The organism is Novosphingobium sp. BL-S-19 (assembly GCF_055521675.1).
In genome coordinates this window covers 456,108-512,594 of sequence record NZ_CM145498.1, presented here as the reverse complement: position 1 = coordinate 512,594, position 56,487 = coordinate 456,108, and the positions used below count along the sequence as shown (strand labels likewise).

General features: G+C 66.4%; 51 protein-coding genes and 1 pseudogene (2 of these 52 running past the window's edge). 28 read left to right on the top strand and 24 right to left on the bottom strand.

Going from position 1 to position 56,487, the window contains the following annotated elements:
• Positions 1–543 carry the 3' portion of a hypothetical protein gene (locus tag ACZ1JV_RS10730; protein ID WP_465151554.1) on the top strand. It extends 348 nt beyond the left edge of the window, so the window shows 543 of its 891 coding nt (coding positions 349–891); its start codon lies off the left edge, out of view; the stop codon is at positions 541–543.
• 209 nt (positions 544–752) lie between these two features.
• On the opposite strand, the gene ACZ1JV_RS10725 is transcribed toward ACZ1JV_RS10730, so the two are convergent.
• Together ACZ1JV_RS10725 and ACZ1JV_RS10720 are read right to left on the bottom strand one after the other, a co-directional pair.
• Positions 753–1,997, bottom strand: coding sequence for an FAD-dependent monooxygenase (locus ACZ1JV_RS10725; RefSeq protein WP_465151553.1), 1,245 nt, complete (start codon positions 1,995–1,997; stop codon positions 753–755).
• The gene (locus ACZ1JV_RS10720) at positions 1,994–3,691 is read right to left on the bottom strand and encodes an alkaline phosphatase family protein (protein WP_465151552.1); all 1,698 of its coding nucleotides are present in this window, start codon (positions 3,689–3,691) and stop codon (positions 1,994–1,996) included. The genes ACZ1JV_RS10725 and ACZ1JV_RS10720 overlap by 4 nt, the downstream gene beginning before the upstream one ends.
• A 98-nt stretch (positions 3,692–3,789) precedes the next feature.
• Here ACZ1JV_RS10720 and ACZ1JV_RS10715 point away from each other — a divergent pair, with 98 nt between their 5' ends.
• On the top strand, positions 3,790–5,853 hold the full coding sequence (locus tag ACZ1JV_RS10715; protein WP_465151551.1) for a protein-disulfide reductase DsbD family protein: 2,064 nt from the start codon (positions 3,790–3,792) through the stop codon (positions 5,851–5,853).
• A gap of 332 nt (positions 5,854–6,185) precedes the next feature.
• On the opposite strand, the gene ACZ1JV_RS10710 is transcribed toward ACZ1JV_RS10715, so the two are convergent.
• From ACZ1JV_RS10710 to ACZ1JV_RS10660, 11 genes are all read right to left on the bottom strand, one after another.
• The gene (locus ACZ1JV_RS10710) at positions 6,186–6,341 is read right to left on the bottom strand and encodes a hypothetical protein (protein ID WP_465151550.1); all 156 of its coding nucleotides are present in this window, start codon (positions 6,339–6,341) and stop codon (positions 6,186–6,188) included.
• A 64-nt stretch (positions 6,342–6,405) separates the two neighbouring features.
• Positions 6,406–8,472, bottom strand: coding sequence for an MGH1-like glycoside hydrolase domain-containing protein (locus tag ACZ1JV_RS10705; RefSeq protein WP_465151549.1), 2,067 nt, complete (start codon positions 8,470–8,472; stop codon positions 6,406–6,408).
• A 162-nt stretch (positions 8,473–8,634) separates the two neighbouring features.
• Positions 8,635–11,421: a TonB-dependent receptor gene (locus ACZ1JV_RS10700; RefSeq protein WP_465151548.1), complete on the bottom strand. Its 2,787-nt coding sequence runs from the start codon at positions 11,419–11,421 to the stop codon at positions 8,635–8,637.
• Positions 11,422–11,627: 206 nt separating this feature from the next.
• Positions 11,628–13,070, bottom strand: a complete 1,443-nt coding sequence (locus ACZ1JV_RS10695; RefSeq protein ID WP_465151547.1) for a glycoside hydrolase family 43 protein — start codon at positions 13,068–13,070, stop codon at positions 11,628–11,630.
• 94 nt (positions 13,071–13,164) lie between these two features.
• On the bottom strand, positions 13,165–14,181 hold the full coding sequence (locus tag ACZ1JV_RS10690) for an arabinan endo-1,5-alpha-L-arabinosidase (protein ID WP_465151546.1): 1,017 nt from the start codon (positions 14,179–14,181) through the stop codon (positions 13,165–13,167).
• A 2-nt stretch (positions 14,182–14,183) separates the two neighbouring features.
• Positions 14,184–14,816, bottom strand: a complete 633-nt coding sequence (locus tag ACZ1JV_RS10685; protein ID WP_465136394.1) for a 2-dehydro-3-deoxy-6-phosphogalactonate aldolase — start codon at positions 14,814–14,816, stop codon at positions 14,184–14,186.
• On the bottom strand, positions 14,813–15,697 hold the full coding sequence (locus tag ACZ1JV_RS10680; protein ID WP_465151545.1) for a 2-dehydro-3-deoxygalactonokinase: 885 nt from the start codon (positions 15,695–15,697) through the stop codon (positions 14,813–14,815). The genes ACZ1JV_RS10685 and ACZ1JV_RS10680 overlap by 4 nt, the downstream gene beginning before the upstream one ends.
• The gene (locus ACZ1JV_RS10675; RefSeq protein WP_465151544.1) at positions 15,694–17,259 is read right to left on the bottom strand and encodes an alpha-N-arabinofuranosidase; all 1,566 of its coding nucleotides are present in this window, start codon (positions 17,257–17,259) and stop codon (positions 15,694–15,696) included. Before ACZ1JV_RS10675 ends, ACZ1JV_RS10680 begins: the two co-directional genes overlap by 4 nt.
• 22 nt (positions 17,260–17,281) lie before the next feature.
• Positions 17,282–18,208 carry a Gfo/Idh/MocA family protein gene (locus ACZ1JV_RS10670; protein ID WP_465151543.1) on the bottom strand — a complete coding sequence of 309 codons (927 nt, stop codon included), beginning with the start codon at positions 18,206–18,208 and terminating at the stop codon, positions 17,282–17,284.
• Positions 18,209–18,211: 3 nt separating this feature from the next.
• A complete protein-coding gene (gene araD1, locus ACZ1JV_RS10665; RefSeq protein WP_465151542.1) occupies positions 18,212–19,216 on the bottom strand; it encodes an AraD1 family protein in 1,005 nt (334 codons plus the stop codon).
• Positions 19,217–19,296: 80 nt separating this feature from the next.
• On the bottom strand, positions 19,297–20,823 hold the full coding sequence (locus ACZ1JV_RS10660) for an aldehyde dehydrogenase (NADP(+)) (protein WP_465151541.1): 1,527 nt from the start codon (positions 20,821–20,823) through the stop codon (positions 19,297–19,299).
• 130 nt (positions 20,824–20,953) lie between these two features.
• On the opposite strand from ACZ1JV_RS10660, the gene ACZ1JV_RS10655 reads away from it, so the two are divergent.
• Entirely contained in the window at positions 20,954–21,703 is a 750-nt protein-coding gene (locus tag ACZ1JV_RS10655) for a FadR/GntR family transcriptional regulator (RefSeq protein ID WP_465151540.1), read from the top strand.
• Between the two features lie 362 nt (positions 21,704–22,065).
• Here the strand turns inward: ACZ1JV_RS10655 and ACZ1JV_RS10650 are convergent, their stop codons facing one another.
• Complete coding sequence (locus ACZ1JV_RS10650; protein WP_465152543.1) at positions 22,066–23,478, bottom strand: sugar MFS transporter; 1,413 nt, start codon at positions 23,476–23,478, stop codon at positions 22,066–22,068.
• A gap of 228 nt (positions 23,479–23,706) precedes the next feature.
• Here ACZ1JV_RS10650 and ACZ1JV_RS10645 point away from each other — a divergent pair, with 228 nt between their 5' ends.
• The 3 genes from ACZ1JV_RS10645 (at position 23,707) to ACZ1JV_RS10635 (ending at position 27,674) form a co-directional block, all read left to right on the top strand.
• Positions 23,707–24,813, top strand: coding sequence for an aldose epimerase family protein (locus ACZ1JV_RS10645; RefSeq protein ID WP_465151539.1), 1,107 nt, complete (start codon positions 23,707–23,709; stop codon positions 24,811–24,813).
• Positions 24,814–24,833: 20 nt separating this feature from the next.
• The gene (locus ACZ1JV_RS10640) at positions 24,834–26,630 is read left to right on the top strand and encodes an IlvD/Edd family dehydratase (protein ID WP_465151538.1); all 1,797 of its coding nucleotides are present in this window, start codon (positions 24,834–24,836) and stop codon (positions 26,628–26,630) included.
• Positions 26,631–26,807: 177 nt separating this feature from the next.
• The gene (locus ACZ1JV_RS10635; RefSeq protein WP_465151537.1) at positions 26,808–27,674 is read left to right on the top strand and encodes an SMP-30/gluconolactonase/LRE family protein; all 867 of its coding nucleotides are present in this window, start codon (positions 26,808–26,810) and stop codon (positions 27,672–27,674) included.
• 314 nt (positions 27,675–27,988) lie between these two features.
• Here ACZ1JV_RS10635 and ACZ1JV_RS10630 read toward each other — a convergent pair whose 3' ends face one another.
• The 8 genes and pseudogenes from ACZ1JV_RS10630 to ACZ1JV_RS10595 form a co-directional block, all read right to left on the bottom strand.
• On the bottom strand, positions 27,989–28,744 hold the full coding sequence (locus ACZ1JV_RS10630) for a sigma-70 family RNA polymerase sigma factor (RefSeq protein WP_465151536.1): 756 nt from the start codon (positions 28,742–28,744) through the stop codon (positions 27,989–27,991).
• A pseudogene (locus tag ACZ1JV_RS10625) lies at positions 28,741–30,813 on the bottom strand (flagellar biosynthesis protein FlhA). Before ACZ1JV_RS10625 ends, ACZ1JV_RS10630 begins: the two are co-directional and overlap by 4 nt.
• A 77-nt stretch (positions 30,814–30,890) precedes the next feature.
• Positions 30,891–31,784, bottom strand: a complete 894-nt coding sequence (locus ACZ1JV_RS10620) for a lytic transglycosylase domain-containing protein (RefSeq protein WP_465151535.1) — start codon at positions 31,782–31,784, stop codon at positions 30,891–30,893.
• A 96-nt stretch (positions 31,785–31,880) separates the two neighbouring features.
• Positions 31,881–32,234, bottom strand: a complete 354-nt coding sequence (locus ACZ1JV_RS10615; RefSeq protein ID WP_465136406.1) for a flagellar protein FlgN — start codon at positions 32,232–32,234, stop codon at positions 31,881–31,883.
• Positions 32,231–32,545 (bottom strand): flagellar biosynthesis anti-sigma factor FlgM, encoded by a 315-nt coding sequence (locus ACZ1JV_RS10610; RefSeq protein ID WP_465151534.1) that lies wholly within the window; start codon positions 32,543–32,545, stop codon positions 32,231–32,233. Before ACZ1JV_RS10610 ends, ACZ1JV_RS10615 begins: the two co-directional genes overlap by 4 nt.
• Positions 32,546–32,698: 153 nt before the next feature.
• The gene (locus ACZ1JV_RS10605; RefSeq protein ID WP_465151533.1) at positions 32,699–33,196 is read right to left on the bottom strand and encodes a flagella basal body P-ring formation protein FlgA; all 498 of its coding nucleotides are present in this window, start codon (positions 33,194–33,196) and stop codon (positions 32,699–32,701) included.
• On the bottom strand, positions 33,193–33,744 hold the full coding sequence (locus ACZ1JV_RS10600) for a hypothetical protein (RefSeq protein WP_465151532.1): 552 nt from the start codon (positions 33,742–33,744) through the stop codon (positions 33,193–33,195). The genes ACZ1JV_RS10605 and ACZ1JV_RS10600 overlap by 4 nt, the downstream gene beginning before the upstream one ends.
• Complete coding sequence (locus ACZ1JV_RS10595) at positions 33,741–34,505, bottom strand: MotA/TolQ/ExbB proton channel family protein (protein WP_465151531.1); 765 nt, start codon at positions 34,503–34,505, stop codon at positions 33,741–33,743. The genes ACZ1JV_RS10600 and ACZ1JV_RS10595 overlap by 4 nt, the downstream gene beginning before the upstream one ends.
• A gap of 205 nt (positions 34,506–34,710) precedes the next feature.
• On the opposite strand from ACZ1JV_RS10595, the gene flgB reads away from it, so the two are divergent.
• The 13 genes from flgB to ACZ1JV_RS10530 all read left to right on the top strand — a co-directional run bounded on the left by flgB (position 34,711) and on the right by ACZ1JV_RS10530 (position 44,660).
• Positions 34,711–35,058 (top strand): flagellar basal body rod protein FlgB, encoded by a 348-nt coding sequence (gene flgB, locus ACZ1JV_RS10590; protein WP_465151530.1) that lies wholly within the window; start codon positions 34,711–34,713, stop codon positions 35,056–35,058.
• 2 nt (positions 35,059–35,060) lie between these two features.
• Positions 35,061–35,486 carry a flagellar basal body rod protein FlgC gene (gene flgC, locus ACZ1JV_RS10585; RefSeq protein WP_465136412.1) on the top strand — a complete coding sequence of 142 codons (426 nt, stop codon included), beginning with the start codon at positions 35,061–35,063 and terminating at the stop codon, positions 35,484–35,486.
• Positions 35,483–35,821, top strand: coding sequence for a flagellar hook assembly protein FlgD (locus ACZ1JV_RS10580; RefSeq protein WP_465151529.1), 339 nt, complete (start codon positions 35,483–35,485; stop codon positions 35,819–35,821). The genes flgC and ACZ1JV_RS10580 overlap by 4 nt, the downstream gene beginning before the upstream one ends.
• Positions 35,822–35,846: 25 nt before the next feature.
• Entirely contained in the window at positions 35,847–36,662 is an 816-nt protein-coding gene (locus tag ACZ1JV_RS10575; protein ID WP_465136414.1) for a flagellar hook-basal body complex protein, read from the top strand.
• A gap of 14 nt (positions 36,663–36,676) precedes the next feature.
• Complete coding sequence (locus ACZ1JV_RS10570; protein ID WP_465151528.1) at positions 36,677–37,435, top strand: flagellar basal body rod protein FlgF; 759 nt, start codon at positions 36,677–36,679, stop codon at positions 37,433–37,435.
• Between the two features lie 13 nt (positions 37,436–37,448).
• The gene (gene flgG / locus ACZ1JV_RS10565) at positions 37,449–38,237 is read left to right on the top strand and encodes a flagellar basal-body rod protein FlgG (RefSeq protein WP_465136416.1); all 789 of its coding nucleotides are present in this window, start codon (positions 37,449–37,451) and stop codon (positions 38,235–38,237) included.
• A 191-nt stretch (positions 38,238–38,428) separates the two neighbouring features.
• Positions 38,429–39,127 carry a flagellar basal body L-ring protein FlgH gene (locus ACZ1JV_RS10560; protein ID WP_465151527.1) on the top strand — a complete coding sequence of 233 codons (699 nt, stop codon included), beginning with the start codon at positions 38,429–38,431 and terminating at the stop codon, positions 39,125–39,127.
• Positions 39,127–40,269 (top strand): flagellar basal body P-ring protein FlgI, encoded by a 1,143-nt coding sequence (locus ACZ1JV_RS10555; protein ID WP_465151526.1) that lies wholly within the window; start codon positions 39,127–39,129, stop codon positions 40,267–40,269. Before ACZ1JV_RS10560 ends, ACZ1JV_RS10555 begins: the two co-directional genes overlap by 1 nt.
• Positions 40,266–40,601 carry a rod-binding protein gene (locus ACZ1JV_RS10550; protein WP_465151525.1) on the top strand — a complete coding sequence of 112 codons (336 nt, stop codon included), beginning with the start codon at positions 40,266–40,268 and terminating at the stop codon, positions 40,599–40,601. Before ACZ1JV_RS10555 ends, ACZ1JV_RS10550 begins: the two co-directional genes overlap by 4 nt.
• Before the next feature lies 1 nt (position 40,602).
• Entirely contained in the window at positions 40,603–41,940 is a 1,338-nt protein-coding gene (gene flgK, locus ACZ1JV_RS10545; protein ID WP_465151524.1) for a flagellar hook-associated protein FlgK, read from the top strand.
• A 19-nt stretch (positions 41,941–41,959) separates the two neighbouring features.
• The gene (locus ACZ1JV_RS10540) at positions 41,960–42,883 is read left to right on the top strand and encodes a flagellin N-terminal helical domain-containing protein (RefSeq protein ID WP_465151523.1); all 924 of its coding nucleotides are present in this window, start codon (positions 41,960–41,962) and stop codon (positions 42,881–42,883) included.
• Between the two features lie 78 nt (positions 42,884–42,961).
• Positions 42,962–43,825, top strand: a complete 864-nt coding sequence (gene motA / locus ACZ1JV_RS10535) for a flagellar motor stator protein MotA (RefSeq protein ID WP_465136421.1) — start codon at positions 42,962–42,964, stop codon at positions 43,823–43,825.
• A 1-nt stretch (position 43,826) separates the two neighbouring features.
• Positions 43,827–44,660, top strand: coding sequence for a flagellar motor protein MotB (locus ACZ1JV_RS10530; RefSeq protein WP_465136422.1), 834 nt, complete (start codon positions 43,827–43,829; stop codon positions 44,658–44,660).
• Between the two features lie 274 nt (positions 44,661–44,934).
• On the opposite strand, the gene ACZ1JV_RS10525 is transcribed toward ACZ1JV_RS10530, so the two are convergent.
• Positions 44,935–45,996, bottom strand: coding sequence for a class I SAM-dependent methyltransferase (locus ACZ1JV_RS10525; RefSeq protein ID WP_465151522.1), 1,062 nt, complete (start codon positions 45,994–45,996; stop codon positions 44,935–44,937).
• 175 nt (positions 45,997–46,171) lie between these two features.
• Positions 46,172–46,996, bottom strand: a complete 825-nt coding sequence (locus tag ACZ1JV_RS10520; protein ID WP_465151521.1) for a flagellin N-terminal helical domain-containing protein — start codon at positions 46,994–46,996, stop codon at positions 46,172–46,174.
• Positions 46,997–47,278: 282 nt separating this feature from the next.
• Here ACZ1JV_RS10520 and ACZ1JV_RS10515 point away from each other — a divergent pair, with 282 nt between their 5' ends.
• The 9 genes in view from ACZ1JV_RS10515 to ACZ1JV_RS10475 are tightly spaced (at most 48 nt apart) and all read left to right on the top strand, a layout consistent with a single transcriptional unit that may run on beyond the window.
• The gene (locus tag ACZ1JV_RS10515) at positions 47,279–48,565 is read left to right on the top strand and encodes a sigma-54 interaction domain-containing protein (protein ID WP_465151520.1); all 1,287 of its coding nucleotides are present in this window, start codon (positions 47,279–47,281) and stop codon (positions 48,563–48,565) included.
• The gene (fliE, locus tag ACZ1JV_RS10510) at positions 48,562–48,948 is read left to right on the top strand and encodes a flagellar hook-basal body complex protein FliE (protein ID WP_465151519.1); all 387 of its coding nucleotides are present in this window, start codon (positions 48,562–48,564) and stop codon (positions 48,946–48,948) included. Before ACZ1JV_RS10515 ends, fliE begins: the two co-directional genes overlap by 4 nt.
• 6 nt (positions 48,949–48,954) lie before the next feature.
• The gene (gene fliF / locus ACZ1JV_RS10505; protein WP_465151518.1) at positions 48,955–50,721 is read left to right on the top strand and encodes a flagellar basal-body MS-ring/collar protein FliF; all 1,767 of its coding nucleotides are present in this window, start codon (positions 48,955–48,957) and stop codon (positions 50,719–50,721) included.
• The gene (gene fliG / locus ACZ1JV_RS10500; protein WP_465151517.1) at positions 50,721–51,746 is read left to right on the top strand and encodes a flagellar motor switch protein FliG; all 1,026 of its coding nucleotides are present in this window, start codon (positions 50,721–50,723) and stop codon (positions 51,744–51,746) included. Before fliF ends, fliG begins: the two co-directional genes overlap by 1 nt.
• Positions 51,739–52,440, top strand: coding sequence for a FliH/SctL family protein (locus ACZ1JV_RS10495; RefSeq protein ID WP_465151516.1), 702 nt, complete (start codon positions 51,739–51,741; stop codon positions 52,438–52,440). Before fliG ends, ACZ1JV_RS10495 begins: the two co-directional genes overlap by 8 nt.
• Positions 52,437–53,765: a FliI/YscN family ATPase gene (locus ACZ1JV_RS10490; protein ID WP_465151515.1), complete on the top strand. Its 1,329-nt coding sequence runs from the start codon at positions 52,437–52,439 to the stop codon at positions 53,763–53,765. Before ACZ1JV_RS10495 ends, ACZ1JV_RS10490 begins: the two co-directional genes overlap by 4 nt.
• A 4-nt stretch (positions 53,766–53,769) precedes the next feature.
• Positions 53,770–54,240 (top strand): hypothetical protein, encoded by a 471-nt coding sequence (locus ACZ1JV_RS10485; RefSeq protein ID WP_465151514.1) that lies wholly within the window; start codon positions 53,770–53,772, stop codon positions 54,238–54,240.
• A gap of 8 nt (positions 54,241–54,248) precedes the next feature.
• Entirely contained in the window at positions 54,249–55,850 is a 1,602-nt protein-coding gene (locus ACZ1JV_RS10480; protein WP_465151513.1) for a hypothetical protein, read from the top strand.
• 48 nt (positions 55,851–55,898) lie between these two features.
• On the top strand, positions 55,899–56,487 hold the 5' portion of the coding sequence (locus tag ACZ1JV_RS10475) for a flagellar basal body-associated FliL family protein (protein ID WP_465151512.1). 17 nt of this gene lie beyond the right edge of the window; the window shows 589 of its 606 coding nt (coding positions 1–589); its start codon is at positions 55,899–55,901; its stop codon lies beyond the right edge, outside the window.

Below are 56,487 nucleotides of genomic sequence, written 5' to 3'. Positions count from 1 at the left end.
ATCGATCGCGGCGAGCCGCTGGCCTATGTGGCCGACCAGCTTCGCCTGCGCTTCACCAATGCCCAGCCGCAGGCGGTGGAAACGGTGATCGAATTTTCCAAGAACCCGGTAACGCTGGACGAGCTTTCCGCGCGGCTGGAAGCGCTTTCGCCCGAACTGAGGGAAAAGCAGAGCGATGAGAGCCTGTGGCAGAAGGCCAAGGCCGAATTTTCCAACTTCTTCACCGTCCATCGCGATTCATCGACGCTGCTTTCGCCCACCGCCCGGATCGACCGCGCGCGCCTGATGGTGACGGCGCGGCGCATTCCCAATGCGATCAGCGAAGTGGAGCGCCTGCCCAATGCGCAGGCGGCCGACACCTGGATCGCCGACGCGCGCCGCTATCAGGATACGCAAAAGGCGCTGGACCTGCTGGAAACCACGGCGATGCTGGAATCGCACCGTCTGCAGGATTCGACAGGCGCCGCCGTCAACCAGCAGAGTCCGCTGGCGACGCCGGGCAGCGAACCTTCGCCGACGCCGGAGCCGACCGGGGAGGAGTGAGGCGGGCACCACGCGTCCAACCTCAAAGATTCCAAGAAAACTTCGTCGCCCCCGCGAAGGCGGGGGCCCCGCTTTCTTCCCGCTACGTCTCAAGAACAAGCGGGGTCCCCGCCTTCGCGGGGACGACGGCGTGTTGTTGCGCTGGCTTGGGTCGATAATCGCGGGCCGCGTGCTGAACGCGGCGGGCGGGGTGCTGAACGCCCCCGTCGTTACCCCTGAAGCAATTCCGGCAGCTTGCCCGACATGCCCCGCGCCTCATCCATGAAAAAGCGCTTGAGCGTCGGCAGGCGCTGCACCGCGCCCATGCCGAGCCGGCGCACCGCGCTGGGCAGACGGCCGGGAATGCCGAACAGGCGCGTCAGCCCATCGGTCACCGACATGACCATGAAGGCATCGAGGCTGCGCCACTTCTCGTAACGCTTGAGCAATTGCATATCGCCCGGCTCCAGCCCGAGGCGCATGCCTTCGGTCAGCACCTCCACCAGCGCGCCCACATCGCGCAGGCCAAGGTTGAGGCCCTGCCCGGCAATCGGGTGCATCCCGTGCGCGGCATCGCCGATCACCGCGAGGCGATCGTCGATCACATGGCCGGCGTGGTGGAAGCGCAGCGGATAGCTCATGCGCGGGGCCGAGAGCGAGATCTTGCCCAGCACGCCCTGCATGCGGCTCTCCACCTCGTTCACGAACATGGCATCGCTCATGGCAATGACGCCGGCGGCATCCTTCTCCGAAACGGTCCAGACCAGCGCGCTGCGGTGGCGCCCTTCGGCATCGTCGAGCAGCGGCAGCAGCGCGAACGGGCCGGCGGGATAGAAGATTTCCCAGGCCGTATTGTCGTGCGACTTCTCGTGGAACAGCCCCGTCACCATCGCGCGGTGCTTGTAATCCCACTTGGCGAGCGCGAAGCCGGCCTCGTCGCGAGTGGGCGACTGGCGGCCTTCGGCGGCGACCAGCAGGCTGGCCTTCAGCACGCGCCCGTCGCTCAGTTCCACTTCCACGCCGTGCGGGCCGCGATCGCGGCGCACCGCCTCGGTCTTCACATGCCAGGCGATGTTCGGCTCGCCCTTGGCCGCATCGAACAGGGCGATGCGCAAATCGCGGTTGGCGAACATGCGGCCCAAAGTGCCCTCGTCGGGCTTGGGCGTGAAGTCGATCCGGCCGGGCTTCATCCCATCGGTCACGGCAATCGAATCGATGGGGCAGCCAAGCCCCTTCAGCGCCGGCGCCAGACCGATGTTGGTGAACAGGTTCCAACTGGCGGTCGAAATGGCCGAGGCACGACCGTCCGCGCCTTCGGCCGTAAGGTCCGCCGGATCGGCGCGGTCGATCACGTGGCTGGTGATCCCCGCCTTGGCCGCAGCCAGCGCCAGCGTCATGCCGACGAGACCGCCGCCGAGGATGATCAGGTCGCGGCGATCCGCCGCTGTATCGAGCCTTGCTGCCGAGTCGTTCATCGACGGCAGCTATCGGCCTCCGTCGCGTCGATGTCGAGACACCTTCCGTCCCAAGTGCCCGCAGGCGCGGACAAACCCACCGTCGCGGCAAGGGTGGGCGCGATGTCCACGGTCTCCACCGGGTTCGGCTGTTCGAAGCCGGTCATGCCCTTGCGCCAGAACAGCATCGGCACGCGGCGGTCGTAATCCCACGGGCTGCCGTGGGTGGCCACCTTGCCGGGCGAGGCCTTGCCGGGAACCACGCCGCGCACGGTCAGCATCTGCACTTCGCCCGAACGGCCCGGCACGAACGAGGCGCGGACCTTCTGCTCCATCGTCCAGTCCTGCGGATGGCCCTTGGGCTCCGGCCACTGCATGATCTGGTCCTGCGTATAGACCGCCGCGATCTGCGGATTGGCCTTCAGCCGGGCGACGAGCGCCGGGATCACCTTGGCCTTCTGCTCGGGCGTCAGTTCGGCGGAGAGCCAGACGCTGCCCGCCTCGCCCGCGCCATAGAACAGCGGGCCGTTCTTCACGGTCACGCCGGTATCATGCGAGACGGCGGCGGCGAGAGCCTTCGCGCTGAGCGCCGGATCGATGCGCACGGCATCGGGATTGCCGCGCAGCTGCTGGCGCTCCGGCGCGTCGAAGCCGCCATGGTCGGCGCTGAGCACGACTTCATAGTCGATCCCGCGCGCGTCGAGCTGGTCGAACAGATAGCCCAGCGCCTCATCCAGCACGTTCATCTGCACGCACATTTCCACGCCCTCGGTGCCGAAAGCGTGGCCGACCTTGTCGGTGGCCGAGAAGCTGACCGAAAGCACGTCCGGCACGGCGTCCTTGCCCATGCCCAGCTCGTCCACCATGCGCACCGCCATTTCGGCCGTCGCGGTGTCGATGCGCGGACCGTTGACGTAGCTCTTGTAGTCGCCGGCTCCGGCGGGGAAGCGGTAGGTGCCGATGGTGAAATCGCCGATCGGCGTCGCGCGGTCGACATTGCCGCACCAGCCCGGAACCGCCAGCGGGCCGTCACCGGCAGCGATGCGGCGGGTCAGTTCGGCGTTCTCGGTCTCCACCGCCTTGGAAATGCGGCGACCCGCGAAGGTGGTGAAACCCTTTTCGCCGATCCAGTAGACGGCATCGGTATCATGCCCGCTCATCATCACCGCCGCGCGGTCCTTGGCGGAGACGGCCGCGTTGATCGTCTTCGGATTGGCCTTCTTCATCAGATCGCCCAAGGTGGGCGCGAGCAGGTGCTTGGGGCTGACCACCGGAACATCGGGCGTGGACTTGAGATCGCTCTCATCCTCCACGCAATAAACTTCCTTCTCCGCGCGGCCGATGCCGGGCACGTACCAGGAATTCGCGGTGATGCCGGTGCGGGCGGGATGCACGCCGGTCAGCAAGGTCGAGTGGCCGGGGCAGGTCTCCGTCGCGGCGTGCGACTGGAAGCCCTGCGCGAAGACCGCGCCTTGCAGCAGGCGGGTGAAGCCCTTCGAATAGTGCTCCCGATACTGCGCGAAGAGATCGGCGGAGAACTGGTCTACCGAGATCGCCACGACCAGCTTCGGTGCGGTCTGCGGCACCTGCTCGGTCACGGCCGGCATCGCAAGACTGGGGGCGATAGTGGCAGCGGGCGCATCCTTCGCCATGGCGGGCGCGGTCATGACAAGAGCCATGGCCATCGAAGCGAGCGAGGCGGAGAGAAAGCGCATCGGGGGGTCTTCCTTGAAATCTGGAGGCGTTGGGCGCAGATGCTGCATGGGCCGGATCACCGGATCGACGCAACCCTCGGCCAACCCACGGGAGTTTCATGAAAACGCGCCGCTATCGACTCTCCGTGACAGTCCTGTGTCAATTGCTGGTGCTGCTTCTGATCCCGTTCGCCGCGCAGGCGCAATCGGGGGCGACTCCGCATATCGCCGCCGAACTGGTGGCCGCCCCCGCCACACCGGGCAGCGAGACTGCGGTGGCCATCCACATGACGCCCGAAAAGGGCTGGCACGGCTATTGGTCGAACCCCGGCGATGCCGGCCTTGGCATGGAGCTGAACTGGACGCTGCCGGCCGGCGCGAAGGCCGGCACCCCGCGCTATCCGGTGCCGCAGACGCTGGTCGTCTCCGGCCTGATGAACCACGTGTTCGAACATGACTATGCCGTGCTGGTGCCGATCACCGTGCCCGCCGATGCCGCGCCGGGCAGCCGCCTTCCGATCCGCGTCGCCGCCCAGTGGCTGGCCTGCACGGAGCAGATCTGCGTGCCCGAACGCGCGGAGCTTGCCGTGGAAGTGCCGGTCGTCGCCAAAGCCTCTGCACCCGATGCGCGCTTTGCGGAATGGACGCGCCGCCTGCCCGCCCCGCTCGATGCCAGCGCCACGTTCTCGCTCGATGGCAAGGCGCTGCACATCGCCATCCCCCTGCCCGCCACCACGCCGCTGGCATCACCGCATGTCTTCGTGGGCGAGGACAAGCTGGTGGACTATGCCGCGACGCAGACTTTCGCGTGGAACGGTGACAAGCTGATCGTCACCATCCCCCGCGCCAAGATCGACGCGCGCGGTGCCTCCGCGCTGACCGGCGTGCTGCGGCTGGACGGCGAAGGCAACGGCATCGCCTTTTCCGCCAAGCCCGGCACGGTGCCGACCGGCGGCACGCCGCTGGCTGGCAACGCGGGCAATGCCCCAGCCCTCGCCCCGCTGCCGCTGCTCCTGCTGGCCGCGCTGGCGGGCGGGCTGCTGCTCAATGTGATGCCCTGCGTCTTCCCGATCCTCAGCCTCAAAGCCTTGAGCCTTGCCCGCGCGGGCGAGAGCGAGGCCCATGCCCGGATCGAGGGGCTGGCCTATACGGCGGGCGTCGTCGTCGCCTGCCTCGGCCTCGGCGGCGGGCTGCTGGCGCTTCGCGCGGGTGGTCAGGAAGTGGGTTGGGCCTTTCAGTTGCAGGAGCCGCTGGTCGTGGTCGCGCTGCTGCTGCTGGCCGCTGCGATCACTGCGAACCTGCTGGGCCTGTTCGAACTGACCGTGCCGGGCTTCGTCTCGGGCGGATCGCCCTCCAGCTTCACACGGGGTGCTTTCGTCACCGGCTTGCTCGCCGCTTTCGTGGCGACGCCCTGCACCGGGCCGTTCATGGCGAGCGCCATGGGCGCGGCGCTGCTGCTGCCGGTGCTGCCGGCGATGGCGCTCTTCGCGACGCTGGGCGTGGGCATCGCGCTGCCGTTCCTGGCCATCGCCTTCATTCCGCCGCTGCGCCGCCGCATGCCGCGCCCCGGCGCCTGGATGGTGACGTTCCGCCGCTGGCTGGCCCTGCCGATGGGCCTGACCGCGCTGTGGCTGACATGGCTGACATGGCAAGTCGGCGGACCGTGGTTCGTTGGCGCAGCCCTGCTCGGCGTCGCTTTGGTGCTGGCGGCGCTCTTCGTGATGGGGCGCACCCAGCGCCAGGGCGGCTCGTCGCGACCGGCAGCGGCAATTGCGCTGGCCATCGCCGTCTTCGCACTCGTCGTCCTGCCCAAGCCGGTGGCACCCACCACCGCGATCGATTCCATCCTTGGTGCCAAGCCCTTCAGCGAAAAGGCGCTGGCCGATGCCCGCGCCGCCGGAAAGCCCGTCTTCGTGTGGATGACCGCCGACTGGTGCCTGTCCTGCAAGGTGAACGAGGAAATCGCCATCGAACGCGCCGAAACCAAGGCCGCGTTCGACAAGGCCGGCGTCGTCGTGCTGCGCGGCGACTGGACGCGCCGCGATCCGGAAATCACCCGCTACCTCACCGCGCAAGGCGCCGCCGGGGTGCCGCTCTACATGTGGTACGGGCGCGACGGGAAGGCACAGCAACTGCCGCAAGTGCTGACCCCAGACCTGCTGGCGAACGCCGCCAGCAGGTGAACCGAGCGCGCCGCGCGACGAAAAATCGCCGAAATACGGCGCTCACCGTATTGTCCACCAAATCAGTTGAGATATGATGGTGGCATTCAGGGACGTATTCCAAGTCGACCTGTGAAAACCGATCGAGGAATCCCCCCATGTATCATGCCGCTATCCTCTTCCCCCCGGACCGAAGCGAACCCCTTTGCCGCGCCACCGTTTCCCGCACGCGATCTCCCATCTCGGCTGACCGGCGCGAGAAGCGCTATCCCTTGCTTGGGCTGGCGATGGCGACGGGAGTATCCGCCGTTTGCTGGGCAGGACTTGCCGCGCTGGTGTTCTGACGGATCGCCCTACCGCGTCTCGTGCCGCAGCAGGCCGGTGAACAGCACCGCGCAAACCACGTGCACCGCCACGACCCCCGCCAGCCAGCCGGGTATCACGACCGACAGGTCGATATACAGCGAAGTTCCAGCGACCAGCGATGCGAATGGGTATCCGTGCGACATGCCCGGATAGTCCGAAAACGCGGTTAATTCCGATTTTCGAACAGGGGTTTACACGTAAGTAAGGTTAAATTTTTCCACCCGCGAAGGCCTTGATCTCGGCAAGGCGCATGGCCTTGCCGTTGGCCGGTGTCATCGTCACACGCAGGCGCTCCGCCGTGACGGGCGCCCACGAAAGCCGCGTCACGCCATTGGCGAGCGGTGCGGTTGAAGGGGCAGCGACCTGCTGCCAGCGACCGTCCACCCATGCCTCCACCACAACCTTGCGCGGCGCGGCGAACTTTGCGCCATCGGCGAAGAACGCCAGTTCGGCGCTGCCCAGCGTGACCGGCTTGCCGAAGTCCACGGCATACCATTGGTCCAGCTTCCCGGCGGCAGAATCCCAGCCATTGGGAAGCTCCGGATAGAACCACGCGCGGCCGTCGATCGCGTCGTGCAGGTTCTCCGCCTCGGTGCTGGACGAGGCCGACGCCTTGGGGAAATTGCCGCGCACCAGTTGCACCGCAAGGTTGGTCTCGCGGACGATCGGCGCATTGGCCTTGCGTGCGAGCGGCACCTCGATTCGGCCGAGATCGTCGCGATGGACCACTTCCGCACCATCCACGGAGACCGTCAGCCCCTTGCGGCCATAGCGCTTGCCGTCCACGTCCCAGGTCACCGAAACCTCGTGCCCGTGATAGGGCACGCGCTCGATATGGAACCAGTTCAAGGCCTGCGCATCGCCGGCAGCGGGCAGCAGCGGGTTCACTTCCAGCACGTCGTCCGCGCGCGGGCGGATGCCGACAAGACCGGTCAGGATCAGGTCGTTGTAGCCCGAGTGGAAGTAGTGATGGCTGCGGTCGAGCCCGACGATGGGCTTGCCCGTCTCCGGATCGTAGTCCTCTTCCAGATCCAGCCTGCCGCCCTGATAATGCAGCTGCGTGTATTGGCGCAGCATCCGCATATAGTCGCTGCGGGTGACGGGGCCGTGATCGTCGTAATGGTCCAGCAGGTTGCCCATGGCGGCCAAGACCTGCGTCGTCTGATAAGGCCAGATCGGGCCGTTCCACTGGCACTCACGCGCGTCGCCGAGGTAGCGATACTGGCGCATGTAGTATTCGTAGCCCTTCTCGACCGTGCGCATCCCAGCCTTGCCCGCCAGCCCATTGGCATCGAGCAGGTGCGACCATGCCGAGGCGTACTTGCCATCGTCCGGCACCATGTCGAACATCCAGGGCAGATAGCCGACCAGCTCACGATTGCGGATCGGGTCCCAGTACTTCACGAACTCGTTATTGACCTGATAGCGGTCGGCGAAGTGGCCCAGCGATGGGTTCCACAAGTCCTGAAGCACATGCGCCTTCAACGCCCCGGCCCGCTCGGCGTATTCTTGCGCCATCGCAGTGTCGCCGGCCAGTTCGGCCATCTTCGAAAGCGCGCGGGCATTGGCGAACATGTAGCTGTTGATCGAGGGGCGGAAGGAATCGCCGCCCCGGAACCCGTCCTTGCCGCCCGATGCGTCGATCGAGGACACGGTGTACTCGGTCGCATCCAGCAGCGGCTCGACGAAGTAGAGCCCCTTGGAAAAGTCGAACTTCTCGTCCCACAGCCGGTAGACGTGGCGCATCGTCTTGAGATGCGCGAGCAGCGCCTGCTTGTCGCCGTCGACGAGGTAACGGCCCCAGACCGAGTCCGCCATGTAGTCTGTGAAGTGGCGGTCGTTGCCGCCTTCGTACATGAAGTTGACGTAGTCGTCGGTGAAGCGGCGGTCGTTCAGCCAGCGCCCTTCGGCGATGTGAAAGCCGCTGGCATCGTTGAGGCTGGCGAAGGGTTCGCGCTGCCAGCCCACATCGTCCGCGAATTCGGTGGTGATGTAGCCTTGCGCGCCAAGATCGCGCTGATGCGCGCGGAACAGGCCCCAGCGGTAGTAATAGACCGCATCGATCTTCGGATCGGCGCTTTCGAAGAAGGGAATGCGCTGCTGATACCAGGCGGCGTCATTGCCGAAGCGGGCCTTGGCGATGGCGGCGATATCGAGCTTTGGAGGAGCCTTGCGACTGGCCGAAGCGGGGACGGTCGGGGCGGCAACCGGCGGGCTGGCCGCCGTGGCAAGAAGCGCCGCGGTGGCAAGGATCGTCCGTAGATTTCCGCGCATCGTTACCCTTTCATGGTCCGGCGAGCGTCTGGCAGCCATCAATCAGAAAAAACAAGAGCGGCCGGTCCCCGGGGCGTGTTGGGAGAGGAAACCCCGGAAAACCGGCCGCCCGAAGCAGCCCGCGACGCGGAATGGCGATGCGCCGCGGGTTGCTGGTACGTCTTACTTAAAGGTGAAGCGGGCGCCCAGCGCGAAGGTGCGCGCCAGCTGGAGCGTACCCAGGTTGAACTGCTGGGCATTACCCACGTTGTCGAACTTGTAGTAGTTCTGCTGCTTCGACTTGGTCAGGTTCGTCGCGTCGAACGTCAGGCCGATGTCCTTGGTGACGTTCCAGGTCAGCTGCATGTCGAGGCTCTCCTCCGGCTGGTACCAGACGCCAATCGGGTTGGCGAAGAGGCGAGCTTCGTTGTTGTGCAGGAAGCCCTTGCGCCAGACGTAGGAAACGCGGGCGTTGAACGGACCACGATCATAAGCGAGCGTCGCGTTGTACGAGAACTTCGAAACGTTGAAGAACTGCGACGTGCTCTCGCCGGTAATGTTGCCGGCCGAGTCCGTCAGCGGGATGTTCTGCTTCGAATCGAGCACCGTGGCGCTGCCCTGGAAGCCAAGGCCGTTCAGGATGCTGGGCAGGTAGTTCGGGAAGTAGGTCACGCCCACTTCCACACCCTTCAGCACGCCGTTCGACGCGTTCACCGGACGGGTGATTGCGAAGTTGTCGGTCGCACCGGCGACGATACCGTTGTTGGGGATGTGTTCCATCACCGTCAGCGGCACGACCAGGCCCTGGATCTCGCGGCGGAAGCCCGTCACGAAGATACCGCTGTTGCGTTCGAAGTACCATTCCAGCGCAAGGTCATAGTTCTTCGAGTGGGTCGGCTTCAGGTTCGCCGTACCCGCCGAACCGCTGCCGTAACCGACATTGGTAAGGTCACCCGTGAGCGAGTAGTTCGGGTTGATATCCGCGAAGTTGGGACGACGCAGCGTTTCGCCATAGTTGAAGCGCAGGCGCAGGGTCGGCGTGATCTCGTAACGGGCGGTGAAGTTCGGCAGGAACTTTTCCGACTGCGCGCCGGACTTCGTGAGAGCGCCGTTGTTGTAGCGGTCGTAGAAGTTCGAATTCGTGGTCACCGAGACATAGCGCACGCCGCCTTCAAGCTGCAGCGGGCGGCCGAAGATCGACAGTTCGCCGTCTGCCATGACGTAGGCCGACATGGTCACTTCGTCGATGTCGAAGGTCTTCGCCAGCGAGAGCGCATCCGAGGTCGGCAGGCCGTAGAGACCGCGCACATAGTCGGCGTTATCGTGCACCCAGCTGCCCTTCGGGAGCACCCAGCTGCGCGGCACGTCGGCAATGCCCTTCATGAAGCCGGAGTTGGTGAACCAGGCTTCTTCCGGCAACGACGACAGAGGCACGCCAAGACCGGCGGCATCCTGCGTGCGGACGTAGTTCGACGCCTTGCGGTCGTCGATACGCATACCCGCCTTGATGCGACGAATGAAGCCTTCGTCCCAGGTGTAGTAGCCATCGAGCGTGCCGGTGATGGCGCTGCCCTTGTCCTTGCTGGCATTGTCGTACAGCTGCGCCACGTTCCACTGGCTGGGATCGGTCAGCTGCGAATCGTCGTTGAAGTGGTACGACGGAATGCCGCCGCCAGCATTGAAATCGACCGCGATCTGATCCGCCACGCGATCGGTACGCATGGCGATGAACGAAGTCTTGTTGGTGCTGGTCTGGTAGGCGACGTCGCCGATGATCTTGCCGCGATCGCCCAGATCCCATTGACCGTTCAGCGCATAGATAAGGCTGTCGGTACGGTTGGTCGAATAATCGCCGCTGTTGAAGCCATAGACGTCGTTGGCGACGCGCGACTTGACGATGTTGGTGCCGTCATAAAGCTCGACTGCCTGCGGATCGGCCCAATAGTCGACGAAGCTGAACTGCAGCGAGTTGAAGGTGTGCCCACGGAAGCCCGCATAGAACACTTCGGCGGTGTAGACCGAGCTGGAGTTCGGCGCCCACTGCAGGGCGACGTTGAACGAAGGACGCTCACGCTCGCCATAAAGGTCGGACGAGAAGGCCGCATCGCGCGACAGGTAATAGGGAACGTCAACGCCGTTGTAGTTGATCGTCGACCCCGGCGCGGTCGGCAGACCGTAGTTCAGGCCCGGCTGCCAGCCCGAGAAAATACGCTCCAGCGGGGCAAGGCCCGAACCGGCAGGCGGGGTTTCCGTCGCGAACGGCACCATGGCGCCGGCCGTGGTCGACATGTTGCGGTACTTGGTCTTGCTCCACGAACCGTTGACCAGCAGGCCCACGTCGCCAATCCCGGTTTCCCAGCGGTCGCTGACCAGCAGCGCGACGTTGGGGTTATAGCTGTCGGCCTGCTCATTGTAGATGCCGCGCACGAGGCCCGAGATCGCGAAGCCGTCGAAATCGAACGGGCGACGGGTCTTCACGTCGATCTGGCCGGCAAGGCCGGTTTCGATCTGGTCGGCCGAGCGGGTCTTGTAGACGTCGATCTGCTTGACGAGGTTGGCCGAGATGTCCTGCAGCGCGAACGACTGGCCGGTCGCGGTGAAGACGTTGCGACCGTTCAGCGTGGTCAGCGGGTCGGAAAGGCCGCGAATGGTGATGGTTGCCGCTTCGCCGCCGGCGCGGTCGGTAACCTGCACACCGGTGACGCGCTGCAGTGCTTCGACCACGTTGTTGTCAGGCAGCTTGCCCACGTCTTCGGCGACGACCGAATCGACGATCTGGATGTTGTTCTTGCGGACGTTGAGCGCGCCGACGATCGAGGCGCGGACGCCGGTGACGATGATGTCTTCGCTGCTGGGTGCGGCGGCATCGTCAGCGGCGGTCTGCGGGGCCGCATCCTGTGCCTGAGCGACGCTGGCGAGGCCGAGCGCGAGAACGGATGCCGTGCAGAAAGCAAATGGCTTAAGCGCCATGGATCAACCCTCCCATGTGGGGCTGGCCCATACCATGCCCCTTCCGATTACTCTGACTAATTATTAGTCGGACTAATCGTGCGCAAGCGGAAAAGCGATCGCGTTGCAAAAAAGCTGAAACGAGTGTGGCACAATGGCCGCAGATCTCCGCTACATGTCGCCCCAAGGTTGCTTCATGCAGCGGAGATTGTCTGACTTTTATCTGATTAGTCAGCCTTCCAGGCGCTGGCGGCGTCCTGGCCGGCGGCGAGGCGCAGGCCTTCCGGCGTGCCGGTCAGCGACTTGCCGGCGTCGCTTGCCGAAACGAATCGCACCGCGCCGCCGCCGGCATCGGTGCGGCGGAACTTCTCGCCGCCGGGCTGCGCGCCGGTCGCCTTGATCGGGGCGATGGCGACGGTGCCGTCGGCCTGCGGGACAAGGCACTGGTCGCGCAGCAGGATCGGCGAGAGCATCACCGTGCCGTCGCCCGCGTCCAGCGAGCGGAACTGCGTCTGCGGCAGCGGCACCTTGGCGCCGGTGGTCTTGGTACCTTCATGCGCCATGTAGGTGCCCGGGCGGGCGACCGAGATGAAGCGTTCCGGCAGCGGGCCATTGCCCACCGGCACGCCGAAGTCCGGCACGCCCTTGTCGTCGAAATAGAGGCGCTGGACGCGGGTGTGGCGGTCCGGGTTGAACAGCGGATCGCCTTCGATCTTCTCGTAATCGCGGCCGTGGTAGACCAGCAGCGGGCGGCCCTTTTCATCGACGGTGAAGCTGTTGTGGCCGGGGCCGTAGACCGAGGTTTCGCGGTTGGTCACGAAGACCGGCTGCGGCGACTTGGTCCAGGCCTTGGCGTCCATCAGGTCGCCCTCGGCATCGATCGACAGCATGCCCAGGCAATAGCGCGCATCGGTGGCGCTGGCCGAGTAAGTCATGAACAGCTTACCGGCGTTTTCGATCACGGCCGGTGCTTCGTTGACCTTGTAGCCGCGGATTTCCCAGTCCAGCGTCGGCACCGAAAGGCGCGTCGGCGGGGCGGAGAGGGTCAGCGCGTCCTTCATCGGCGCGATGTAGAGGTTGGAATTGGTCTCGATGCCCGGCTCGCGCTGGGCCCAGGCGAAGTAGCGCTGGCCGCGATGGACGAAGCTGGTGGAATCGAGGTTGAAGCTGTCCCACGGCGCCTTGAATTCGCCCAGCACGCTCCACTTGCCGGTCATCGGATCGGGCCCGTCGCAGACCACGGCATAAGTGCGGATGCGGAATACGTCTTCGCCGCCGCCGCTGGGGCCGGCCGCGAAGTACATGGTCCAGCGGTTGTCGATCAGGTGCAGTTCGGGCGCCCAGAGGAAGCCGGACATCGGGCCGGTCTTCTCATGGCGCCATAGCACGCGTTCCTCGGCGGTGGAGAGGCCGGCGACGGTCTTCGAACGGCGCAGCACGAGGCGGTCATACTCCGGCACCGAGCCGGTCATGTAGTAGTAACCGTCGTCGTGGCGGAACACCTGCGCGTCGGCGCGGTTCTTGACCAGCGGGTTCACCGGAACGGGGGCAGCGGCCTGATCGGCGGCTTCGGAAGTGGCATCGCCGGCCGTCTTGCCCGCCTTCGAACAGGCGATAGGCAGCAGCGCCGCCGAAGCGGCAAAGGCCCGGCGTGACATGGAAAAGTTCATGGTGTCCTCTCCAGAGTTTTCGTTGGGGGTGTTCCGGATCGCTCCGGGGAAAAGGACACCCCGGCCCGAAAGCCGGGGTGTCAGCTGGTGGGTCTCAGTATTGCGCCACGGGCCAGCCATCGGCGCCCCAGACGATCGGCGCGATGCGCAGCGTCGGGCGGCCTTCGGCAGTCTTGTCGTAGGCGTGGTAGGCCAGGTAGGTCGTGCCGTCCTTGTCGGTGAAGGCGCCGGCGTGGCCGGGGCCGCGGAAGCGCTGCTTCTCCTCCAGATCGGCGCGCAGCAGGATCGTGCCGCCGCCCTGCATCATGTCGCTGCCGTCTTTGCCCTTGTAGGGGCCGGTGATCTTCTTCGATCGCGAAACGACGGTGTAATAGGTGCTGTTCACGCCCTTGCAGCAATAGTCGTAGGACGCGATCAGGTAGTACCATCCGCCATGCGGGATGATGAACGGCGCCTCGATCGGGGCCGGACCGCCGGCGGGAGCCGGACGGCGGGCGATCGAATAGGGTTCGGTGCCCGGCGCGACCTTGCCGGTCTTCGGATCGAGCGGGAACAGCTTGATCCCGCTCCAGAAGCTGCCGAGGCTGAGCCACTGGCGGCCCTGATCGTCCTGTACAAAGTTCGGATCGATGGCGTTGAAGTCATCGTCATGCGTGGACATGACGACAAGACCCTGATCCTTCCAGCCATACCCCTTGGCCTTGGGATCGAGCGTCTTGCTGGTCGCAAGGCCGATGGCCGATCGGTTCGAGCCGAAGGTCGAAACCGAGTAGTAGAGCCGGTATTCGCCGTTCACATACGAGATGTCCGGCGCCCAGATGCCTTCGGTGCCGGGCACCGCCTGCTTCGCCCATGCCGGAATCTCGGCAAAGACGGAGCCCGCGTCCTTCCAGGCCTTAAGGTCCTTCGAGGTCTTGATGCCCACATAGCGGCCCACGGTCGAGAAGACGTAGTAGGTGTCGCCCTCGCGGATGATGACCGGATCGTGGACCACGAGGTCGCCGGACATCTGCGAATTGAGCGTCGGGGCGCCATCGGTTTGTTGGGCGCCGACACTACCGGTCAGCCCCAAAGCAGCAAGACCGAGCAGGAACGAGAACTTGCGGATCATGCTCAGCCCCCGGCCGCGTTCCATGCGGCGATCAGTTCGGCCGCCTTGGCGCCGACCGTCGCGGCATCGAAGCCGGGCTTGTAGAGGCTGCCGCCCACGCCGATGCCATAAACGCCCGCCGCGCGGTATTCCGCGACATTGGCAGCGCCCACGCCGCCCACCGCCCAGACGCGGCTGTGCTTGGGCAGCACTTCGCGGATCGCCTTGATGTAGCTGCTGCCCAGCACCGAGCCTGGGAACAGCTTCAGGTCGCTGGCACCTGCCGCCACGGCGGCGAAAGCCTCGGTCGGGGTCAGGAAACCGGGCAGGACGTCCATGCCGAGTTCGATCGAACGCTTGATGACCGCCGGATCGACATTGGGCGAAACCATGAAAGTGCCGCCGACGCCGGCCAGCGTTTCGGCCAGATCGGTGCCGATCACGGTGCCGCCGCCGATGGCCGCGCGGTCGCCCAGCGCCTGCACCATGGCGCCGATCGAGCCGGCCGGATCGGGCGAGTTGAACGGCACTTCGATGATGCGCACGCCGGCTTCTACCAGCGCTTCGCCGATGGCGACCGCTTCATGGGTCTGGATGCCGCGCAGGATCGCCACAACGGGCGCATGGCCTGCGGCCAGAACGTCTTCGATCTTCATGCCTTCTGTCCTTTCGCGATGGCGAGCCCGGCGAGGACCGCCGCATCGCCATCGATCTTGCGCGAGGTGCAGCCACGGGCAGCCAGCGCGCGATCATAAAGCGCCACAAGCGCCTGATCGCCGATCAGCACCACCGTAATGCCGGTCGGCACTTGCGCGGCAACTTCGCCGCCGATCAGCAGACCGGAGATATAACCGCGCGACCAGTCTTTCGAGCGTCCATCGAGCATACGCGCGGCGCGGGCTTCGAACAGCGCGCCGGTCAGCGGTTCCTCGCAGCGCTCAACGCCGCGCGCGAAGCCATCGTCGAATGTGCCCTGCCCCGGCGTATCCGGCCCGGTCAGCGTCGATTGGCCGGCCAGCAGCGCGAAGAGTTCGCCGGTCGGGTGGGTGCGGAAACCGACGATGGTGCCGTTCACCACCGAGACCCACTTGCAGTGGGTGCCCGGCAGCGCGATCAGATGTTCGCCCACGGCGAGTTCGGGATGAAGCGCGAGGGCGCCGAAGACCTGCGCCTCCTCGCCCCGCATCACTTCGGGCGCGCCCTCGGAATCCTTGCAGCTCAGCCCCGGCAGCACCGAGACCGGGATGCCGGTCACTTCGAGCCGGGTGCGCGAGGAGAGCCACTGGGCCGCATCCGCCGGGCAGGCCGCATAGCCTGCCGCGACGAGCGCACCCGGAGCGCCGGCCATGCCGCACAGCACGACCTCGGACAGCGCGCCTTCCGCCTTCCACACGTCCAGCCTTTCGGCCAGCGCGTCCTCGGCATTGCCGTCGAGCGCGCCCGGCCCATCGAGCCGGGCGTCAACATCAGCACCATCCATGCGGAACAGCCGCAGGCGGGTGGTGCCCCAGTCGCCGAGAACGTGCTTCACGCTCATTGCAGTTCGAGCACCACGACCGACTTGGCCGGCAGGGTGACGACAAGATTGCCGCCCTGCACGGTCGCGCCCGAGAACGCCTCCGGCTTCACCACGCTGGGTGCGTCGAACGTGTTGTGCGAATTGATCGCCGGTGCCGTCAGGATCTTGCCGGTGACGGCGCCTGCCGAAACGCCGTCGAGCTTGATCGTCACGGTGTTGGGCTGATTCGGATCGAGGTTCGACAGGCCGACATGGATCTTGCCGTCCTTGCCCTTCACCGCCGAGCCGCTGACGGCCGGCATCGTGAATTCGTCCTTCGCATACCACGGCGACTTGATCTGGATCGGCAGCACCGTCGCATCCTGCCACGGCTTGTACATGTCGAAGACCCAGTAGGTCGGCGTCAGCACCATCTTGCTGCCGTCAGTCAGGATCATCGCCTGCAGCACGTTCACCATCTGGGCGATGGCGGTCATGCGCACGCGGTCCGCATGCTTGGCGAAGATATCGAGGTGGACGGAGGCGATCAGCGCATCGCGCAGGGTGTTCTGCTGGCGCAGGAAGCCTACGTGCGTGCCCGGATCCTGGGCGTACCAGGCGCCCCATTCGTCGACCGCGAGGAAGACCTTCTTCGCCGGATCGTACTTGTCCATGATCGCCGAGTGCTTGGTGATCAGCTCGTCCATCTTGCGCGCTTCGTTGAGCGTATCGGCCCAGCCGCGCTCATCGAAATTCACCGGATCGGCCTTGGGCGGCCAGCCGCCTTCGGGCAGCGTGTAATAGTGGAGCGAGAGGCCATCGACGTTGCCGCCGGCAACGCGCATCATCGTCTCGGTCCAGTTGTAGTCGTCGACATTGGCGCCGGAGGCGACCTTGAGGATCTTGGTGCCGGCCGGGGCCTTCACGAACGTCGCATAGCGGCGCGTCTCGTCGGCGGCGAATTCGGGGCGCATGTTGCCACCGCAGCCCCACAGCTCGTTGCCGACGCCGAAGTAGGCGACCTTCCACGGTTCCTTGTGGCCGTTGCTTGCGCGTTCGTCGGCCAGCGAGCCGGCGGGCGCGGTCATGTATTCGACCCATTCGGCCATTTCGCGCGGAGTGCCGTTGCCGACGTTGCCGGCGATATAGGCTTCCGCGCCCACCTGGCGCAGCAGTTCGAAGAATTCGTGGGTGCCCACCGCGTTGGGCTCGGTCACGCCGCCCCAGTGGGTGTTGACCTTGACCGGGCGCTTGTTCGGCGCGCCCACGCCTTCACGCCAGTGGTATTCGTCGGCAAAGCAGCCGCCGGGCCAGCGGATCACCGGCACCTGCAATTCGCGCAGCGCCGTGACGACGTCGTTGCGGAAACCGTTGGTGTTCGGAATCTTGCTGTTCTTGCCGACCCACAGGCCGCCGTAGATCCCGGTGCCAAGGTGCTCGGCGAACTGGGTGAACACTTCCTTGTGGTAGACCGGGCCGGGCTTGTCGGCTTCGATCGTCGCGGTGGTCGGCTGGCCGTTGGTGTCGGCCTGAGCCGCGCCTGCGAGCGCGGTGGCGCTCAACAGGACGGCAGCAGTGGTCAGGCGAAGCGCCTTCAACATTTTCAGTCCCCTCCCTGGGATATCAGTCGTGGAATTCTTCGACGAGGTCGCGCTTGCCGCGCAGGAATGCGTCGGCAACCAGGCGCAGCGGCGCGATGTCCACATCGCTGCGGCCGCCACGGATCAGGTTGGCGAAGCGCGCGTAGAGGCCCGGATATTCCATGTCCTCATTGTGCTCGGTGCCGGTGGGCAGGGTGAGCACGGCGCCGCCATTGGCCAGCTTCAGCGTGCCGGCGTCGGTCTCCACGACGATGTCCCACGATTGCGGGCCGGTCTGGCGCCAGTCGAGGTCCATGTGGATTTCGGCCCCGGCGGTATCGCGGAACTCGATATCCGCGGCGATCGGCGCGGCGCGGTTCGCGGGCAGGCTGAGCGTCGCTTCCTTCAGGAAGAACGGGCGCGGCATGATGTGGGTGGCGATCGAGAGGGCATTGATGCCCGGATCGAACACGCCAAGGCCGCCCGGCTCCCAGATCCAGTCCTGACCCGGATGCCAGACGCGCACGTCCTCGCGCCAGATGATCTTGGCGCTGAGGATGGTGCGCTCGGCCAGCCAGGCGCGGGCCGGGGCAACGCCCGCGGCGTAGCGCGAGTGCCACGAGGCGAACAGCGTCGCGCCTACCTTCTCGGCGCGGTTTTCCAGCGCGGCCACTTCGGACAGCGTGGCGCCCGGCGGCTTTTCGAGGAACACGTGCATGCCCTTCGACAGCGCCAGCGCGGCCAGATCGTAACGGACCTGCGGCGGGGTGCAGAGCGCCACCGCGTCGATCGCCGGGCCGTTCTCGATCAGGTCTTCCAGGCTGCTGAAGTGCGGGATGCCTTCAGGGCCGCGATGATGCGGGCTGACCGTGGCACCCAGGCTGAAGTTCGGGTTGCCCTCGATCGCGGGGATGTGCTGGTCGCGGGCGATCTTGCCCACGCCAACGATGGCAATGCGGATCGGATCCATGGCTCAGAGCGCCTTCACGGTCATGGTCGGCGCGGCCGGGGCGGCAGCACGGGCCAGCGGGTTGGCGACCGGCAGGGTGAACGGCGCGGCCGAAATCTCGAACACGTCGCCTTCCTGCGTGGTCACGCCGTCGCTGAACGAGAGCGTGGCGGTGCCGAAGAAGTGGACATGCACGTCACCGGCGCGGCGGAACAGGTCGTACTTGAAGTGGTGATGCTCAAGATTGGCGAACGTGTGCGACATGTTCGCCTCGCCCGAGAGGAAGGGCTTTTCCCAGATCGTTTCGCCATTGCGGACGATCTTGCTGGTGCCTTCGATCTTCTCCGGCGGGGTGCCGAGCAGCAGTTCCGGGCCAAGCGCGGCCTGACGCAGCTTCGAGTGGGCGAGCCAGAGGTAGTTGTGACGCTCGGTAACGTGGTCCGAGAACTCGTTGGCGAGCGCGAGGCCGAGGCGGTACACGGTGCCGTCATCGCCGACGAGGTAGATGCCGGCGAGTTCAGGCTCTTCGCCGCCGTCCTTGGCGAACGAAGGCATGGTCAGCGCTTCGCCGGGGCCGACGAGCAGCTGGCCGTCGCCCTTGTAGAACCATTCCGGCTGCTGGCCTTCGGTGCCGGCAGCGGGCTTGCCGCCTTCCAGACCTTCAAGGAACATGCGCATGGAATCGGTGACGTGCTCACCCGAGGCGGCGGCGGCGTGCATCTTGTTGCGGCCTTCGGCCGAACCGAGGTGCGTAAGGCCGGTGCCGGTCATCAGCAGGTGAGCCGAATCGTCGTGTTCGATCGGGGCCAGCAGGGTGCCGGCCGCGAATTCGGCAGCGATATCGACCGCTTCGCCCGCAGCGCAAGCCTTGGCCGCCTCGGCCAGCGTCACACCATCTGCAATGGCGCGCTGCGCGAGTTCGCGGGTGGTGGTGACGCCCTGAAGGAAGTGGGCGGCATCGCCCTCGGCAAGGATGACGGAGCGCACGCCGTCGGGCGCGCGATGCTGGAGCAGGCGAAGGTAGGTCATGGATCTCTCCCGGGGCGTCTTAGCCCGATCCGCGGCGCGCCTTCTTGGGGGAGCGCGCCGCGGCGGTTGGGTTGGACTGATTAGAGGGTAAGCGTGCCGTCGATCAGGCGGGGGGCGCCGTCACCGTAGGCTGCGTCGCGCAGTTCTGCCGGAAGCAGGCCCTGAGCGAAGTTCTGGTAGCTGACCGGACGCAGGAAGCGGTCGATCGCCATGCTGCCGACCGACGTGGTGCGCGGATCGGTGGTCGAGGGGAACGGGCCGCCGTGCACCATCGCGTGGCACACTTCGACGCCGGTGGGCCAACCGTTGACGAGGATACGGCCGACCTTGCGCTCCAGCACCGGCAGCAGGCGCGAAGCGGCGGCTTCGTCGGCAGCGTCCATGTGCAGGGTGGCGGTCAGCTGGCCTTCCAGGCCTTCGAGCAGGCCGGCGAGTTCGGCTTCGTCCTTGCAGCGCACGACGATCGACGCAGCGCCGAACACTTCGTGGCCGATGGCCTTGTCCGCCAGGAACTGTGCCGCCGTGGTCTGGAACAGGATCGCACCGCCGGTGGTCTTGCTGCCTTCTTCGCCCTTGGCGATGGTCTCGACGCCCGCGTTGCCTTCAAGCGCTTCCACGCCCTTGGCATAAGCGGCGGCGATGCCGGTGGTCAGCATGGTCTGCGGCTTGGCTTCCGAAACACCGCCGGTGGCGGCAGCAACGAATGCGTCCAGGCCTTCACCTTCGACGGCCAGGATCAGGCCGGGGTTGGTGCAGAACTGGCCGGCGCCCATCGTCAGCGAACCGACGAACGCGGTGCCAAGCGCTTCGCCGCGCGCCTTCAGCGCTTCGGGAAGCAGCAGGACCGGGTTGATGCTCGACATTTCGGCATAGACCGGGATCGGCACTTCGCGGGCCGCGGCCAGCTTGGCGAGGGCGAGACCGCCACCGCGCGAGCCGGTGAAGCCGACAGCGGCGATGCGCGGATCCTGAACCAGCGCGGCGCCGAGTTCGTTCGACGGGCCGACGAGGTGCTGGAACACGCCTTCGGGAAGGCCGGCGTCCTTGACTGCCTTGGTGATCGCGGCGGCAATCAGGCTGCCGGTGATCGGGTGGGCCGGGTGGCCCTTGACCACGACCGGGCAACCGGCGGCGAGCGCCGAAGCGGTGTCACCACCGGCGGTCGAGAAGGCGAGCGGGAAGTTCGATGCGCCGAACACGGCGACCGGGCCGACCGGAATCATGCGCAGGCGCAGATCGGGACGGGGCAGCGGAGCGCGGTCCGGCATAGCAGGATCGATGCGCAGCTGCTGCCACTGGCCCTTGCGGACGACATCGGCGAACATGCGCAGCTGGCCCATGGTGCGGCCACGCTCGCCCTCACCGCGCGCACGCGGCAGGCCGCTCTCGGCCATGTAGGCCTCGATCAGCGGTTCACCGATGGCGAGGATCTCGTCAGCGATTCGCTCCAGGAACGAAGCGCGGGTTTCACGGTCGGTCGCACGGTAGGTATCGAAGGCCGCGGCGGCTGCGGCGCAGGCGGCAGCGACATCGGCGGTGCCGTTCACGGCCAGCGGTTCGCCCTGGGGCTCACCGGTTGCGGCCACGATGGAACGGAATTCGGTCATTTGGGGTCTCCCTATTTACTCCGACATATTCCCAGCGCATCAGAAACGCAATGTTTGTCGTTCCTTCATGTGAGAAGGGCTGTTACGTTCCCTGCGGGAGGTGCCAATAACAGTGTCAGAAGCCAATTTCGTGAACGATGAAGAAAGTGCAAGGCCGGCCGACGAGGCCCGGGGTCCGGGCCGCCGCCTGCACGGTGCAATCGCCCATAAACTGGGAACGGCAATCTTGTCCGGCAAATATGCGCCCGGGGACATTCTTTCTGGTGAAGTTGCCTTCGCCGAGGAGTTGCAAGTCTCGCGCAGCGCCTATCGGGAAGCCATTCAGGTGCTCACCGCGAAGGGTCTGGTGGCAAGTCGCCCCAAGGCCGGAACGCGCGTGTTGCCCCGAGACCGGTGGAACCTGCTCGACCCCGAAGTGCTCGGCTGGGCCTTCGCGGGGGAGCCGGACATCGAATTCGTGCGCAGCCTGTTCGAACTGCGCGCCATCGTCGAACCCGCCGCTGCCCGCCTTGCCGCGCAACGCCGCGACAAGAACGACCTCAAGACGATGAAGGACGCGCTGGCCGCGATGCGCCGGCACACTCTCACCACCGAGGCCGGCCGCGCGGCGGATCGCGACTTCCACAACGCGATTCTGCAGGCGACACGCAACGACGCCCTTCTGGTGCTCAGCGCCTCGATCGGGGCGGCGGTGAACTGGACCACCCAGTTCAAGCAGCGCGCCCGCGCCCTGCCCCGCAACCCGATCCCCGACCACGTGCGCGTCTACGACGCCATCGCGGCGGGCGATGCGGCGGGCGCGGCAGAGGCAATGAACGTGCTGGTCGATCTGGCGCTTGAGGATACCCGCAGCGCGATGGGGCAGCCGGACGGGGGGTGATTGCTCCCTCTGTCCAAGACCAATCCATCTATTACGACCAAAACCACGCCAACCAGCAGAGCTCCGCCGCTCGCAACTCAATATCCGTCATCCCCGCGAAGGCGGGGATCCCGCTTTTCTTCAGGCGTGGAGAAAGGCAGCGGGGCCCCCGCCTTCGCGGGGGCGACGGAGTTTGAGGACGGAAGCTTCACTCGCCCCAATGCCACCCCTCGTCATTGCGAGCGCAGCGACGCAATCCAGAGCGGCGCAAACCGGCCCCTAGATTACTTCGCTGCGCTCGCAATGACGAGGCAGACTCACCATAGAAAAAGGCCCCGGCGATCGCTCGCCGGGGCCTTTTCATTATCGCTTGCAGCGCAGCGTCACTCCGCCGCAGCCGGCACCAGATCCGGCTCCGCATGCGTCGTCTTGCTACCCCAGAGGGCGTAGAAGAGGATGTAGATTTCGCAGACCGCGGTCAGAATGAACGAGGCTTGCAGGCCGAAGGCATCGGCGAGCAGCCCCTGGACGAAGACCAGCGCCCCGCCGGCAATCGCCATGACGAGCAAGCCGGACGCTTCCTCGGTGAGCGGGCCGAGGCCCTTGATGCCGAGCGTGAAGATGGTCGGGAACATGATCGAGTGGAACAGGCCGACGAGGATTAGCGACCACATGGCCACAGGTCCATGGGCCAAGACGGTGATCGCCATAACCGTGAAGGCGCCGACAGAGAACACCGCAAGAACCTTGCCTGCATCAAACTTCTGCATCAGTGCAGACCCCACGAAGCGGCCCACCATCATGCCGCCCCACAGGAACGTCAGGTGGTTACCGGCATCCTGCGGCGTGAACACGTCAAGGCTGGGCAGTGCAAACGGGCTGACGCCGAAGATGCCAATAACCCCGTTGAACGCGTTTACGATCCACCACATCACGGTGTTGTTGCCGATGCCGGGCTGGGTCGTGAAGTTCACGAAGAGGTTGGCGACACCGATTTCCGCGATCAGATAGATAAAGATCGCGACAATGCCGAACACCAGGTTACGGTGCTTGAAAAGCTCCGGATTGATAATGTGGGTCCGCTTTCCAGCAGCCGTGGGCGAAGCCGCATTCATCGCAGGAAGCGGGAACTTTCCAATCACCACAGCGAGCACCACCAACACCACCGCGACGAGACCGTAAGGCAAGATCACCGAATGGGCGTCGGCAAGGCGGTCAGCCTCGCTGAGTACAGTGCCAGCGGCAACCGTGCCACTCTTGGAGCGGCCGAGGATCAGGTAAGCGCCAAATATCGGAGCGAGCATCGTGCCCGCCGAGTTCATCGCCTGCACCAGATTGAGGCGCGACGAGGCAGTCTCAGGCTTGCCGACGACGGCAACATAGGGATTCGCCGCAACCTGAAGCAGCGTGATGCCGCTGGCGATGACGAACAGCATGATCAGCGTCACACCGTAGGACGGGATCGAAGCCGCCAGCATCATGCCGACAGCGCCGCAAGCCATAATGAGCAGGCCGGTAACCAGCGACTTTTGATAGCCGATCTTCTCGATCAACTTGGCCGAAGGGATCGAGGCGAAGAAATAAGCAATAAAAAAGACCGATTCGATCAACGTGGTCTGAAAATAGGTCAGCGAGAACACGGCGCGCAGGTGCGGCAGCAGCGTGTTGTTGATGACGGTGATGAAGCCCCACATGAAGAAAAGGCTGGCGAGCAGCGCAAGCGCTGGGCCGTAGCGAACGCCGGCCTGCGGCGCATGGGCCACGGGGGCATCTGCCGATGATACCACTGGGGGCATGTCTATCCTCTCATAACAGAACTGCCGGGTGCTTGTGGCAAACCAGCTTGCGCTCTTTCTATTTGTCGGACTATATGCGCTGAACGTCTCCGTCAATGGCTTCTCGCGGCTGGCGGCGACCATTCACATCAGATTCGAACGCACACAGAAATCAGAATGGGAGCTAAGGGAATGGGGATTCTGCGCAAGGCATTTGTGACTTCTTCTGCGCTTTCTCTTGCCTGCGTAATGCCGGCCCTCGTACCGAGCACGGCTTTCGCCGCCGATGCTTCGCAGACCCCTGCCGGCACGCTTTCCAACGGCAGCGCCGTCACCGCCGTGACGTTGAAGGCCGCCAACGGCGTTTCCGCCACGATCCTCAGCTTCGGCGCCACGCTCTGGAAGCTGAACGCGCCCGACCGCGATGGCAAGGTGGCCGACGTGCTGCTGGGCTATGACGATATCGCCAGCTACGAAAAGCGCCCGAACTACTGGGGCGCCACCATCGGCCGCTATGGCAACCGCATCGCCAATGGCCAGTTCAGCCTGGACGGCAAGACCTACCAGCTGCCCCAGAACGATCACGGCCAGTCGCTGCATGGCGGCGGCAAGGGCTGGGACGTGCAGAACTGGAAGGTCGAATCGATCAAGTCCGGTCCCGTCGCCACGGCCGTCTTCACGCTCGTCAGCCCCGATGGCGATTCGGGCTATCCCGGCACGGTGAAGACCAAGGTGACCTACTCGCTGGACGAGAAGGGCAACCTGCAGATCGTCTTCGAAGCGACCACGGACAAGCCCACGGTCATCAACATGACCAACCACGCCATCTTCAACATGGCCGGTGAAGGCAGCCCGCGCGACGCGATCCAGGACCTGCTGACGATCCCGGCAAGCCACTACACCCCGGTGAACGACAAGCTGATCCCGACCGGCGAACTGCGTGACGTGACCGGCACCGCATTCGATTTCCGCAAGGCCACCGTCGTCGGCGAACGCATCCGCGACGGCAAGGACGAGCAGATCGTCATGGGCCGCGGCTACGATCACAACTTCGCGCTCGACAAGGGCGTGACCAAGACGCCGGAACTCGCCGCCCGTCTTGAAGATCCCGTTTCGGGTCGCGTACTCGAACTGCTGACGACCGAACCCGGCGTGCAGTTCTATGCCGGTAACTTCCTCGATGGCACTTTCATCGGCAAGAACGGCCACCTCTATCGCATGGGCGACGGCATCGCACTGGAACCGCAGAAGTTCCCGGATTCGCCGAACCACGCGAATTTCCCGTCCACCCGCGTCGATCCCGGCAAGCCCTACAAGCATGTCATGATCTACCGCGTTACCACCTCTTCGCGCTGACAGAACGAAACGAACGCCCCATGACCGAAAAGACGCCCCCCAAGCTGCGCTCGCGCGCCTGGTTCGATAATCCCGAAAACATCGACATGACCTCGCTCTATCTGGAGCGGTACCTGAACTTCGGCCTCAGCCTGGAAGAGCTTCGCTCGGGCAAGCCGATCATCGGTATCGCCCAGACCGGCAGCGACCTGTCGCCCTGCAACCGCCACCACCTGGTGCTGGCCGAGCGTATCCGCGAAGGCATCCGCGAAGCCGGCGGCATCGCCATCGAATTCCCGGTCCACCCGATCCAGGAAACCGGCAAGCGCCCGACCGCCGGCCTTGACCGCAACCTGGCCTATCTCGGCCTCGTCGAAGCGATCTACGGCTACCCGCTTGACGGCGTGGTGCTGACCACCGGTTGCGACAAGACCACCCCGGCGCTGCTGATGGCGGCCGCCACCGTGAACATCCCGGCGATCGCCCTGTCGGTCGGCCCGATGCTCAACGGCTGGCACAAGGGCGAGCGTACCGGCTCGGGCACGATCGTGTGGAAGGGCCGCCAGATGCTGGCGGCGGGCGAGATCGACGACGAGGGCTTCATCAAGCTCGTCGCTTCCTCGGCCCCCTCGACCGGCTACTGCAACACCATGGGCACGGCGACGACGATGAACTCGCTCGCCGAAGCGCTTGGCATGATGCTGCCCGGTTCGGCCGCGATCCCCGCGCCTTATCGTGACCGCCAGGAATGCGCATGGCGCACCGGCAAGCGCATCGTCGACATGGTGCACGAGGATCTGAAGCCCTCGGACATCCTGACGCTGGAAGCGTTCCACAACGCCATCGCCGTCAACGCCGCCATCGGCGGTTCGACCAACGCCCCGATCCACCTTGCCGCGATCGCCCGCCACATCGGCGTCGATCTGCCGCTGAAGGACTGGGAGCGCATCGGCCACAAGATCCCGCTGCTGGTGAACCTGCAGCCTGCCGGTGAATACCTGGGCGAAGACTACTACCGCGCCGGCGGCGTGCCGGCCGTGGTCGCGCAGCTGATCAAGCAGGGCCTGATCCATGAGGGCGCGATGACCGTCAATGGCCAGACCATGGGCGACAACTGCCGCGATGCCACGATCGAGGACGAGCGCGTCATCAAGACTTTCGACCAGCCGCTGGTCGAGGAAGCGGGCTTCCTGGTCCTGTCGGGCAACCTGTTCGACGCCGCGATCATGAAGACCAGCGTGATCTCCAAGGAGTTCCGCGACCGCTACCTGTCGAACCCGGATGACCTCGAAGCCTTCGAAGGCCCGGCCGTGGTGTTCGACGGTCCCGAGGACTATCACCACCGCATCGACGATCCGGCCACCGGCATCACGCCCGACACGCTGCTGTTCATGCGCGGCGCCGGCCCGATCGGCTATCCGGGTGCGGCGGAAGTCGTCAACATGCGTCCGCCGGCCTATCTGATCACCGAAGGCGTCACCGCGCTTCCGTGCATCGGTGACGGCCGCCAGTCCGGCACGTCGGGCAGCCCCTCGATCCTCAACGCCAGCCCAGAAGCGGCGGCGATGGGCGGTCTGGCCCTGCTGGAAACCGGCGACCGCGTGCGCATGGACCTGAAGAAGGGCGTCGTGAACGTGCTCGTTTCCGACGAAGTGCTGGCCGAACGCCGTGCTGCTCTGGAAGCCAAGGGCGGCTATGCCTACCCGGCTTCGCAGACCCCGTGGCAGGAAATCCAGCGCGCCGTCGTCGGCCAGATGGACACCGGCGCGATCCTCGAAGGCGCCGAAAAGTACCAGCGCATCGCCCAGACCAAGGGCCTTCCGCGCGACAACCACTAAGCGATAACGGGGCTTCGGCCCCGCTATCGCACAAAATTGCCCGGGACTTGTTCCGGGCGGGTCCCGGCCCACTCTCCCACTGGTCCTGCCACCGAGTCTGCACAAGGCAGGGGGCTGGTGGAAGAGTGGGCCGGAACCGTATCCAGATCAGCGAACCGACGATTAGGGAGACTTGGGATGACACTCTGGCGCAAGATCGATCGCGACGTCCGCGACACGCTGGGCGAAGGCGCACTGTGGTCCGCGCGTGACAACGCGTTCTACTGGGTGGACATCCTTGCCCCCGCACTCAACCGCTTGAGCCTCACCGATGGCACCGTCACCCGCTGGGACATGCCGGCCCGCCTCGGCTGGGTCGCCCCGCGCGCGGAAGGCGGGCTTATCGGCGGCTTTCAGGACGGTGTCGCGCAGATCACGCTGGACCCGCTGACGATCTCCGAGCGCAACGATCCCGAACCCCACCTGCCGGGTAACCGCATGAACGACGGCAAGGCGGACCGCCACGGCGCGATCTGGTGCGGCACGCTGGAAATGGCCGAAGAGAACGCGATCGGCACACTTTACCGCCTCTCTCCCGAAGGCGACTGGCAGGTCATCGATTCCGGCTATGTCGTGCCCAACGGCCCGGCTTTCTCGCCCTGCGGCCAGTGGCTCTACCACACCGATTCGGCGCTGCGGACGATCTACCGCTTCAAGCTCGACGCGAACGGCGCGCCGGACAGCGCGCATGACCGCGAGGAATTCATCCGCTTCTCCGAAGAGGACGGCTATCCGGACGGCATGACCACCGATGCAGAGGGCTTCCTTTGGGTCGCCCACTGGGACGGCGGCAAGATCACCCGCTTCGCCCCCGACGGCACGCGCGAGCGTTCGATCGAACTGCCCGCCAAGCGGATCACCAACATCGCCTTCGCCGGTGAGAATCTCGACCGCATGTTCGTGACTTCGGCCTCCAAGGGCCTGCCGGAATCGGAATTCGACGGTGCGCTGTTCGAAGTGGAATCGGGCGTGACCGGCAATCCGGCAGGCGTGTACCTCGGGTAAGGTGGCGACGGTCCTGCCGTCACCGCTTACTGCTACACAAACCTATCTAACCCAAAACACGCCGTCGTCCCCGCGAAGGCGGGGACCCCGCTTCCTTCTTACGGCATAGAAGAACAAGCGGGGCCCCCGCCTTCGCGGGGGCGACGAGTGAGGTGTGCGGTTGGAGCGCTTCAACTCCATCAACGGCCTCCTGAACCCACCCATCGTCATTGCGAGCGTAGCGAAGCAATCCAGAGCAGCGCCAACCGCCCCTGGATTGCTTCGCTACGCTCGCAATGACGAAAGAGGGGGTGGCATCCACGCCCCCTCCCCCCTCACAAAACCTCCGCCACGCCCTCCAGACTCTCGCGCAACTTGCCCAAGGCCTGCGCCTTCAACTGGTGCACACGCGGGATCGAGACTTGCAGCACCCCCGCGATCTCGGCCAGATTCAGCTCCTCCACGAAGTAAAGCTGCACCACCAGCATCAACCGCTCCGGCAGCTGCGAAATCGCCTCGACCACCGCGCCGCGCAGCTCCTCGTCCGCCAGCAGTTCCAGACTGTCCGGCCGGTCGTCCGCGAAGGCCATGTTCTGGTCCGAATAGGTCTCATCGATCGAATCGAACCGCAACGGCTGACTGGAATCGCGCAGGCCCGCCAGTTCCGCCTCATCGATCCCCATCGCCTCCGCCAGTTCGTGGGCGTGCGGCTCGCGGCCCAATGCGCCGCGCAAGTCCCGTTCCTTCTCGGCCAGTTGCCGCCGTCGCTCGTTGGCCCCGCGCGACATCGGCACGGTGCGGCGGATCAGGTCCACCATCGCCCCGCGCACGCGCATCTTGGCATAGGCGGCAAAGCCATCCTCGCCCGGCCCCTGATGCTTCTGTGCGCATTCGGTGAGCGCGACGAGGCCCGCCTGGATGAGATCCTCCACCTCGATCCCCGGCCGGCCGGAGCCGTGGACATGCCAGGCCAACCGCCGCACCATCGGCAGGAAGCGCCGCACGCGGTCGGCAACGTCGCCCTGATAGGCCCCGGCAACACGGCTGCCATAGGCGCCCAGAACGGCGAATCCTTTCTGATCCTGTTTCATGCAGCCATGCTTTCGGCTTGGTCGTTGTCGGAATCGGGGTGCGGCAGGCCCGCCATGCCCCGCTCGGGGACTGGTGCGCCGACGACGTCGATCACCTCGATCGGCTGGGTCGGCGGCAGTTCGGCGATGGAAAGCACCAGACAACCCGGCGCGCGCAGCCGCAGCAGCGCCGCCAGCGCCCGCCGCGCGCGCGGCTGGACCACCAGCGCCAGCGGCGTCGCGTCGCTCCCCCGTTCGGCGATCAGCGCGGCGATGCGTTCGCCGATCATGCGGGCAAGGTCGGGTTCGATCACCGGCTGGCCGGTGGTCGGATCCTGCATCCCCTGAATGATCGCGGATTCGAGCCCGGCGTCGAGCGTCAGCACCGGCAACCGCTCGCTGGGCGGGCACACGCGGCCGACGATCAGCGCCCCCAGATCGGCGCGGAGCAGATCGACCAGCCGGTCGTGCTCCACCGTCTGCTGCAAGGCGCGGCCAAGGCTGGCAAAGATCGGCAGCGGGTGCGCGATGGGAATGCCGTCTTCCAGCAAGGCCCGCAGCAGCCGGGTAAGCGCGGCAAGCGAAAGCGGCTGCGGATGCACCGTCTCCACCAGTCCGGCCGAATGGACCTTCAGCGCATCGACCAGCGCCTTCACTTCATCCGGCCCCAGCAGGTCTTGCGGGCGTTCGGCCAGCAACTGGTTCAGGTGCGTGGCGATCACCGTGCCGGCGTCCACGGTCAGGAATCCTTCGGCGATGGCATGATCGCGCGAGGCGGGATCGATCCACAGCGCCGGGCAACCGAAGCTGGGATCGCGCGTCGCCTCCCCGCGCAGGGTGTGGTTCGCCCGCGCCTCACCCGCATCGATGGCCAGCACGCGGTCGGCGCGGATCACCGCGCCGCCCAGATTCACGCCGCCCAGCATGACGCGGTATTCGTGTGGCGGCATGTCCAGCGCGTCGCGCACGCGGAACTGCGGGATGATGAAACCGAACGCCTGACTCAGCTGCTTGCGCACGCCGGTAACGCGGCTGACCAGCGGCGATCCGCGCCGCTCGTCCACCAGTTGCACAAGGCCATAGCCCAGTTCGATGGTGACCAGCGTGTGGTCGGAGACATCCTCCAGATCGATGCGTGAGGGATCGGCGGCGGGCGGCGCTTCCACCACAGGCTCGGCTGCGAGCATCTGCCGCTTGCGCATCGTGTGCCAGATCCACAGCGCCAGCGCTGCCGCCGGCAGGAACACCGTCTGCGGCATGGCCGGGATCATGCCGATCGCCGCCAGCACCACGCCCACCGGCAGCCATGTCGCCGGGGACGCGAACTGGCCGCCGATCTGGGCGGCAAGATCGCGCCCCTCCCCCTGCCGGTCGTCCGCGACACGGGTAACGATCACGGCGGCGGCGATGGACAGCAGCAGCGCGGGCACTTGCGCCACCAGCGCGTCACCAATGGCGAGGGTGATGTAAGTCTGCGCCGCCTCGCCCGCCGAAAGCCCGTGGCTGATCATGCCAAGGCAGAAGCCCGCGACGATGTTCACGCCCAGGATCAACAGCGCGGCAATGGCATCGCCCTTCACGAATTTGGAAGAACCGTCCATCGATCCGTAGAAATCGGCCTCCGTCGCCACTTCGCGGCGGCGGGCTCGCGCCTGATCGGCGGTGAGCAGTCCTGCGGCCAGGTCGGCGTCGATGGCCATCTACTTGCCCGGCAAGGCATCCAGCGTGAACCGCGCGGACACTTCCGAAACGCGGCCCGCGCCCTTGGTCACCACCACAAGGTTGATGATGATCAGGATCAGGAAGACGAAGATGCCGACGGCGAAATTGCCGCCGATCAGGAACTTGCCGAAGCTTTCGATCACTTTGCCGGCGGCTTCCTCACCCTCGTGCCCGTGGACCAGCACCACGCGGGTGGAGGCGACGTTCAGCGCCAGCCGCAGCAGCGTCGCGAACAGCAGGACCGAGGGGAAGGAGGAGAAATCCAGCGGCCGCTGCGCGTTCATCGCCGCCATCAGCACGGCCAGCGACAGCGCGATGTTCAGCACGAAGGATATGTCCAGCACGAAGGCCGGCACCGGCACGATCATCAGCACGATCAATGTCAGGATGCCTGCCGGCAGTGCTGCCGCTGCCGGATTGCCGAAGCGGCTCAACAAGTCCCGGTTCACAGGCCCAGCCCCGCGAGACGGGCATAGGCCGCGCGCACATGGGCGGGCGCGGCGGTGCCGGTGGCGTTGAGCATGCTTTGCAGCGCTTCCGCCATGGTGCCGCCACTCGCGGCAGCGGGTTGCGGGGCATCTGCGGCATTGCGGTGAAATTCGCGTGCGACCGGGCCCATCGGCAGATCGGGCTGCCGGGACACGGCCTCATAGGCGATACGCGGGCTGGCGGATGCGGCCAGCATGTCGATGGAGGGCAATCCATCACCGGTGCCCATCGCCGTTTCGACCTTGCTCCGCATCAGCGTCATCACGTCGCCAAGGCTGCGCGCGCCGCCATTGCCGTAGAAGATCGTGGGATTGGCCGCCGCCGCGCGCGGCAGGACGGAAGCCGCGCTCTGCGTCGGGTCGGCAGAGAGCGCGGAAAGGAACTGGCCGGCGCCGCCCATCCCCAGAAAATGGGCCAGATAAAGCTCGGACGCGTCCGGCTCCCGCCCCAGTTGCGCGGTGAGGCCGGCCTTGTTGTCGCTGGCGAGTTCGGCGGCCATCATGGCCGAGGCATCGGCATCGTAGCGCAAGCCCATGACTTGCGCGCGCATGCCGGGGTCGGTCATCTGCCCGCCGGCAATCGCCTGCTGGACCCAAGCCATGCCGTGATCCGCCGCGTGGCGGCCCAGCGTCTGCAGCCAGGTTCCGTCGGTGAACTGGAAAAGGCCGGTGGCGCTGGAAGTGGAGGCGCGCGCCGTGGGGTCCAGGCTCGATTCAAGCTTGGCCTGCGCCAGCAGGTAGCGGAAATCCACCCCCGTGGCCTGCGCGGCGCGGGCGATGGCGCCCTGCACCCTTGCTGCGGTATTTGTCGCGCCCGCGCCGCCGGCGCCCGCAACTTGTCCTTCGCTCAACGCTTCGCTCCCGATCAGGATCGTTTCGGGAGTTGTTGAGCAAGACCCGTGCCAGAAGGGAGGCCGCAGTTGGCCGAAAGCTGGAAGGATCTGCCTTTAGCGCCGTCCAGCCGCGAGGGCGTAGTTCGCACCGGCCCGGTAGAGCCGCGAACTGCCGGTCAGCACGTCCAGCCGCTTGGCCACATTGGCCGCGATGATGTTGCGAACCTGACGGTTTACCTCGTTCAGCCGCTTGGCCGTTTCGACCATGCCGCGGCATTCCTCGTCCAGATCATCGATCGTCGCGTCTTCCAGCGCGCCGCAAAGGCGATCCTTCGCCTGCGTGGCGCCGACGATCGCGTCGAGATCGAGACCGGCAAGCGCCTGCCGCTCTCCTTCCAGAACGGCAAGCATTTGCCGCAGGACCTCGCGCAGGCTTTCCTCCCCGTTCGCGGCGTTCGATTGCGTCATGCCTCGGGGCTCCTCAGCAGCATTCCCGCTGCGATGATGGCATCGGCGATCTGGGTCGGGATCACCGGGTACGTGCCGTTCTCCACCGCCTTGCGGATCAGCGCCACGCGGTCGCTGTCGACCGGGATCTGGCCCGGATCGAGCGCCGAGGAGGCTTCGACGGAAGTGCTGGCAGTGGCCGCGGTGGACCGCGCCTCGCTCGATTCCGCGCTGACGGTAACGCCATTGGCGCCGGACAGGGTTTCACCGCCTGCCGTGCGGGCAAGCCGTGCACTGACCGCGCTGGTCGCTCCCACTTCGATAGGTGGCATAACGCCGCTCCTTCCTTAAATTCCGGCCATCGGGCCTAACTCTTGCCCTTCAGAACGGTGCGGCGCGGAAAGGTTTAAGGATCGCCGCGCAATTCTGTTCGGGATTCCGCCGGATCGCCTAAGGATTCCCGCAAAATCAGCGGCAAAGAACGGTTAAGGCAGCGGAACGGACACCGTGCCGGGGCTGACGATCTGCGCGCGCAGTTCCTGCGTGCGGTTGGCGGTGCCCGCGCCGGAGAGCGGCCGCACACGAATCCAGTCCCCCTCCGCCCCGCCTTCCAGTGCCATGCCGGGCTGCGTCACCGTGAAACCGTCCCCGGCGACCGAGATGGCCACCGCATCGCCGCGCTTCACCACCTGCTCTGCCGGGGCCTGGGCCACGGCGGCCGGACGGCGCACCGGCACGAACAGCCGCCAGCCGCCGGGATCGCCGCATTGGACGACCACGCTGTCCTGCCCGTTCCCGCGCCAGGAAAGCGCCAGTCCGCTGCGGCATGGGGACAATCGCAGCCTGCGGTCGACCGGGGTCAAGGCCCCGCCGATCTCGCCCACGGGCGCACCGGTGAAGGCGGCAACCTGCCGGTCGATCGCGTCGAGATCGGCGAAGGGGCTGGAGGCGGAGGCGCTGAGGATAAGCAGGGCAGGGATCATTGCGGCACGGGTCCATGGGTTGAAGCCTGCCCGGACGGACGCAAACTTCGTGCCATACCCTCCGCCGCAGCCGGAGCGGGCGGCAGCAGGAGCGGCATGGAAGGCGCATCGAACGCCAGTTCCGCGCGCGGCGGCCCGGCGCCGGGTTCGACGACGATCCGTGCTCCGCCGAAATCGGATGCCCCGGCCTGCGCCTCCCGCAGCATTCCTGCCGCCATCTCCAGCGCCCGCGCTTCCATGCCGGGGGCATAGGCGACGGTGATGGTCAGTTGCTGGCGGGGGTCGCGCGGCTGCTGGCTGAGCCAGCGCGCCAACGGCGGCGCCCCGGGCGCGGCGATGTAGACGGCCAGCGCCTGCCCCCGGTCCGATGGGCCTGCAGGCGGTTGAGCGGCAGGCGGTTGAGCAGCAGGCGAGTGGGCGGCCGGCGGCTTGTCAGCCTGGCGCTTGGGCGGCGGGCGATGCGTCACGGCGGCGGCGGTGATCATGAACAGGATCAGCGACAGGTCCGCCAGCGAAGTCTGCCAGCTGACGGCCGTGCGCGCGCTCACCAATTGCCTCCCCGGCCCCAGTCCTCGCTTTCATCAAGGACCGCATCGGCCGGATCGGTTCGGGCGGGTTCGGGGTTCTCGGGCACTGCCTGCTCGTCTTCGCGCGGGATCGCCATGCGCCGCGGCTTCAGTTCGGACGGCAGGGCATCGACCACCTGCCCCTTCAGCCAGTCCAGCACTTTCTCCCGCTCGCCCTCCTCCTCGCTCGCGCGGCGCGCCACCATGCGGGCGAGCGGGGCGAAGACCAGATTGCCCAGCAGCAGCCCGTAAAGCGTGGTCAGCACCGCCAGCGAGATCACGCGGGTGAAATCGTCCATCGCCGCATCCCCGCCCGGCATCTGCGCCAGAGAGATCAGCGTACCGGCCAGGCCGAACACCGGCGACAGGTCCGCCGCCTGATGCAGCGTGCGCACCGCGCGCCCGGTCAGATCGCCGCGTCGCTGCTTGTGCGCGGCATGGGCGATGTTCAGCGCGTCCAGCGATCGGCTGGCGATGAACAGGCTGGTCGCCTCATCGAATTCGGGATCGCCCGAACGGAACGGCTGCGCGCGGATCACCCCGTCGCGCTGCATTTCCTGAATGTGCACGGCCAGCGCAGTCTTCGCGCGGGCCGCGCGAAAACGGGCCCGCGCCAGTTCGCGCAGCCCGGCGCCGGCCAGCCGGGTATCGGCAAGCCCGCAGCGCAGCACCGTCCCCAGCACGGTGCCGCCGACGACAATGACGGCACTGGTGCCGTCCAACAGGGTTCGCGGATCGATCACGCGGTCCTTCTCCTTTTGCGGACAAGAACGGCGTTTTTCGCAGGCTTTCAGCCGGAGGCCGCGATTTGCCGCTTTCCGGCAAGCGATTGCCGCCTGCCCCATGGCCTGGCGCGCCGCCACCCGCCGCATTCCCGCCAAACGGCAACTGGCACACCCCTTGCTACCGATCCGGGAACGACGCCCCTTTCAACCGGAGCCACAAGAAATGTCGCAGGACCTGTTCGGGATTCATGCCGAGGCGCTGGAGCTTCGCTCACGGCGGATGGGCCTGATCGCCTCGAACATCGCCAATGCCGCCACGCCCGGATACAAGGCGAAGGACATCGATTTCACCGCCGCGCTCAAATCCGCGGAGCGCGGCGGCAATGTCGATAGCGCCGCCGACGATGCGACCCAGTACCGCGTCCCCGTCATGCCCTCTCTCGATGGCAACACGGTGGAGATGCAGAACGAGCAGGTCGCCTTCTCCGAAAACGCGGTGGGCTATTCCGCCACGCTCCAGTTCATCAGCGCCCGGGTCAACTCCGTCACGCGCGCGCTGAAGGGCGAATGACGATGGCCGGCAGCACCACGAACAACGGGCAGCCGATGACGATGTTCTCCCTCGCCCAGCGCGCCATGTCCGCGCAGCTGGTGCGGATGAACGCGGCGGCATCGAACCTGGCCAACGCCGGTTCGGTCGCGGGCAGCGAGGATGGCACCTACAAGCCGATCCGCCCGGTCTTCGCCACCGATCTGGACCGCCAGAGCGGCCTTGCCTCGGTCGATATCGAAGGCGTGCAGCGCGAACAGGCGGCCGCCGTGCGGCAGCACGATCCCAGCCACCCGCTGGCCGATGCCAATGGCGACGTCTGGGTAGCCCCCGTCGATGAGAATGCCGAGATGGTCGAGATGCTCGAAGCCTCCCGGCAGTACCAGAACCTGGTCGAGGCCCTTTCGACCGCCAAGCAGCTCATGCTCGATACCGTGAGGATGAAATGACCGTCAGCAACGTCAACAACACCAGCAGCACCTCGGCCGCCACGACGCCTGCGAAGACCTCGCTCGCCGACCTCGATCAGGGCGATTTCCTGAAACTGATGCTCACGCAGATGCAGCAGCAGGACCCGTTCAACCCGATGGATCAGACCGAGATGCTGGCCCAGATGGCGCAGTTCTCCTCGCTCGCGGCGACGACGACGATGTCGGACACGCTGAGCACGATCTCTTCCAAACTGGATACGCTCGTGTCCACGCAGACCGCCACGCAGAACTCGATCGCCGATCTGGTCAGCGCCGTGACGGGCACGTCCGACGCCGGCGCCGCCACGAACTGACCCCACTTTCCCGCAGGAGCATCCCATGTCGTCCTTCTACACTTCGATCACGGGCCTCAAGAACGCCCAGACCGATCTCGACGTCATCGCCCACAACATCGCCAACTCGGAAACCAACGGGTTCAAGAAAAGCGATGCCTCATTCGCCGATATCGTCTCGGCCTCGGTGCTGACAGATCCCAAGCTGACCATCGGCATCGGCGCGCGCGTCTCGTCGATCAAACAGAATTTCAAGCTCGGCCCCACCGAACAGACCGGATCGGCGCTCGACGTCGCGATCAATGGTGAGGGCTTCTTCACCGTCGTCGCGCCGACCTCCGGCCAGACCTCCTATACCCGCAACGGTGCTTTTTCGGTCGGCCAAGGCGGCTACATCGTGAACGAACAGGACGCACGGCTTCAGGTCTTCCCTGTCGATGCCAGCGGCGCCATCAGTTCGACCACATTACAGGACGCGCAAATCCCCGCGACCAATGCCGCCGGCGCCGAATATGCCGGTGTGACGATCAGTGCCACCGGCCAGGTCATCGCGACTTACGCCGACGGCACCAATACGACGGTGGGGGTGATGGCGCTGGCCACTTTCGTCTCGCCCAACGGGCTCAAGCAAGTGGGCAATGCCAGCTGGAAGGCCACCGGCGTTTCCGGCGCAGCCAACTACGGCCAACCGGGATCGAGCCAATATGGCGAGCTGCTTTCCGGCACGCTGGAGCGGTCCAACGTCGATCTGGCCGAAGAACTGGTTTCGCTGATCACCGCTCAGCGCGATTTCCAGGCCAATGCCAAGGCAATCGACACGGCCAGCCAGATTGCGCAGACCATCATCAACTTGCGGACCTAAGCGGTAGCTGAACCATGGACCGCCTGATCTACACTGCCGTTTCCGGCCTCAACGCCTCGCTCAATCGGGAGCGGGTGATCGCCAGCAACATGGCCAATACGCACACCACCGGCTTCAAATCGGAAGTGCTGCAGGCCGCGCCGACGACGCTGGAGGGCCCCCAGCTGGAAGTGCGCGCACTTTCCAGCAGCGGGGTCATCGGCGCCTCGATGAAACAGGGGGAGATCGCCCGCACCGGCAATCCGCTGGACGTCGCGCTGCAGAACCAGTCCCTGCTGGCGGTGCAGGCGGGCGACGGGCAGGAAGTCTACACCCGCCGCGGCGACCTTTCCGTCACCGCGACGGGCGTACTCCAGAACGGAGACGGACTGCCCGTGCTGGGCGACAACGGCCCGATCACGGTGCCGCCGAACGGCACCGTCACCATCGCCGACGATGGCGGCGTTCTGGTGGCCGATCCCACCACGCCCGACGAGCCACCGCAACGGGTGGATCGCCTGCGGCTGGTGAGCCCCACCGGCACCCAGATCGCCAAGGATCTTTCCGGCACGTTCCGCGTGGTCGGAGCGAATGGCCAACCGGGTGGGGCCCTGCCGGTGGACGAGAATGCACAGGTGATTCCCGGGGCCCTGGAGCAGTCCAACGTCAACGCATCGGAGGTACTGACCGACATGATCTCGGCCCAGCGCCTTTTCGAAATGCGCACCAAACTGGTCGAGACCGCGCGTCAGGTCGACGAAGGCGGCGTCCGGCTCATGCGCATAGACAGCTGAGGAAACACAAGAAATGCCCAGTTCCGCACTACAGGTCGCTCGCACGGGTCTTGAGGCACAGGACACGCGCATGCGCGTGATCGCCAACAACCTGGCCAACGTCTCCACCACCTCGTTCAAGCGGGATCGCGCCAATTTCGCGACGCTCGCCTACCAGGACGCGCGCGTGGCCGGGGCACAGTCCTCCAACGAGACGGTCTATGCCACCGGGCTGAACCTCGGCACCGGCGTATCCATCCAGTCCACCTCGCGCATCGATACGCAGGGGACGCTGCAGACCACCAACAATACTTTCGACCTGGCGCTGGACGGGGACGGCTATTTCCAGATCAGCCTGCCCGGCGGCCAACTGGCCTATACCCGCGCGGGCAACTTCACCCGCTCCTCGGAAGGCCAGTTGGTGACAACGCAGGGCTATGTGGTCCAGCCGTCGATCACCGTGCCCGAAGGCGCGACCTCGATCACCGTCTCGCAGGACGGTACCGTCTCGGCGCAACTGGCCGGGCAGTCGGACCCGTCGCAGCTTGGCCAGATCACTATCGCCAGCTTCACCAACCCTTCCGCGCTGCAGGCCGGATCGGACAACTTCCTGCTGGAAACCGCCGCCAGCGGCCCGGTGCAGCTGGGCATCGCCGGGCAGGACGGGCGCGGGCAGATCCGGCAGGGCATGCTGGAAGCCTCGAACGTCAACGTGGTCGAGGAACTGGTCGACATGATCGAGACGCAGCGCGCCTACGAGATCAATTCCAAGATGATCTCCGCCGTGGACGAGATGCTGCGCAACGCGAACCAGACGTTGTGACCGCCATGGGGTGCGCGATGATTTCAGCTTTGGGCCAGCGTGGCGGCAGGTCCTTCGACAAGCTCAGGATGTGTGGCGGCGGGTCCTTCGACAAGCTCAGGACGTATGGCGGCGGGTCCTTCGACAAGCTCAGGACGGGCGGACGAGGGGAAATCTTCTCTTGCCCTTCACCCACCCCGCTCATGCTGAGCTTGTCGAAGCATGCCCGCGCCCCACTGAGCCTCTTGGTCGGCGCCGCGCTGTGCCTGACGCTCACGTCCCCCGCACTGGCGAAGAAGCCGCCCAAGCCCTCCGGGTTCGAGCCGACCCTGCCCGCGCCCCTGCCCGCCCCCGCGCAGGAACCCGCCGCGCAGCCTACTGGCGGCATCTTCAACGTCTCGCTCGGCTACGCGCCGCTCCACGGCGGCACTCGTGCCGCCCATGTGGGCGATGCGGTGACGATCCTGCTCGTCGAAAGCACAACCGCCGCCAAGACGGTCAGCTCCAAGAGCCAGAAGGGCGGCGGTGCCTCGATCACGCCGCCCACCAAGGGCCCGCTGGATTTCCTGACGGCCGATGCACTTAAAGCCAGCTCCAACTCGACGTTCAATGGTCAGGGCAATGCGGCGCAGACCAGTTCTCTGGTCTCCACTTTGTCCGTCACTATCGCGGAAGTGCGCCCCAATGGCACCGCGCTCGTCAAAGGAGAGAAGAAGATGCTGGTCAGTCAGGGCGATGAATGGATCCGGTTTTCCGGCATCGTCCGCCTCGCCGATATCGACGAGGACAACCAGATCGCCTCGACCCGCGTCGCCGATGCGCAGATCGAATATACCGGCAAGGGCGCGATCATGCGTTCGGGCCGCCAGGGCTGGCTGGGCCAGTTCTTCAACATGATCTCGCCGTTCTGATGCAGGATTTTCCGCCCCCTTCCCGCCGGCTGTTCGACGTGATCCTGGGCCTGCTGCTGGCGGGCCTGATCGCGCTGATCGTGTTCCTGGCGCCGGTCCATGCCCATGCCGAACGCGTGCGCGACCTTGGCCAGTTTCAGGGCGTGCGCGAAAACCAGCTGACCGGCTACGGTATCGTCGTCGGCCTGCCGGGCACCGGGGACGACAATCTGGAATATACGACGCAGGCGATGAAGGGCGTTTCCGGCCGCATGGGCCTGACGCTGCCGCCCGGCGTCTCGCCCGGCCTGAAGAACGCCTCCGCCGTGATGGTCACCGCCGAACTGCCCGCCTTCGCCAAGCCCGGCCAGCGGATCGACGTGACCGTTTCCGCCATCGGCAAGGCCAAGTCGCTGCGCGGCGGGGCCCTGATCATGACCCCGCTCTACGGCGCGGACGGACAGATCTATGCGATGGCGCAAGGTAACCTTGCCGTCGGCGGCCTGGGCATTTCCGGCCGGGACGGTTCCAACGTCACCGTCAATATCCCCACCGTCGGCCGCATTGCCGAGGGGGCGAGCGTGGAGCGCGCCGTCTCCACCGGGTTCGACAGTAATGCCGTGCTGCGCTGGAACCTGTTCGATGCCGATTTCCTGACCGCCGCACGCGTGCGCGATGCCATCAACAACCGCCTGCCGGGCACCGCCACGGTCGAGGACGGCGTGACCCTGGCACTGCATCTGCCGGCAGAGCCCGACACTCGCGCCAGCATGATGGCCGCGATCGAGATGATCGAGGTGGATCCGGCCGAGACCCCCGCCCGCGTGGTGGTGAACAGCCGCACCGGCACCGTGGTCATCAATTCCGCCGTGCGTCTGGCCCCGGCCGCGATCAGCCACGGCAAGCTGACCGTGCGGGTGGAGGAACGGCCCACGGTCGTCCAGCCCGCACCGTTCAGCCAGGGCCGCACCGCGATAGAGCAGAACTCCACGCTCGGGGTCGAGGAAGAGAAGCGCGCGGTGATGCTGTTCAAGGGCGGCGCCTCGCTCGCCCGCGTGGTCGATGCGCTGAACCTGCTGGGCGTCACCCCGTCCGACCTCGTGGCGATCCTCGAAGCGCTGAAGCAGGCCGGAGCGCTCAAGGCGGAGATGGTGGTGATATGAGCGCGATCGACACCAGCCTTCCGGGCCTGACCATCCAGCCCGGCGCCAGCGACCGGGAGAAGCTGAAGGCCACCGCCAAGCAGTTCGAATCGATGCTGGTGCGCCAGATGCTGGCCGCCGCGCGCAAGACCGACTTCGGCGGAGATCAGGTGTTCGGCAGCCAGGCGATGGATACCTTCCGCCAGATGCAGGACGAACACTTCGCCGACGTGACCGCCGACAGCGGCGTGCTGGGCCTCGCCTCGATCCTGGAAGCGCAGATGCAGCGCTACCTGCCTGCCGAGGCAGCCGCCGCCACCGATACCGCCACACCGTCAGAGGGAGCCGCCTGAGATGGCCTCGAACCTCATATCGATCGCCAACTCGGGCGCCCGCGCCGCCAAGGCCGCGCTCGACGTTACCGCGCAGAACATCGCCAATGCCTCGTCCGACGGCTATGTGCGGCGCAGCGTTTCGCTGTCCGAACTGGCAATCAACTCGGTCAGTTCCTCCCCCACGGCCATCAACCTTGCAGGCGTGCGGATCAACGGCATCACGCGCAATGCGGACATGTTTCGCCAGTCCGAAGTGCGCCGCACCGGTGCCGACGCGGCGCGCGCCGATGCCGAAGTGACGGGGCTGGAAAACGTCGAAAGCGCGGTGGAGCAAACCGGCGTCTACGATTCCGTCGTCAATTTCGAAGCCTCGCTGAAGCAGTTGCTGTCCGATCCCACCGATGGCTCGCTGCGCGCCTCGGCACTGGAACAGGGCCGCACGCTGGCGCAGACGATGAACACCGCCGCCTCCAGCCTGGACGCCGCCGGACAAGGCCTGCGGTTCGAGGCGCAGGACGGCGTCAATCAGGTCAACACGCTGTCCGCCGAACTGGCCCGCGTGAACTTGCGCCTCGCCCGATCGTCCGATGCTTCCAGCGACCAGTCCAGCCTGCTGGATCAGCGCGATTCGCTGCTGCAGAAGATCAGCGGCTACGTCGACATTTCCACCAGCTTTGCCGACGACGGCACCGTGGAAGTGCGATTGGGCGGCAGTACCGGGCCGGACATCGTCAACGGCGGCACCGCCGCCACGCTGGCGGCGAACACCGAAAGCGACGGCACGCTCAGCTTCACGCTGGATGGCAATGCCGCCACGATCTCCTCGGGTTCGGTCGCGGGCAAGAACCAGGCGCTGTCCGAACTCGCCAATGTCCATTCGCAGCTCGATGCCATCGCCTCCGAAGTCATGACCGCGATCAATGGCGTGCAGACCGCCGGCGTCGATCTGGGCGGCAATGCCGGGCAGCCGATGTTCTCCGGCACCAATGCCGCCAGCATGTCGCTGTCGCTCACCAGCGGCAGCCAGATCGCCACGGCACCGGCCGGTTCGGGCGCGAACAGCCGCGACGCCTCCAATCTGGAAGCGATGCGCAGCGCGCTGGACGCCGCCGATCCGGCTGGAGACATGGACACGCTGCTGTTCGGCATCTCCAGCGCCGTCGCCGGCCGCACGGTCACGCGCGATTCGCTGGAATCGATCGCCAGCAACGCCAAAGTCGCGCTGGAAGCGCAAGCCGGTGTCGATCTCGATCAGGAAGCGGTGAACCTCACCCTGTTCCAGCAGGCCTATCAAGCCAACGGCCGGGTCATGCAGGTCGCTTCCGACATCTTCGATTCCATCCTCTCGATCAGCTAGTCCGAACGGAGCCCTTCCCATGACTATCGTCTCGACCAGCACCAGCGCCTTCTTCGAGAGGTCCCGGAGCGACATCAAGGCCCTGCGCACGCAGGCGGAAAACTACCAGTCGCAGATGTCCAGCGGCCTGAAGTTCGACCGGTCTTCGGACAATCCGGTGGCGGCATCGCGGCTGCGCTCGCTGTCCCGGCAGGAGGCGCTTTCGGGCATCGACAAGACCAATGCCCAGCGCGCTAATGCCGATCTCTCGCTGGCGGATTCGACGATGTCGGACATGGCGGACGCGCTGATGCAAGTGCAGGATCTGGCGACTCAGGCCGCCAGTTCGACGCTGACCGACGATCAGCGCGCCTCCATCGGCACCCAGCTGGACCAGATCTTCAGCAACATGCTGGCGCTGGCCAATGCACGCGATTCCAACGGCCATGCGCTGTTCGGCGGCACCAGCGCGGGCGATGCCTATTCACTCGATGCTTCGGGTAACGCCGTCTACGTCGGCACCACGAGTTCGGACACGCTGCCGCTGGGCGCCGGACAGAGCGTAACCCGTTCGATGACCGGGCCGCAATTCCTCAGCTTCACCAATGCCGGCGGCACCCAGACCGACCTGCTCGCCGTGGTGAAGGGGTTGGCGGACGCGCTGAACGGCGGCGCCACCGACCCGACCGGTGCCGCCTCCGCCGCGCTGACCGACCTCAAGGCCGGGCTGGATACCCTCACCACCGGACAGACCGTGATCGGCACGCGGCTCGCCTGGATCGACGTGGTGGACGACCGCCGCACGAACCTTTCCGAACTGCGCTCTTCCGAGGAAGCGGACATCGGCGGCGCCGACCCCGCGACCACGATCGCCAATCTTCAGGAAACCATGACCGTGCTGGAAGCGGCGCAATCGACCTTCGGCAAGCTCGCCTCCCTCAGCCTCTTCAACGCAATCGGCTGATCCGCACCACCCGGCCGCACAAGTGAAGGCGGCGCAGGGGGAGGGGCCGGGGCTTTTACACGACAGGGGACGTTAACCATGTTCGCAGTGATCGGCGTCGTCATCCTGCTGGTGATGGTGTTCGGTGGATTCGCGATCACCGGCGGCGCGCTTGGCCCGGTGATGGAGGCGATTCCGCACGAAATGCTCATCATCGGCGGTGCCGCGCTGGGTGCCATCGTCACCGGCAACTCGATGCACGAGATCAAGGCGCTGGGCAAAGGCGTGGGCAAGGTCTTCAAGGGCCCGCGCCACAACAAGCAGGACCATGTGGATGCGATCATCCTGACCGTGAAGCTGATGAAGATCCTGCGCTCCGAAGGCCCGGTGGCGCTGGAGAGCCACGTGAACGAGCCGCAGAACTCCGCGCTTTTCGCCGAATTTCCGCGCCTGCTGGCCAATGAGGCACTGGTGCACCTGATCTGCGATACGTTGACCCTGATCGTCGTCTCGTCCGGCACGCTGGAAGTCCACGCGGTGGAAGACGTGATGGACAATTCGATGAAGACCCACTTCCACGAATTGCACGAACCGCAGCACGCTTTCCAGAACCTGGCGGACGCGCTGCCGGCGCTGGGCATCGTCGCCGCCGTGCTGGGCGTGGTGAAGACGATGGGATCGATCGACAAGCCGCCCTCCATCCTGGGCGGCATGATCGGTTCGGCGCTGGTCGGCACTTTCATGGGCGTGCTGCTGGCTTACGGCATCGTCGGCCCGATGGCCGGCCGCATGAAGCAGATCAACGAGCAGGACGAACAGATCTTCCACGCCGTGAAGCAGGTGATCATTGCGTCCTTGCACGGCTGGCCGCAGCCGCTGGTGGTGGAATCGGCGCGTTCGGGCCTTGGCCATGCCTTCCGGCCCGGCCTTTCCGAACTGCTAGACGCGATGCGGGGCCGCTGAGGTGGCAACCAAGAAACCGAAGGAGGCGCCGCGGCCGATCATCGTCAAGAAGGTGACGGTGGTCGAAGCCGGGCACCACGGCGGCGCCTGGAAAGTGGCCTATGCGGACTTCGTGACCGCCATGATGGCCTTCTTCCTGCTGCTGTGGATCGTGGGTGCCACCACCGAAAAGCAGCGCAAGGGCATTGCCGACTATTTCTCCCCCACCCTCGTCAAGACTCGGCAGGGCAGCGCGGGTTCGGCCAATGGGCTGCTCGGCGGATCCTCGCTGACCGAAAAGGACAACCTGCCCCATGCCGGCGGCACCGGCACCAAGACCATCACCATCCCGCGCGACGCCACCGGCGGCAACCGGGAGGGCGGCACCCCGATCAAGCGCACCTCGCTGGCGCGCGAGGCGCTCAATCGCAAGCTGCAGTCGACCGCGGAACTGCGCAAGCTGGCCAAGCAAATCCGTATGGTGGACACCACCGAGGGCATTCGTATCGACATGGTGGACGATGCCGATTTCTCCATGTTCCGGCTGGGCACCACGATCCTGACACCGCAGGCAACGGAACTGCTGAAAGCCATTGCCGAAGCCATCGGTCCCGAAGGCGGTCCGCTGACGATCCGGGGCCATACCGACGCCATTCCCTATCGCGACGGTGTGCCCGGCAACAACTGGTCGCTTTCCGCCGGCCGTGCCGAAGCGACGCGCCAGCAACTGATCGCAGACGACATTCCCGCCGACCGCTTCAAGCGGATCGAGGGCGTGGCCGACATGGAGCTCCTGATCCCGCAAGACCCACATGACCCGCGCAATCGGCGGATCTCGATCACCATCGCGAATTAGGGAAAGCGGGTGTCGCGCCCGCCCCCTTTCCCACCCCCGTTCATCCTGAGCCTGTCGAAGGATGTGAGACACAGCGCGATGCCGCCGGGGGCTTCGACAAGCTCAGCCTGAGCGGGTTTTGGAAGCGCCCCCTTACCTCGTCGCCCCCGCGAAGGCGGGGGCCCCGCTGCCTTCTGCAACCCGCCCGCCTCGCACGAAGGAAGCGGGATCCCCGCCTTCGCGGGGATGACGGAGTGAGAGGCGACACACGTCGGCTCCCTCCCTTAAGAGAACCTCAGGCCGCTTCCAGCACCATGTTGAACGGCCCCTCCGTCGCGCGGCGGACATACGTGAACCCGGCCTCACGCATGATCGCCGAGAGCCGCGCCTCGCCGGCCTGTGCGCCCAGCCCCTCTCCCACTTCCTGATCGAGCGAGGTCGGCACGCAGATCATCGTCGATGCATTGTAGTAGAGCCGGCCCACCGGGTTGAAGCTCTGCTCCGGCGCGTCGCCAGCGATCGGCTCCACCACCATCCAGCGCCCGTACGGCGCCAGCATCCCGCGCACATGCGCCGCGCAGCCGCGCGGATCGCCCATGTCGTGCAGGCAATCGTACATGGTGACGAGATCGAAGCCGGATTCCGCGATGGTCTTCGCGGTCGAAACCTCAAACCGGACGCGGTCCTCCAGCCCATGGGCCTGCGCGTGGCGGCGGGCTTCCTCGATCGAGGGTTCATGGAAATCATATCCGATGAACAGACTGTCGGGATAAGCCTCCGCCATCAGCATCGTCGAGAAGCCGACCCCGCAGCCGACATCGGCGACTTTCGCGCCCTTGCGCAGCCGCGCTTCCACCCCGTCGAGCGCGGGGATCCAGTTCTGGACGATGTTGTTGACATAGCCGGGGCGAAAGAACGCGCCGGTGGCGCAGAACAGGCATCCCGCGTGATCGCCCCAGCGCACCCCGCTGCCGTCGCGGAAACACTGCTCCACCCGGCCCTCCGCCTCGATCATCGCCGCGACCAGTTCGTAGGCGCCAGCCAGATAGACCGGGCTGTCCGGCACCACGAAGACCATCGCCTGCTCGGGCGAGAGGCTGAACGTGCCGCCTGCCGCATCATAGTCCAGATAGCCGTTGGCCGCCTGCGCCAGCGCCCATTCGCGCACGTAACGGGCGTGGAGCCCGCCCGCGCGCGCCGCCAGTTCCTCGGCCGTCGCCGGGCCTTGCGCCAGCGCCGTGAACAGGCCCAGCCGCAGCCCGACCCGCACCGTGGGCACGCTCATCGCGCCGCCCAGATCGCCCAGCATCTTGCCGATGAACGCGTGAAGCTTCGCTTCGTCTACAGGGTCTGACATCGCGGATCCCCTCTCACCGAGTCGCTGTTGTCATGGACCGCCCCTTGCAGCGGACAATACCATGACACGGCGAAGCGGGGACGCGAAAACGGGCCCGGCGGCTGGGGAAAGCCCGCCGGGCCCGAAGGGCCGGCCCGAAAGCCAGCCCCAATAACCGATGCGCTTGCGCGTCAGGTTACCGCAGCAGCGAGAGCACGTCCTGCTGGCTCTGGTTGGCCTGCGCGATCATTGCCGTCGATGCCTGGCTGAGGATCTGGGCCTTGGCCATCGCCGTGGTTTCGCTGGAATAATCGGCATCCTCGATCCGCGAACGTGCGTCCGACAGGTTCGTCACGTTGTTGGTCAGGTTGTTGATCGCCGATTCGAGGCGGTTCTGGCCGGCACCCAGCGAGGCGCGGGTCGAGTTCACGTCCGCCAGGGCAAGGTCGACGTTGTCGATCGTGGTCGAAGCGTTCGTGGCGGTCGAAACGTCCAGCGCCGAAGCGGTCAGGTTGGTGCCGTCGATCGCGTTCGAGGTCAGCGTGACCTTCTCGCCCGAATTCGAGCCGGTCTGGATGTCGAAGGTGACGTCCGAACCCGAAGTGGTGGAGAACAGCGTGTTGCCGTTGAACTTGGTCTGCGTCAGCACGTCGCTGATCTGGCTGGTCAGCGCGGTCACTTCCGACTGCATCGCATCGCGGTCGCTGTCCTGATACGTGCCCGAGGACGACTGCACGGCCAGTTCGCGAACGCGCTGCAGCATGTTGGTCACTTCGTCCAGGCTGCCTTCGGCGGTCTGGGCCAGCGAGATGCCGTCGTTGGCGTTGCGGATGCCCTGGCTCATGCCGCGCACCTGCGAGGTCATGGAGGTGGCGATGGCCAGACCGGCGGCGTCATCCTTGGCCGAGTTGATTCGCTTACCGGTCGAAAGACGCTCCATCGCGGTGCTGAGCATCTTGTTGGCCGAGGTCGAGGAATTCGCAGCACGGATGGCGCTGATATTGGTATTGATGACAGACATGTAATTGCTCCCGTAGGGTATCCCGAGTTCCGAACGGCGGGATCCGGCGCATCCGGCCCAACCGTCGACAGCTAGACCGGCAAGCGCCCGGCAAAATTAAGCCGCCCCCTTGCCGGATTGTTGCCGGAAGGGGCCGGAAAGGGCGTCGGAAGCATCCGAAACAGGCCAGCCGAAAGGGCAAAACTAAGGGTCGCTACGGGGACTTAAATTTTCGAAGGATTCGCCGTTTGGCCAGCATACCCCGCCTTGGAAGAAGATTAATTCCACGGGGTATATCGAGACATGGTCGAAGAAATTTTCGACATCGAATTTGAACGTCGCCACGGCCCTCTGGTCCGCCGCGCGACGGCCATCGCCGGGTCGCTGCTGGCGCCGGGAACCGTCGCGCTGCGCGATGCCGAAAGCGCGGAGGAGCGGACGGGTGCACGGATAGTGCATCTGGCGCGCGGAAACGCGCCGGCGCTGTCCCGCGCGGCGAACGGATCGGTGGCGGTGACATACGCCGATCCGGTAAGCGAAGGCTCGCTGGCGATGCTGCTGGCCGCGCTGTCCGGCGCGGAGTCCCCGATCGCGGCCGATCCGGCCAGCCTGTCCGTCTTCGCGCTGGCCGAGCGGCTGGCGGGCAGCGACATCCCCGTCCTCATCAACGGCCCCACCGGCACCGGCAAGGAAGTGCTCAGCCGCTTCATCCATGCCCGGTCCGACCGGCGCGACGGGCCGTTCGTGGCGGTCAATTGCGCGGCGATGCCGGAAACCATGCTGGAAGCGCTGCTGTTCGGCCACCAGAAGGGCGCCTTTACCGGGGCGACGCAGGCCAGCGAAGGCTTCATGCGCGCGGCCGACGGCGGCACCTTGCTGCTGGACGAGATCGCCGAGCTGCCGCTGACCTTGCAGGCCAAGCTGCTGCGCGCGCTGCAGGAGCAGGAAGTGGTGCCGATCGGCTCCACCAAGCCGATCAAGGTGGACATCCGCGTGATCGCCTGCGCCAACCGCGACCTGCCCACCGAAGTGGCCGAAGGGCGGTTCCGCGCCGACCTTTACTACCGGCTCAACGTCTTTCCGCTGACGCTCGATTCGCTGCGCGAACGCCCGGACGACATTGCCCCACTCGCTTTCGCCATGGCCCTGCGCCATGCGCCCGATCCGGCGCGGGTGCCCTGCCTTTCGGACTCCGCCATCGCCATGCTCAAGCTGCACGCCTGGCCCGGCAATGTGCGCGAACTGGAGAACGTGATGCGCCGCGCGCTGCTGCTGGCCCATGGCAAGCCGATGATCACGCCCGAGCATATCGTGTTCGACAGCCCGGCCCGCCTGATCACGCCGATCGTGCCCGGCGCCGCGCACGCCGCAGCCGATGCGCAGGATCACGATGGCCCGCGCCGCCTGTCCAGCATCGTCCAGATTTCCGAAGCCCGCGCCATCGTCGAAACGCTGGAGGCCTGCGGCGGCAGCAGGGTGCGCGCCGCGCGCGAGCTGGGCATTTCCGAACGCACCTTGCGCTACCGCCTCGCCTCGCTGCGTGAAGCCGGGATCGAGATCGGCCGCCATGCCGCGGGAGCGTTCCGATGAGCGCCATTTCCGGCATCGTTGGCGGGGCCGGCGGAGGCGGCGGCATCCAGCAGATCATGGCCATGCGCCAGCAGATCATCGATCGCAGCGATCTGCTGAAGAAGATCCATGCCACGCAGGGATCGCAAGACACCGCCGATGCGTCCGGCATCCAGCCCCCCGCGCAAGGCTTCGCGGGTACGCTGAAAACCGCGCTGGACAGTGTCAATTCCGTGCAGACCAATGCCGAGAACGTGACCGACGCCTACCAGAAGGGCGAAGTGACCGACGTCGCCAAAGTCATGCTGGCACGGCAGGAGGCGGGCGTTGCCTTCGAAGCCACCCTGCAGGTCCGTAACAAGCTGCTGTCCGCCTATCAGGACATCATGCGGATGGGGCTTTGATAGATCATGGCCGACGCAATCTCCCCCGACATGCCCGAAGGCGCCGGCAGCGGCCAGCTTCCCGCCACGCGATCGGTCTTCGCACCGTTTGCGGACCCGCAGGGCGGCCCGGTGCTCACCCGCATCGGATCGTTCACCGCGCAGCCGGCAGTCCGCCGCTTCCTGCCGGTGTTCATCGGCCTTGCCGCGGTGGGCGGCGCGCTGCTGGCGTGGGACACGCTGGCCCCGTCGCCCCAGCGGGTGCTCTATGCCCAGCTTGACGATGCCGACCGCGCCGGCGTGGCCGCCGCGCTGGAACAGGCGGGCATCTCCTACCATATCGACAACGGCTCCGGCGCGCTTACCGTGGACGAGGGCGACTTTTACCGCGCCCGGATGCTGGTGGCGTCCGACGGGGCGCTGGCGACCCCCGAAAGCGGCGACCAGATGCTGGACAAGCTGCCGATGGGCGCCAGCCGCACGCTGGAAGGCGAACGCCTGCGCGCCGCGCGCGAGCATGACCTGCAACTGAGCATTGCCGAGATCGACGGCGTCGACGGTGTGCGCGTGCACATTGCCGAGGGCGAGAAATCGGTCTTCGTGCGCGACAACGTTCCGCCGTCCGCCTCGATCATGGTCCGGTTGAAAGCCGGCCGCCAGCTCTCGGACAGCCAGGTTACCGCCATCGTCAATCTCGTCGCCGCATCGGTGCCGGGGCTTTCCCCGGATGCCGTGCGCGTGGTCGACCAGCACGGCCGGCTGCTGTCGCAGGAGTCCGGGCCGGACACCGACCGGCTGGACCTGCAATCGCGCATGGAATCCAAGCTGCGCGAACAGGTCAGCCAGTTGCTGACGCCGATGCTGGGTGAAACCAACTTCACCACGCAGGCCCAGGTCGAGCTGGACATGGACGATGTGACGCAGGCGCGCGAAAGCTACGACAAGGACGGCGCCGTGCGCAGCGAGACGCAGGAACAGTCGCAATCGACCGGGGCCGGCCCGGCGGCGGGCGTTCCGGGCGCGCTGTCCAACTCGCCGCCGCCGCCCACGCAGGCGCGGCCCGGTGCACCGCAGGGCACGCCCACGGCGGCCCCCAGCGGCACGCCGCCGACCAATGGCGAATCCTCGTCCAGCAAGAACTACGAACTGGGCCGTCAGGTCTCGGTCTCCAACTCGCGGCCGGGCGGGATCAAGCGCCTGTCTGTCGCAGTGGCGGTCAGCGATGCCGGGTTGAAGGGCGCGAAGGCGCAGGAGATTCAGGATATCCAGTCGCTGGTCAGCGCCGCCGTCGGCGCCGACCCGCAGCGCGGCGATCAGGTCAAGGTCGTCATCCGCAATTTCGAACCGACCGGCGCGGACAAGCTGCCGTTCTACGAAGCGCCGTGGTTCGCCATGGTGGTGCGCAAAGGCGCGGCGCTGCTGGCGGTTTTGCTGGTGCTGCTGATCGGCGTGCGCCCGCTGGTGAAGGCGATCCGTGGCGACCGCACGCCCCCGGCCAAGCGCGGCTCCAAACATGGCAAGGCAAAGTCCGTCGCGCAGATCATGGGGCCCGAGGAGGATGACGAGGAGGAGGTCCATACCGGCCTTGTCGGCCGGATGCTCGGCTCGTCCGGCTCGCGCTCTGCCGCCAGCGAGAACACGATCGACATGGATGTCGACGTGACTCGGTCGGACCTGCTGACGCGGCAGGTGGACCTGGCGCAGCGGCTGGTCGCCGAAAAGCCCGAAAGCGCCGTCGCCGCGCTGCGCCAGATGATCAACGAGCCCGCCGAAGAACAAACGAAAGCAGCCTGATGAGCGAGATGGATCCCGCCCCCCTCAACGCCCCCCTGCATCCGGCCGACAACGCGGCGGTCATGATGATGCTGCTGAACGAGGAGCAGACCTCGCGCATCCTGGCCGAGCTGGAACCCGATGAGCTGCAGCGGCTGGGCGAAAAGATGTGCGCGCTGGGCGAGATCGGGCCGGACCTGATTGCCGGCGCGATCACCGGCTTCGTCGAGAAGACCGAGGCGCTGGGCATCGTCGCGCACGACCGCGTCGGCCAGGTGCGCACGATGATCACCCGCGCGGTGGGCGAAGTGAAAGCCGAAAATCTGATGAGCCGCATCCGGCCCGAGGCTCCGCGCCATTCCAGCATCGAACTGGCACGCTGGCTGACGGCGGATTCGCTGGTCCCGCTGGTGAAGGACGAACATCCGCAGGCCGTCGCCGTGCTGCTGGTGCAGCTGGATCCCGAAGTGGCCGCCGCCGTACTCCATTCGCTGCCCGATGCCGTGCAGCCGGAAATCGTCCACCGCATCGCCACTCTGGGCCCGGTAACGGTGCAGGCGATCGAGATGCTGGAAGACCTGCTGACCCGCCGCATTTCCGATTTCCACGGCCAGCGTCCGTTCGAAGTGGGCGGCATTCGAGAGGCGGCGGGCATCGTCAACGGGGTGAACAAGATCGTCGAGAAGCGCGTGATGGGCGACCTTACCCGCCGCGACAAGGCGCTCGCCAAGCAGATCGAGGACGAGATGTTCAAGTTCGAACATCTCTTCGTGCTCGACCCCAAGGCCATGGGCACGCTGCTGCGCGATGTGCCCAACGATGCCCTGATCGATGCACTGAAGGGCATCGGCGAGGAAGAGCGCGATGTGTTCTTCCGCGCCATGTCCTCGCGCGCGGCGGAAGGCGTCAAGGACGAGATAGAGGCACGCGGCCGTACCAAGCTGGCCGACGTGGTGGCCGCGCAAAAGGAAGTGGTGACCATCGCCCGCAAGCTGGCGGCCGAAGGCGCGATCGTCTTCGGTTCGGGCGACGACGAATATGTCTGATCTGGGCTTTTCGTTGGGCCGCTTCAGCCCGAAGGACTTCGGCCAGAACCGGTGGGAACGGGATGAGGCGGAGCGCGGCGAACGCACCCGCGCCGCATCGATGCTGTTCGAGACCCTGGCACGCCCGGCCCGGTTCCAGCCGGATCTGCGCTTCACGGCCACCGCCCCCGCCGAACCGCCGCCGCAGGAGCAGCCGCCCCCCGAACCCGCCGCAGAGCCCGAAACGCGCGATCCGATTGCCGAGGCTTATGCGCAAGGCTTTGCCGAAGGGCACCGCCAGGCTGCCGAGGCCGCCGCCGAACGCGCCGCCGCCGATGCCGCCGCGCGCGAGCGGCTGGCCCTCTCCTTCGCGAAGATCGACGAGCGGCTGGAAGAGGAGCTTCGCCTGCGCCTGCGCGATACCGTCGCCGCCTTGTGCGAGGCGGCAGTCGCGCCCCGTGCGATCGATCCGGTGGCACTGGGGCAACGGATCGAGACTGCCGTATCGATGCTGGCCCGCGCCGACGACGACAAGGTGATCCACCTCAACCCCCGCGATTTCGACCTGATCTCACCGCGCCTGCGCAGCGAATGGAAGATCCTGCCCGACCGCACGCTGGAACGTGGCACCGTGCGGATCGAAACTGCCAACGGCGGCGTGGAGGACGGCCCGGCCAGCTGGCGCCGCGCCATTGCCGAAGCGCTTCAGCAATGATGAAGCTCTACGAAGCGATCCTCGACGATCTGGCCACCGGCGGCCCGCTGGATCTGGCCCCGCGCCGCTATGGTCTGGTCGCCGCCTGCGATGGCGGATTGCTGGAAGTAAGCGGGCTGTCGGTGCCGGTCGGCGCGATGTGCCGCATTGCCCATGGGCCGCAGAAGGCGCTCGCCGCCGAAGTGATCGGCTTCCGCAACGGCCGCACGATGATGATGCTCTTGGGCGACATGATCCTGCTGCGCCCCGGCGCGCGCGTCTGGGCTGAGGGTCGCCCCGGCTTGTTGCCGGTGGGTGAGCCGTTCCTGGGCCGCGCCGTCGATGGTGAGGGGCTGCCCATAGACGGCGGCTTTCCGATCCACAGCCGCATGGAATGGCCGGCCGGCGGCGTGCGCACCTCGGCGCTGGACCGCAGCCCGGTGCGTCTGCCCTTCGATACCGGCGTGCGCGCGCTGAACGCGCTGACCACTTTCGGCGTCGGCCAGCGCATTGGCGTGATGGCGGGATCGGGCGTGGGCAAATCGGTGCTGATCGACATGATCGCGCGCGGCGCCTCTGCCGACGTGATCATCGTCGGCCTGATCGGCGAGCGCGCACGCGAAGTCTCCGATTTCGTCGAACGGCACATGCATGGCGCCAAGAAGGACAAGACCGTGGTGGTCGCCGTCCCCGCCGACCATGCGCCGAACCTGCGCCTGCGCGGGGCCATGCTGGCCACGTCGATGGCCGAACATTTCCGCGCGAAAGGCCGCCGCGTGCTGCTGATCATGGACAGCCTGACCCGCGTGGCCCACGCCGCGCGCGAGATCGGCCTGCTGCTGGGCGAACCCGGTGCGGCGCGCGGCTATCCGCCTTCCGCCCTTGCCACGATCACCAAGCTGGTGGAGCGGGCGGGCAATTCGGCCGCTTCCGGCGGGTCGATCACCGGTCTCTACACCGTGCTGGCCGATGGCGACAATCAGGACGATCCGGTGGTGGACACCGCACGGTCGATCCTGGACGGGCATATTGTGCTTTCCCGCGATCTGGCCCAGCGCGGGCAATATCCGGCGGTGGACATCGCCGCCTCGCTCAGCCGCGTGATGAACGACATCGTCCCGCCCGAGCACGAGCGGCTTGCCCGCCAGTTCCGCGCGCTTTCCGCCAGTTACGAGGCGAACCGCGATCTCGTGCTGATGGGCGCCTATCGCGCGGGGGCAGACCCGCAACTGGACCGCGCCATTGCGATGCATCAGGCTTTGTCCGCCTTCCTCAGCCAGCCGGCCGGTGAAGTGGTGGATCTGGCCGAGAGCACCGCGCGGCTGACGCAGTTGCTGTCCGGCTGACATCATGAACGCCGATCGCAAGCGCCTGATCCGGCTGCGGCGACTGGAAAAGATCCGCGCCATCGCCAAGCAGACCGCCGCGCTGGAGGCCGCGCAGGCCGAAAGCACGCTGTCGCAGCTGAAATCGCTGTCCGAACGCACCCGCCAGCTTGCCGCCGACTATGCCAGCCGCCGCGAAATGGCCGATGGTGCCGCGCTCTATCAGGTCGGCCGTTTCGTCAGCGGACTGCAGGCGATCAGCCAGACCACCGAGGGCGACGCCCAGCGCGCGCAATCGATTGCCGACGCCAAGCAATTGCAGCTTGCCGCCGCCGAGCGCCGCCGCGCCGCCATCGAGGAACGCGCCGCCCTGCAGGAACGGATGATCGCCAAGGCCGGCGAGACGCCTGCACTTTCGGCCCGGCGTTCCTCGGGCGGATCCGATCCCGGTTCCGCCAAAGGTAGCAGCAGCGGTTCTGGCACGGGTCTTGAATAGGGAAAGGTATGATGATCCCCTCCTCTCCCTCCGCAGCCTCGTCCAGCTCGGTATCGACCGGCAGCACCGCCTCTGCCGCCTCACCCAGCGGCGCGAAGAATGGCGATTTTGCGGCCATTTTCACCGGCGCGGCGGCTGGAACGGGCAAGGCGGAGGCCGCGCCGGCCGAACCGGCTTCCGCAAAGGCCGCGGCGGTCGTCGATCCCGGCATGGCCGGCCCCGGCAAGGCACCCGGCAAAGCCCTGCCGGACGTTGCCGCCGCCACGCTGGCCACGGACATCAAGATTGCCTCGGGCGAAACCGACGATGCCGATACGCCTGCGGACACGCCCCCGGACGCGGCGGACGGCACGGAAGCCGATCCCGCCGGCACACTGCTGGCCGTTCTTGCCGTGCTGCCGCCCGTAACGGCGGAGCGGACGGCGCCCACGGCGGCGATAACGGCGGCACCGGCAAGTGCGAGCCCCGTGCCTGCCGCTACCGCCAGTGCCGCCCCCGCGCTGGCCACACTGGCCCAACTTCCTGCCGCCACGCCAGACGCCAACCCGGCGAAGGCCGGCGCAGTCCCCGACACCTCCGCCCCGCCCTCGCCGGTTCAGGTCGGCGCGGCGGCTTCGCTGGAGCAGGTCCGGCTTGCCCCCATCGAAGTCGCACCGGCAGGCACCGCGCCGAACGCCCCCGACGCCCCCGCCCCCGCCCCTGCAGTTGCTCCCGCACCCGTTACAATCGCGACCATTCTCGGCGCCCAGCCGAAAGGCGTGACCGAAGCGCAGAGCCACGCGGCAGCCGCCGGAACGGCCACGCAGCCAACCGCGACCACGGCAACCCCCGCAGCCGGCGCTGCGTCCCAACCGACGCTCACCGATCCGGCAGCACAGCAGCCGCGCGCCACGCCCAACCTTGCCGACCAGTCGCCCCCGGCCGGCGAACGCGGTTCCGCGGCCACCGACCGGCAGGCCGATGCATTCGCCCTAGCCCGCGTGGCGACGAACGAGACTGCCCAGCCCTCCGCGCCGTCACTTACCGTGGCGCACCTGACCGCCAACGCCACCCCGGTAGCGACCAGCGGCAGCGCAGCTCCGCAGGACGCCGCGCAAGGTCCGCAGGACTTCGCCACGCTGGTCGGCAAGATCACCGAAGCGCGGGAGGCGGCGGGCACGCAAGTCGTCCGCACCGCCGTCAGCCACACCCAGTTCGGCTCCGTCTCGCTGCAGTTCCGGCCGGATAGCAACGGGCTCTCGGTCACCATGGCCAGCGCCGATCCCGCGTTCAGCACGGCGGTTCACGCCGGCGTCGCAGCCTCGCTGGCCGGCCAGATGAGCGGCGATCAAGGCGACAGCGCCAGAGGAGATGGGCGCGGAGATGCGCGGCAGGGCTGGCAGCAGGCCGGCAACAACACGCCCGCGCAGACCGGCGGCAATTCCGCGCAGGATCAGCGGCAGGCCCCTGCCCATTCCGGCATGCTGGCAGGCGGGCAAGACGGTGAGCGGCGTCAGGCTACAGCCCAAACGGGGGCCAAAACCGAAACGGCGCGCAGCACTTCCAGCACGGCCCGCGAGGATGGCGCCTCGCGCGCCGCGCGCCCGGATCGCGGCGGCATCTACGCCTGATCCACCCAGACCATCACACTGGCCACCATCACATTGGGGAACACGACTGTGAGCGACAAGGGAGCCAAGGACGGCGCCGGTGACGGCAGTGGCGAAAAGAAAACCAAGGGCAAGCTGGGCTTCATCCTCGTGGGCTTGGGCATGCTGGTGCTGGGCGGCGGCGGCGGTGCCTTCGCGCTGGTCGCCACCGGCGTGCTGGGTAAGCATGACGCGGCGAAGGAAGACAATCGCCCCCAGCTGATCCGCAAGGGAGAGACCGATCCTTACGCGCCGAAGCAGGAAGGCGGCGAAGCCGATGCCGGCGCTGGCGAAGTGGAAGGCGACGGCGGCGATCAGTACCGCACTGCCTACTACACTTTCACAGATGATTTCACATCGAACCTCAAGGATTCGGATTCGATGATCCAGCTCAGCCTGGCGTGCTCCACCCGGTATGACGGGCGGGTACTGCAATGGCTGAAGAAGCATGAACTGGCGATCCGCTCCGGCCTGCTGACGATCCTTGCCGATACGCCGGAAAACGACGTCTACACCCTGGAAGGCAAGACGCGCCTGCAGAAGCGGATGACTGACTCAATCAACCGCGTGCTGATCCAGAAGGAAGGCTTCGGCGGGGTCGACAACGTCTATTTCCGCA

What these genes read in the sequence shown, in the direction of transcription:
- fliG (WP_465151517.1), top strand. Translation starts at nt 50,721, where the DNA reads ATGAGCGAGATGGATCCCGCCCCCCTCAACGCCCCCCTGCATCCGGCC.
- ACZ1JV_RS10575 (WP_465136414.1), top strand. Translation starts at nt 35,847, where the DNA reads ATGTCGTCCTTCTACACTTCGATCACGGGCCTCAAGAACGCCCAGACC.
- ACZ1JV_RS10550 (WP_465151525.1), top strand. Translation starts at nt 40,266, where the DNA reads ATGAGCGCGATCGACACCAGCCTTCCGGGCCTGACCATCCAGCCCGGC.
- ACZ1JV_RS10525 (WP_465151522.1), bottom strand. Translation starts at nt 45,996, where the DNA reads ATGTCAGACCCTGTAGACGAAGCGAAGCTTCACGCGTTCATCGGCAAG.
- ACZ1JV_RS10480 (WP_465151513.1), top strand. Translation starts at nt 54,249, where the DNA reads ATGATGATCCCCTCCTCTCCCTCCGCAGCCTCGTCCAGCTCGGTATCG.
- araD1 (WP_465151542.1), bottom strand. Translation starts at nt 19,216, where the DNA reads ATGACCTACCTTCGCCTGCTCCAGCATCGCGCGCCCGACGGCGTGCGC.
- ACZ1JV_RS10680 (WP_465151545.1), bottom strand. Translation starts at nt 15,697, where the DNA reads ATGAGCGTGAAGCACGTTCTCGGCGACTGGGGCACCACCCGCCTGCGG.
- fliF (WP_465151518.1), top strand. Translation starts at nt 48,955, where the DNA reads ATGGCCGACGCAATCTCCCCCGACATGCCCGAAGGCGCCGGCAGCGGC.
- ACZ1JV_RS10540 (WP_465151523.1), top strand. Translation starts at nt 41,960, where the DNA reads ATGACTATCGTCTCGACCAGCACCAGCGCCTTCTTCGAGAGGTCCCGG.
- ACZ1JV_RS10700 (WP_465151548.1), bottom strand. Translation starts at nt 11,421, where the DNA reads ATGGCGCTTAAGCCATTTGCTTTCTGCACGGCATCCGTTCTCGCGCTC.
- ACZ1JV_RS10570 (WP_465151528.1), top strand. Translation starts at nt 36,677, where the DNA reads ATGGACCGCCTGATCTACACTGCCGTTTCCGGCCTCAACGCCTCGCTC.
- ACZ1JV_RS10705 (WP_465151549.1), bottom strand. Translation starts at nt 8,472, where the DNA reads ATGCGCGGAAATCTACGGACGATCCTTGCCACCGCGGCGCTTCTTGCC.
- flgK (WP_465151524.1), top strand. Translation starts at nt 40,603, where the DNA reads ATGGCCTCGAACCTCATATCGATCGCCAACTCGGGCGCCCGCGCCGCC.
- ACZ1JV_RS10695 (WP_465151547.1), bottom strand. Translation starts at nt 13,070, where the DNA reads ATGAACTTTTCCATGTCACGCCGGGCCTTTGCCGCTTCGGCGGCGCTG.
- ACZ1JV_RS10605 (WP_465151533.1), bottom strand. Translation starts at nt 33,196, where the DNA reads ATGATCCCTGCCCTGCTTATCCTCAGCGCCTCCGCCTCCAGCCCCTTC.
- ACZ1JV_RS10675 (WP_465151544.1), bottom strand. Translation starts at nt 17,259, where the DNA reads ATGTTGAAGGCGCTTCGCCTGACCACTGCTGCCGTCCTGTTGAGCGCC.
- ACZ1JV_RS10685 (WP_465136394.1), bottom strand. Translation starts at nt 14,816, where the DNA reads ATGAAGATCGAAGACGTTCTGGCCGCAGGCCATGCGCCCGTTGTGGCG.
- ACZ1JV_RS10725 (WP_465151553.1), bottom strand. Translation starts at nt 1,997, where the DNA reads ATGAACGACTCGGCAGCAAGGCTCGATACAGCGGCGGATCGCCGCGAC.
- flgB (WP_465151530.1), top strand. Translation starts at nt 34,711, where the DNA reads ATGTCGCAGGACCTGTTCGGGATTCATGCCGAGGCGCTGGAGCTTCGC.
- ACZ1JV_RS10645 (WP_465151539.1), top strand. Translation starts at nt 23,707, where the DNA reads ATGCCGGCCCTCGTACCGAGCACGGCTTTCGCCGCCGATGCTTCGCAG.
- fliE (WP_465151519.1), top strand. Translation starts at nt 48,562, where the DNA reads ATGAGCGCCATTTCCGGCATCGTTGGCGGGGCCGGCGGAGGCGGCGGC.
- ACZ1JV_RS10660 (WP_465151541.1), bottom strand. Translation starts at nt 20,823, where the DNA reads ATGACCGAATTCCGTTCCATCGTGGCCGCAACCGGTGAGCCCCAGGGC.
- ACZ1JV_RS10630 (WP_465151536.1), bottom strand. Translation starts at nt 28,744, where the DNA reads ATGAAACAGGATCAGAAAGGATTCGCCGTTCTGGGCGCCTATGGCAGC.
- ACZ1JV_RS10715 (WP_465151551.1), top strand. Translation starts at nt 3,790, where the DNA reads ATGAAAACGCGCCGCTATCGACTCTCCGTGACAGTCCTGTGTCAATTG.
- motA (WP_465136421.1), top strand. Translation starts at nt 42,962, where the DNA reads ATGTTCGCAGTGATCGGCGTCGTCATCCTGCTGGTGATGGTGTTCGGT.
- ACZ1JV_RS10650 (WP_465152543.1), bottom strand. Translation starts at nt 23,478, where the DNA reads ATGCCCCCAGTGGTATCATCGGCAGATGCCCCCGTGGCCCATGCGCCG.
- flgG (WP_465136416.1), top strand. Translation starts at nt 37,449, where the DNA reads ATGCCCAGTTCCGCACTACAGGTCGCTCGCACGGGTCTTGAGGCACAG.
- ACZ1JV_RS10635 (WP_465151537.1), top strand. Translation starts at nt 26,808, where the DNA reads ATGACACTCTGGCGCAAGATCGATCGCGACGTCCGCGACACGCTGGGC.
- ACZ1JV_RS10520 (WP_465151521.1), bottom strand. Translation starts at nt 46,996, where the DNA reads ATGTCTGTCATCAATACCAATATCAGCGCCATCCGTGCTGCGAATTCC.
- ACZ1JV_RS10640 (WP_465151538.1), top strand. Translation starts at nt 24,834, where the DNA reads ATGACCGAAAAGACGCCCCCCAAGCTGCGCTCGCGCGCCTGGTTCGAT.
- ACZ1JV_RS10690 (WP_465151546.1), bottom strand. Translation starts at nt 14,181, where the DNA reads ATGATCCGCAAGTTCTCGTTCCTGCTCGGTCTTGCTGCTTTGGGGCTG.
- ACZ1JV_RS10710 (WP_465151550.1), bottom strand. Translation starts at nt 6,341, where the DNA reads ATGTCGCACGGATACCCATTCGCATCGCTGGTCGCTGGAACTTCGCTG.
- ACZ1JV_RS10490 (WP_465151515.1), top strand. Translation starts at nt 52,437, where the DNA reads ATGATGAAGCTCTACGAAGCGATCCTCGACGATCTGGCCACCGGCGGC.
- ACZ1JV_RS10555 (WP_465151526.1), top strand. Translation starts at nt 39,127, where the DNA reads ATGCAGGATTTTCCGCCCCCTTCCCGCCGGCTGTTCGACGTGATCCTG.
- ACZ1JV_RS10720 (WP_465151552.1), bottom strand. Translation starts at nt 3,691, where the DNA reads ATGCGCTTTCTCTCCGCCTCGCTCGCTTCGATGGCCATGGCTCTTGTC.
- ACZ1JV_RS10610 (WP_465151534.1), bottom strand. Translation starts at nt 32,545, where the DNA reads ATGCCACCTATCGAAGTGGGAGCGACCAGCGCGGTCAGTGCACGGCTT.
- ACZ1JV_RS10580 (WP_465151529.1), top strand. Translation starts at nt 35,483, where the DNA reads ATGACCGTCAGCAACGTCAACAACACCAGCAGCACCTCGGCCGCCACG.
- ACZ1JV_RS10670 (WP_465151543.1), bottom strand. Translation starts at nt 18,208, where the DNA reads ATGGATCCGATCCGCATTGCCATCGTTGGCGTGGGCAAGATCGCCCGC.
- flgC (WP_465136412.1), top strand. Translation starts at nt 35,061, where the DNA reads ATGGCCGGCAGCACCACGAACAACGGGCAGCCGATGACGATGTTCTCC.
- ACZ1JV_RS10615 (WP_465136406.1), bottom strand. Translation starts at nt 32,234, where the DNA reads ATGACGCAATCGAACGCCGCGAACGGGGAGGAAAGCCTGCGCGAGGTC.
- ACZ1JV_RS10495 (WP_465151516.1), top strand. Translation starts at nt 51,739, where the DNA reads ATGTCTGATCTGGGCTTTTCGTTGGGCCGCTTCAGCCCGAAGGACTTC.
- ACZ1JV_RS10485 (WP_465151514.1), top strand. Translation starts at nt 53,770, where the DNA reads ATGAACGCCGATCGCAAGCGCCTGATCCGGCTGCGGCGACTGGAAAAG.
- ACZ1JV_RS10515 (WP_465151520.1), top strand. Translation starts at nt 47,279, where the DNA reads ATGGTCGAAGAAATTTTCGACATCGAATTTGAACGTCGCCACGGCCCT.